Raw genomic sequence first — 57,230 nt, forward strand, 5'->3', positions numbered from 1 at the left:
ACATGGCCGCCTGCCTCCACTAGCACCAACGTCAGCTTCTCCCCCTGCGCCGGCTCGGCACCCTACCTCCGCTCCCTCCCCCCCCCCCCCCACCCCCCCCCCCCCACCCCCCCCACCCCCACCCCCCCCCCCCCCCCCCCCCCCCCCCCCCACTTTCACTCACGCACGTCGGTCCCCGGGACCCAGACGTCCAGTGCCCCGTCCCCGTACAGCGACCGCACCGCCCGCTTGTCGTACTTGCCGACGCTGGTCTTGGGCACCGCGTCGACGAAGGACCACCGTTCCGGGATCCACCAGCGGGCCACCCGCCCGGTCAGGAACTCCCGGAGCTCGTCCCCGCCGACCCCGGCACCCGGCACCAACGACACGCAGGCCAGGGGGCGTTCCTCCCAGCGCGGGTCGGGCACGCCGACGACGACGGCTTCGAGGACGGCCGGGTGCTCGATGATCGCGTTCTCCAGCTCGATGGTGGAGATCCACTCCCCGCCGCTCTTGATGCCGTCCTTGAGCCGGTCGCTGACGACCACCCAGCCGCCCGGTTCGATCACTCCCAGGTCGCCCGTGCGCAGCCAGCCGTCGTGGAACTTCTCGTCGGCGTCCTCGGTGTTGAAGTACGAGCCGGTGACCCAGGGGCCGCGCAGCTCCAGTTCGCCCACCGACCTGCCGTCCCAGGGCTGTTCGCTGCCGTCCTCCGCGATGAGGCGCACCTCGACGAAGGGCATCACGCGGCCGCTCTTGGCGAGCCAGTCGACCTCGTCCTCGTCGGGGGTGCCGTGCGGGGGGACGGCGAAGGTGGCGAGGGGGCTGGTCTCGGTCAGTCCCCAGCCCTGCTTGAGCCGGACCCCGTAGCGCTCGTGGAGCTGCTTGAGCAGGGCGCGCGGCGGAGTCGCGCCGCCGCAGCCGGCGAGTCGTACCGCGCCGAGGTCCAGCGGGTGCTGCTCGCCGTGGTGGACCAGGCTGTTCCAGATGGTGCAGATCGCCGCGACGGCGGTGGGCCGCTCCTCGTTGATGATCCGGGCGAGGTCCGGGGTGTGCAGCTGCCGGCCGTTCATGATCAGGTCGGAGCCGGCCAGCCAGGCGGCGTAGGGCCAGCCCCAGGCGTTGGCGTGGAACATGGGCACGATCGGCAGGACGCGGTCGCCGTCGTGCATCGCGAATCCGGCGCCGGTCGAGACGCCGAGCGTGTGGAGGATGATGGAGCGGTGGCTGTAGGCCACGCCCTTGGGGTTGCCGGTGGTGCCGGTCGTGTAGCAGAGCGCCGCCGCTTCCCGTTCGTCCAGGTCGGGCCAGTCGTAGCCGGGGCTCTCGGCGGCGAGCAGCTCGTCCCAGCGGTGTACGGCGATGTGCGCGGGCAGTTCCACCTGCGGCGCGTCCCCGATGACGACGACGTGGCGTACGCGGCCCAGTCGGTCCCGCAGGGGTGTGAGCATGTCCAGGAGCGTCGCGTCGACGAGGATGACGGCGTCCTCGGCGTGCTCGACGATGTAGCCCAACTGGTCTTGATGGAGGCGCAGGTTGAGGGTGTGGAGCACCGCACCCATGCTCGGGACGGCCAGGTAGGCCACCAGGTGTTCGGGGGTGTTCCAGGCGAGTGTGGCGACCCGCTCGCCGGGTCGGACGCCGAGGCGGTCGAGTGCGGAGGCGAGCCGCTCTGCCTGGCGGGCGATGTCGGCGAAGGTCTGTAAGGACCGTGCGGTCGGCCCGTCGGCACATCGGACGACCTGGCTGTCCCCGTAGACGCGTTGTCCGTGCGCGAGGATGTCGCGAACCAGCAGCTCGCGGTCCTGCATCGTGCTCTTCATGGTGCGGCCCCTTGCGAGTGCGCGATCGGATGGCGGATTCAGCCGAGGTACTGGATTTCTCCGATCAGGGAGCTGCTGACGTGATCGTGGTCGAGCAGGTTGACGCGGGCGCTCATCTTGCCGCTGCCGGCCGCGAACTCGTAGTTGCCGCTGCCGCCGATGATCTTGAAGGTGCCGGAGGGGTAGACCATGGTGTCCGAGGTCAGCGGCGCGGTGAGGGCGTAGCTGATGTTGAGGCGGTCGCCGTTGGGCTGGGTCATCGTCGCCGTCCCCTTGATGTCGTACTTGCCGGGGATCGTCGCGGTGCACACCACCTCCTTCTGCGCCCAGGCGGCGGTGGTGACGGGCCTGCCGGTGGAGGTCCCCGTCCCGGTGACGTTGTACCCGTTGCAGCCCACGGTGTCGGGGTGCGGGGTCGCGACCACCGCGAAGTTGCTGGTGATCTGGACGGAGGGCAGGTAGGCCACGATGGGCGAGGGGCTGGTTTCGGCCGCGAAGGTGACGCCGGCCGTGCCACCGGTGATCAGTAGGGTTCCGGCCACGACTCCCGCTATGCGGGCAGACCAGTGACGTGCGATTCTAGCCATGTTCTCTCCCCCGAACGTGTGAGCACATGCTCAACTGCGCCCCCTTGAAGGGCTGTTGGGGACAGCTTCCCCGATCGGAGAGTCTTCCGTCGAGACATTCGACACGTGCGTCGCGCACGGAAAAGCGGAGCCGGCTTCGCTGTCGACGAAGCCGGCTCCGCGAGGGCGAAGAACGGCGGCGAGCCGCCTTCCACCCCTTGTACGACCCTGGGTCAGATCTGCCAGCGGAAGCCCATCGAGCCGGACAGGTTGGCGGTGACGTGCTCCTTGTCGAGCAGGTTGACCGTGGCGTTCATGGTGCCGCTTCCGACCGCCTCGTCGAAGGCGCCGTCGCCGCCGGTGATCGTGAACTTCCCGGTCGGGTAGACCGTGGTGTCCGAGGTCAGCGGCGCGTTGAGGTGGTAGGTGAAGTAGAGGTGGGAGCCGTCGGTCTGGGTGATCGTCACCTTGCCGTTGATGTCCCACTGCCCGGGAACGGTCGCCGTGCAGGCGTCCTCCGTCTGCGACCAGGTGCCGGTGCCGGTGATCCGGTTGCCGGTGACGGTCCCCGAACCGACCACCTTGTAGCCGTTACAGCCCACGGTGTCCGGGTGCGTGGTCGTGGTGACGCCGTACTTCCCCACGGCGTCGAACGGGCTCGGGCCGGGCGGCGGCGTCACGGCGGCGTTCGAGACGCCGGTCGTGCCACCGACGACCAGGGCCGCTCCGGCCATCACGCCGGCTATGCGCGCCGACCAACGACGAATCAGTGTTGCCATGTCTTCCCCCGCACTTGTCAGAATGTGACGAACTCAGGTCACTTTTAAGCCTGTTGTCGATCAGTTTCCATGATCGAAGGTCGTTCCGTCGAGTCAATTCAAGCCAATGCTTTTCACCGATCACCACCCGGCCGCCACAGGTGCTTCACAGCCGGACCGAGCGCGGCACGCATAGGGGGGTGGGGCAGGGCGAGTTGACCGGCATCGGGCTTGTTGGCAGAGTGGACAACAAGATGTCGTCCACTCTGCCGGCAGGGGAGGCTCATGGCCGCCGCACGACGACGCCGCACCCCGGACGAGGCACGCGCCGAGATCCTGGACGCGGCCACCGAACTCATCGCCCGGCACGGCCCCGACGGTGTGGGACTGCGCCGGGTCGCCGAGGCCGTCGGGGTGACCCATGGGCTCGTCACCCACTACTTCGGGACCTACCGCGCCCTGGTGCGGACCGTCCTGGAGCGCGAGAACGAACGCAAGCGGGAGCTCGTACGCGCCAGGATGCGGGCCGACGGCAGCGTGCCGTACGCGACCGGCATGACCGAGGTGCTCTTCGAGATCCTCGCCGACGAGCGGTACGTCCGGCTGTGGACCTGGTCCCAGCTGCACGGCCTGGACGACGGGGCCGCGCCCGACTCCCCCACGAACCTCTCCCGCCTCGTCGACGTGATCGAGGAGGGCGTCCGCTCGGTGCTCCCCCCGCCCGAGGGCCCCGACCGGTCCCGGATCGAACAGCTCGTCCTCCTCGCCATGTCCGGCGCGTACGGCTACGCCCTCGGCCGGCGCTACTGGCTCGCCGACCTCGGCCACGACCCCGACCGGCCCGAGCACGACACCGCCTATCGCACCGCCCTGTCCTCTGTCCTCGCCGCCTACATCGGAGGATCGACCCCATGACCCCGCACGAACTGGAGATCCTCGCCTCGGACCGTGAGCGTTCCGACGCCGAGGAGCGGCTGCGGGCCGCCGTCGAGACCGGCCGGCTGCCGCTGGCCGAGCTGGCGACGCGGCTCGACGAAGTGCACGCCTCCCGCACCCGGGGCGACCTGGAGGAGGCCTGCCGGGGCCTGCCGAGGCCCGGCCCGCGCGACGCGCTCGTAGTGGACCGGCCCCCGACCTCGGGCGGCTTCGTCGCGGGCGTGTTCGGCGGCTTCGAGCGGAAGGGCGCGTGGGTCGTGCCGCCCCGCATGACCGTCTGGTCGATGTGGGGCGGCGGCAGGATCGACCTCACGGAGGCGCGCTTCAGCGAGCAGGACACCGAGATCCGCGCCGTCGCCCTGTGGGGCGGCACCAGGATCGTCGTCCCGGAGGACATCGAGGTCGAGGTGAAGGGCTTCGGACTGTTCGGCGTCTTCGGCAAGCGCGCCGCGAAGCGGATCGGCAGGCCGGGCACACCCCGCGTCGTGATCAAGGGCCTGGCACTGTTCGGAGCGGTCGTCACCCGCACCGGGAAGTGACGGGCTCGACCGCTGGGTCCCGTCAGCGCACGCCCTCCCACAGCAGTCGTTCCCGCGCGCGGGGGTCGTCGACCGGGGTGGACTCGCCCGTGAACGTCATCGTCGTACGGGTCGTGCCGTCGTACTCCTTCCAGCCGGGGCTGCCCGTCCTCGCGAAGGAGACCCAGGCTCCGTGCACGGCGTCCGCGAGGGCCTGGGGCGGGTCGGCGCCGAGCAGCTGTCCGTACGACGGGTCGTCGAGGCGGTCGAAGACGAAGGGCAGTTCCAGCGCGTGGCAGGCGCCGAGGTCGCCGTCGAACCGCGGGGAGCGCCAGGCGAATTCGTAGAGGTACGAGCCCGGGACGGACTCGGCGAGGCGGATGGCGGGGATCCGGTAGAACCAGTCCGTGGCCACCGCGTCGAGGAGTTCGCCCGGTGTGGCGTCCGGGCGGGCGGCCCGGTAGACGGGCAGTGCTTCGTCCGGGTCGAGGCCGTAGGCCGCGGTCATGGCGCGGAGCGAGGACTCGGGGAAGACGTGGAGGCGCCGCGTCGGCACCAGGAACAGCCGGTACTCCTCGCGGTTGCTGCCGATCATCAGGTCGACGCCGCAGTCCGGGCCGGGCAGGCGAAGGCCCGGCAGGACCGGTTCGAAGGGCATCATGTTGAGCACGGCCTCGCCCCAGCGCGCCGGGTCCGGGTCGGCTCCCACCTCCGCGCGCAACTCGGCCTGTGCCGGGAGGAGTTCGGTGAGGGGGACGGCCTCGAAGGCCTCGGGTGTGGGTTCGGTCCCGAGCTTCTCCGCCAGGCGGGCCGCGATCAGCCGGGCCGACGCCGGCCGGAGGAAGTGGTGGCAGGCCCCGCTCTGCAGGATCGCCCGGTGGAACAGACCGCGGGCCGCTTCGGTGGTCAGCAGGGCGCCGATGCCCATCGCGCCCGCCGACTCTCCGAAGACCGTCACCCGGTCCGGGTCGCCGCCGAAGGAGGCGATGTTGTCCCGGACCCAGCGGAGCGCGGCGATCTGGTCGAGCAGGCCCCGGTTGTCGGGGCGGCCCGGGAGGTGCAGGAAACCGTCCGCTCCCAGGCGGTAGTTGAGCGTGACGCAGACGACGCCGTCCCGGGCGAAGGCGGCCCCGTCGTAGCCGGAAGCGGAGCCCGAGCCGTTGCTGAAGGCTCCGCCGTGCAGCCACACCATCACGGGCAGGCCGGCGCCCGGCTCCGGGGCCGGGGTCCAGACGCCGAGGTTCAGGCAGTCCTCCCCCGGGATCGCGTTCTCCGGGATGAGGGCGTCGAAGGGCGGGGCGTAGGGGGCGTGCGGTGCCGTCGGCCCGTGGGCCGTGGCGTCGCGCACCCCCGTCCAGGGCTCGGGCGGGGCGGGCTCCCGGAACCGTCGCGCGCCGAAGGGTGGAGCGGCGTACGGGATGCCGAGGAACGAGGTCACTCCGTCGGGGGAGGTCCTGCCGCGGACCTCCCCCTGCCTGGTGCGGCACACGGTCATGCCGACAGGACCTCCAGGAACGCCTTGCCGAACTCCTCGGGGCGTTCGAGGTGGACGGCGTGTCCGACGCCGGGCACGGCGACCTCGCGCACCGTGCCGCCGGCCGCCGCGTAGCGGTCGAGGACGTGGCGCGTCTGGGCCAGCATCGGCTGCGCCGGGGTGCCGTCCCAGCCGGGCACGGCGCCGATCGCGCCCAGGTGCGCCAGGTCGAACATCGAGGTGTCCGAGACGATGATGTCGTCCTCGCCCCGGATCCAGAGGACCGGCGGCTTGGGCTCGATCAGGTCCAGGTCGTCGACGCGGAAGTGGGTCGGGGCCATGCAGTTGAGGACGCCGCGGGTCCCGGGCGCGATGCCGGGCCAGGCGGTCGACGTCGTGCTGTCGCCCGGGTAGTGGTCGTCGCCGAGACGCGTGGCGAGCATGGACTCGACGTACGCGTCCTCGTGCTCGGTGTGGAAGGGCGGCTTGACGTAGCAGGTCGTCAGGACGGTGCGCGGGGAGGCCGGGGAGTCCTGGCCGCGGTCGCCCTCGGCGAGCAGCCGGACGAAGTCCGGGTTGGCCGTGCCGCCGCCGGAGCCCGCCCCGTCGGCGGAGTTGAGGGTTCCGTCCACGCCGTGGGTGCCGCCGAAGCCGTACGGGGAGACGGGGCTGACCAGGGTCAGGGAGCGCACCGCGGCCGGGTGGTCCCGCAGGTACTGCAGGACGACGCCGCCGCCCATGGACCAGCCGGCCAGGTGGGCCCGTTCGATGCCGAGGGCCGTGAGCAGCTCGTGGAGGTCGTCGGCGTAGTCCCGCAGGCCGCGGGTGGCGTCGACGGGCAGCGGGTCGGTGCCGCCGAAGCCGCGCAGGTCGACGGCGAGGGGGCGGTAGGGGGCGGGCAGCGAGGTCAGGGTGGTGTGCCAGAACGCGGAGGAGGAGACGTTGCCGTGGACGAGGACGACGGGTTCCCCCTCGGTCCTGGCCTCGGTGATCTGCTGGGTGAGCCGGCCGGTGGTGACCCGGCGGGTGTGGAGCGTGGTCATGAACGGGAGTCCTGTCCTCGGGTCCGTCAGGAGAGCCAGGTCGCGACCTGGGCGGCGGCCGCGCCGTGCCAGCCCAGTTCGAGGTGGTTGGCGGTCGCGATGGTGGCCGTGCCGCCGACGGTGGGGATGCCGGTGGTGTCGAGCGCGCTGGAGACGAAGACGACTCCGTCGCTGGGTCCGCGGTTCTCGTTGAAGATGCCGAGGACGTCTGCGGATCCGCCGGCGAGCAGGTAGGTGGTGACGGTGGCGGGGACTCCGGCGCTGTGCAGCGGGCCGATCAGCGATCCGGCGTCGATGGCGGCCTGGATGCCGGCGCCCGCTGTGTAGAAGCCCTGGCCGCCGTAGTACGTCGTGTACCAGTCCTGGGCGGAGCCGTCGACTCCGTACACGCCGTCCCAGCGGGCGAGCATCTGGCGCTGCCCCGGGTAGTTGTCCTGGCCGCCGGCCGGGGTCATCGAGAACTCGGGGTGCGCGGTGTAGAGGCCGTAGCAGGTCATGTGGGAGTGCGGGGAGGGCGCGTTGACCGTACCGCCGCACTCCGGCCAGAGGGAGAAGTCATGGGCCCAGCCGTGGGCGTACGGGTAGTCGTAGCCGCCGTTCGGACCGCCCAGGGTGATGAGGCGGCGGACGTCGCCGGCGTACGGGCGCCCCCAGGCGGGCTTCAGGGAGGAGACGTACGCGCGGGTCGACATCTGGCCCTTGCTCCAGCCGACGAGGTCGACCTTGTCGACGCCGAGCTTCGCCTTGACGACGGCGATCGCGTCGCCGACGGTCTGCGCCTGCATGAGGTTGTCGCCCTGCTTGTGCGCGAAGCCGACGGCGAAGACGCGGTGGCCGCGTCCGGCGAGGTACTGCATGAGTCCGGTGGACGGGCAGGAGGCGGTGCCGCAGCCGTAGCCGCCCGATTCGCCGGGGTTGGCCCAGGCGCGGTCCGCGGTGTCGTTCGCCCCGTGCACGAGGAGGACGGGGGTGGTGCGGCTGCCGGTGTTCCAGCCGGGGGCCGAGTACAGCAGGAACCGGGCGGAGGAGGGCCGGGAGACGCCGCCGAAGTACGTGACGCGCTTGCCGTCCTGGTCGCCGCGGCCGTCCGCCGGGTAGCCCTCGGTGCGGAATCCGCTGGTCGTGTCGAGGTAGCGCTCGACCTTCTCCCAGCCGTTGGTGACGGTCCCGGCTCCGTAGGCCGCCTCCAGGGTGAGGTACGGGGGCGGCGTGGCGGCGGTCGCGGGCGGGGCCGTCAGGGCGGCCGCGAGGACCCCCGCCACCGCGAGGACCCGGGCTGCGCGCCGTCGCCACGGGCGCGGTCCAGGGCTCCGTCTGTCGTCGGCCATGCTCCGGCCTCCCCCACTCGTGCGCCCTCGGCGCGTCCTCCCGGTGCCCGTCCTGGTACCGGGAGCTGCACAGGTTAGGCGGGCGGGAGGTCAGTGGGGCATGTGGTCACACCACACAAAGCGATAGGTGGGCGTGGGGGGTTCCTACACGGTGTCGGTGTCAGGCCTTGTCGTCGTCGCCGTCCTGTACGGGGCCCTCCTTCTCCGCGCGCGCCTCGTGCGCCGGCTTCTCCGCGCGCGCCGCGTACGCCGCCAGGATGCCGTCGAGCAGCGCGTCGAGGCCGTCGGTGAGCTCCTGGTAGCCGCCCTTCTCCGCCATGGCGGGCGCGGTCTCGCGCAGCCGGGGAAGCTCGCGGGCCGGCATCAGGTGCAGGCCCAGGCGGAACGCGGGGTCGGGCTCGTCGGGGTTCTCGACCATGGCCCGGAGGTCGCTGAAGATGTAGCCGAGCACCCATCCGGTGACCGCCCGGTAGGCGGTGACGACGCCCTGTTCGTCGAGCCCGGCGCGGTCGAGGAGGGTCAGGACGCGCTCGTGGGCCTGGAGGACGGCGAGGGGGCGGCGGGCCAGCGGGACGGCGAGCAGCCGGGTGGCGAGCAGGGGCACGACGTGCGGGTGGGCGAGGGCGATCCGGTACAGGGCGCAGGCGCCGCGGAGGAGCTCGGCACGCCATGCGGGCAGGTCGGCCGCCTGGCCGAGGGGGGCGGGCTCCTCGTGGGCGAGGTCCTCGTACAGCTCGGTGTAGAGCTGCTCGACGAGACCGTCCAGGAGCGCGTCCTTGCTGGGGGCGTAGCGGTACAGCGCCATGGCCTCGACGTCGAGCTCGGCGGCGACCCGCCGCATGCTCAGGGCGGACAGGCCCTCGTGGTCCACCAGGTCGAGGGCGGCGGCGAGCACCCGTTCGCGGCTCAGCCGGCGCCGGCCGCGGCGGCGCTCCGTGGCGTGGCCGACGTCCACCTTCCTGCGGTCGGGCTGGGTGCTGCTGGCCATGGCACGCCTCCGGGCTCATTGTCGCGCTGCGACTGCTCCCGACTATATCCGAATGATCCCTAATCCATACGTTTACCCCGTAAGTGGACATTCATTGACAGGTAGGACACTTCGGCGCAATATGTATGTTTAAAACGTAGACGTACGGCGACAGCACAGCTGCCCGGACCCCGCTGGAGGCCGCTGACATGGACGGCAACCGCATCTCCCGCACCGAGTGCTCCGAGCTCAACGGCCCGCACACGCTCGTCCGGCCCCGTCTCACCCTCGTCGTCCCGACGCGCAACGAGCGTGAATCCGTACCGCTGCTGCTGCGCGCCCTGGAACCGGCCTTCGACGGTCTGCCCGTCGAGATCCTGTTCGTCGACGACAGCGACGACGACACGCCGGAGACGGCCGCTCGGCACGCGCGGGACTGCCGGATGCCGGTCCGCATGCTCCACCGGGAGAAGGGCGCCCGGGAGGGCGGCCTCGCGGGAGCCGTCCTCGCGGGCGCGCGCCACGCCCGGGGCGCGTGGGTCCTGGTCATGGACGCCGACCTCCAGCACCCGCCGGAGGCGGCCGCCGCGCTCGCCCGCACCGCCCTGGGCCACGGCGTCGACATCGTCGTCGGCACGCGCTACGCGGGATCCGGTTCGACCGGTGACGGCCTCGACGGGCCGGTCCGCCGGCTCGTCTCCAAGGGCAGCACGCTCGTCACCAAGGCGGTCTTCCCGCACCGTCTCGCCGGCGTCAGCGACCCCATGAGCGGGCTCTTCGCCTTCCGCACCGCCGCGATCGACCTGGACCGGCTCAGCCCCCTCGGCTTCAAGGTCCTCCTCGAACTGCTCGTGAGGCACCCCGGCGCCCGCGTGGCCGAGGTCTCCTACCGCTTCGCGCCCCGCGCGGCCGGCACCTCCAAGGCCTCGCTGCGCGAAGGGCTGCGGTTCCTGCGGCACCTGGCCCGGCTGCGCAGGCCCGGGGCCGCGGGCCGCGCCGCGTCAGGCCGCCACGCGGTACCGGGCAGCCCCGGCATGGGCGCCACCGCCCGGTTCCTGGCCTTCGGGCTCGTCGGCCTCAGCGGCATCGCCGTCAACACCGCCGCGCTGTGGTTCTTCCACACCGTCGCCGGGATCCAGCACCTCGTCAGCGCCACGCTCGCCACCCAGGTGTCGTCCCTGTGGAACTTCGCCCTCCTGGAGACGCTCGTCTACCGCGGCGGCCGGGGCGGCGGCCGGCGCGCGGTCCTCATGCGCGGCATCGCCTTCCTCGCCCTGAACAACCTGCTGCTGCTCGGCCGGCTGCCCTTCCTGGAGTGGCTGCTCCACACCGGCATGGGCCTGCTCACGGCGAACGTCCTCAGCCTCGTGGCGCTGTTCGTGGCCCGGTTCCTCTTCAGCGACCTGATCATCTACCGGGGTCCCCGTGACCACGGAGCCCGCCGCGACCCCGTCCGCGTGCTCGTCGCCCCCGGCTCCGTCCCTCCCGGAGCCCCGAAGCCCACCGCCACCGGGCAGGCCGCCGCGACGGCCGCCGCCCCCGCCGTCGCCTCCCCGGAGCCCAAGCCCCCCGCCGGCCACCCCAAGCGCCCCCGGTACCTCACCTACCGGTACGACATCGCCGGCACCGTCACCATCGGCTCCCAGATCCGCCTGCCCGAGCTGGAGTTCTTCCGCGCCCAGTGGGTGCCGCCCGACTCCTGCGACATCACGGTCCGCGTCGGCGACGTCGGCCGCCGGTTCCCCCGCCACCGCGCGGTCATGACCGAGATCCCCGGCCGCGGCGCACCACAGCCCACCACCGTGCAGTACGAGGAGCAGCTCGGCCGCCTCGGCGCCAACTTCCGCGTCGACATCGGCGACCCCATCGCCGTCCTCGTCAGCCCCCTCCTGGCCCGCTCCCCGCACGTCGTCTACACCAACGTCCTGGAGGCGCTGCTCCGCTTCGTGCTCGTCGCCCGCGGCCGGATGCTCCTGCACTCCGCCTGCGTCGAGCTGGGCGGCACGGGCGTGATGCTCTCCGCGCTGACCGACACCGGGAAGACGTCCACCGTCCTGCGGCTGCTCAGCGAGCACGACGGACGGTTCCTGTCGGACGACATGACCGTCGTCGACGCCCACGGCAACGCCCTGTGCTTCCCCAAGCCGCTCACCATCAGCGCGCACACCCTGCACGCCGTGCGCTCCGACGACCTGACCCCGCACGAATGGCACCGGCTGCAGCGGCAGAGCCGCCTGCACTCCAAGGAAGGCCGTTCCTTCGCCTTCACCCTCGCCCGCCACAACCTGCCCATCATGGGCATCAACGCGGTCACGCAGATCCTCGTGCCTCCGCCGAAGTACGCCGTCGACCGGCTCGTGTCCTGCCGGCTGACCAGCGCCGTCAAGGTGACCGAGCTGTTCGTCATCGAGCGCGGCGCGCCCCGGCTGAGCGACCTCGGCCACGAGGACACCGTCAGCCGGCTGCTCGTCAACACCGAGGACGCGTACGGCTTCCCGCCGTTCCGGTACTTCGCCCCCGCCATCACGGTCGCCGGGCTCGACCACGCCCAGCTGCGCAGCCGTGAGCGCGAGGTCCTGACCGGCTTCCTCTCCGGCGTGCGGTCCCGTGTGCTGGCCTCCGACCACTTCGGCTGGGCCGACGAGATACCCCGGCTGCTCGCCGCGGACCGGCCGGCGACCAACGGCCGCCCGGTCCCCGCGGCCGACGGGCACGCGTGGCCGCACTGGGAGCCGGAGGCACCCCAGAGCACACCGCCCCTGCCGATACGCTCCGGCGTCCTGCCCCCGTACACCGCCCTCCGGTCCGACTCCGGCGCGTCCCGCGAGAACGACGCCGGCGGGAGGACGCCATGATCCGCCCCGCGTTCTCCCCCTCGGACACCACGGACGCCGCCACCGGCCCACGGCTCACCGGCGGCAGCCCGCCGACGACGGCCGCGACCCCGGCCCGCCGTGACCCCCGCGAGGACCGCGGGCGCCGCGCCGCCCACTGGGCCGTGCGCAGCGCCCTGCCGCTCACCGCCATCCTCGCCCTGGCCACGTTCCTGCGGTTCTGGCAGCTCACCGAGACCGGCTTCAACAGCGACGAGGCCGTCTACACCGGCACCGCCGCCTCCCTCGCCGGCGACCCGGCCATGCAGGCCGTGTTCCCCGTCTTCCGTGCCCACCCCGTGCTGTTCACCGGCCTCCTGTCGCTGTTCCTGCGCGGCGGCACCGACGACTTCACCGCGCGCGCCGTCGCCGCCGCGATCGGCGTCGTGACCGTCGCCGTCACCTACCTCCTCGCCCGGAGGCTGTACGGCCGCACGGCGGGCCTCGCGGCGGCGCTGCTGCTCGCCGTCATGCCGTACCACGTGGTGGTGACCCGCCAGGTGCTGCTCGACGGGCTGATGACGCTCTGCGCCACGGTCGCGCTGTACTGCGTCGTGCGGTACGTGCAGAGCGGCCTCGAAGGACTGCCCTGGCTGCTCGGCGCCGCGGGGGCGCTGGGCGCCGCGACGCTCTCCAAGGAGACGGCGCTGGTCCTGGTCTGCGGCCTGTACGTCTTCTTCGTGCTGTGCCGCTCGGTGCGGATGCCGCTGCGGCACGCGCTCCTCGCCACGGGCGTCCTCGCCCTCGTCGTCGCCGCCTTCCCGCTCGCGGTGTCGCTGGCCGGGCACCGCACCACGGGACAGAACTACCTGCAGTGGCAGCTGTTCCGACGCGCCAACCACTCGATGGGCTTCTACACGGTCACCGTGCCGCAGGCCGTCGGCTGGGTCACGCTCGCGGCCGCCCTGGCCGGCCTGGTCCTGCTGCGGCGCCGCAACGGCTGGCGCGAGGGTCTGCTGCTGTGCTGGATCGCGGCTCCGGTGCTGTTCTTCACCCTGTGGCCCGTGAAGGGCTTCCCCTACCTCCTTGCGATCACTCCGCCGCTCGCGGTGCTCGCCGGCCGCGCGCTGAGCGCCCTCGCCGAACTCCGGCCGCGGCCCGGCCGGCTGCGGTCGGGCGGGAAGCTGCCGAGCGGCCGCCTGCGGCTGCGGCCCGGCCCCCTGGCCGCCGCCTGCGCCGTCCTCGTCGCGCTCGCCGTCGCGGCCTCCCTCGCCGTCTCCTCGGCGAACCGCATCACCGCCGCCCCGAACGGAAAGTTCCTCGCGGGTTCCGGCGGTCTGCCGGGCGGCCGCGAGGCCGGCCAGTGGGTGCGCGCGCACGTGCCCTCCGGGGCGCAGCTGCTCGCCGCCGGCCCCTCGACCGCCAATGTGCTCCAGTTCTACGGGGGCAAGCCCGTCTCGGCGCTTTCGGTGAGCGTCAACCGGCTCCACCGCAACCCCTCGTACACGCCGGTGCCCAACCCCGACCGCGCGCTGCGGGACGGCGAGTTCCAGTACCTCGTCTGGGACTCGTACACCTCCCACCGCGCCCCCTTCTACGGCGAGAAGATCCGGCAACTGGTGGAGAAGTACCACGGCACGGCCGTCTACACCTCCGCCCTCAAGATCCCCACGTCGTCCGCCGACCCGACGCCCACTCCGGTCTTCGTCATCTACCAGGTGCGTGTGCCATGAAGTCGCCGACCGTCCGTCTGCTGGCAGCGCTGGCCGGCGCGGCGCTGCTGCTCGGCCCCACCACGGCCGCGGCCGCCACCGATCCCGACCCGGCCGCCGGGACCGGCACCGCCGCCGAGCACCGCGCGACCACCCCGATCCGGCACTTCGTCTACCTGATGCAGGGCCCCCGTACCTTCGACAACTACTTCGGCACGTATCCCGGGGCGGACGGGATCCCCGCCGGCACCTGCCAGCCGCGCGTCGTCGGCGGCCCCGCCGCCGACTGCGTGAAGCCGTACGCCCTGCACGACCGCGCGCCCGCGCCGCTCTCCCCGAGCCGGAGCATCATCGCCGCGCAGATCAACGGCGGGCGCATGGACGGCTTCGTCTCCGCGTACACCACGCAGGGCCGGGACGGCACGCCCGCCATGGGCCACTACGACGCCCGGGACTTGCCGTTCTCCTGGGCCGCCGCCCAGCGCTACGTGCTCTTCGACCGGTTCTTCTCGTCTGTCCCGTACGGCACCGCCGCCGAACGCTCCTACTGGGTCTCGGGGTCCGCCCCCGCGGCCGCGGCCGACGGCCCCACCATCTTCGACCGGCTCCAACAGGCGGGCGTCAGCTGGAAGTTCTACGTCGAGGACTACCGGCCCACCGAGAACTTCCGGTCCCCCGGCGCGACCCAGCAGGTGCGCGTCCCGCTGCTCGGGCACGCCCGCTTCGTCGACGACCCCGCCCTCGCCTCGCACATCGTGGACCTGGACCAGTACTACCGCGACCTCGACAACGGCACCCTGCCGTCGGTGGCGTACATCGCGGGCACCGGTTCCTCCGAGACCTCCGCGCGGTCCGTCGCCCCCGGCCAGAAGCTCATCCGCTCGCTGGCCACCCAGCTCGCCCTCAGCCGGTATTGGGACAGCTCGGCCCTGCTGTGGAGCTACGACGGCTCCGGCGGCTGGTACGACCACGTGGCCCCGCCGGCCGCCGCCGACGGCCCGCGCGGTCTGCGCGTACCGGCCGTCCTGGTCAGCCCGTACGCGCCGGCCGGGCGCGTCGACCACCAGGTGCTCGACTCGTCGTCGGCGCTGCGGTTCATCGAGGACAACTGGAACCTGCGGCCGCTCGGCGGGCGGGACGCCTCCGCCACCGGCCTGGCCGCCGCCTTCGACTTCTCCGCCGCTCCACGGCCCCCCGAAGTCCTCGCCGTCCCCACCGCGCGGCCGGTCGTGCGGCCGGTGAACGCGACCCCCGTGTACGGGATCTACGGCGGGGCGCTGGGCGCGGCCGCGCTGATCGTCGCCGGCACCGTGCTCGCCGCCCGCAGGCGCTCCGCCGCGACGACGGCCGCCAGGGGACCCGCCGAGCCGGCCGAGACGGGACCCGCCGAGCCGACCGAGACGCCCGAGGAGCCGTCCAGGACGCCGGAAGGGAGCACGCCGTGAACCGCCGTACCGCCCGCCGGCACCTCGTCTCCCTCCTCGCCCTGCTCGCCGCTCTGCTGCTCGCCGCCGCCGGGCCCGCCGTGCACGGCCACGCCACCGCCGGCACCACCCGCCCGCACGCCGGCGCCCCGCCCGTGACGGTCACCTTCCGCACCGTCCCGGCCGTGCCCGGGGTCCGTCTGGTGTTCGCCGGCGCCACCCTCGTCACGGGCGCGGACGGCACCGCCACGTACACCGGCGCCCACAGCGCGGCCCCCCAGTCGCTGCGGCTGCTCGACACCTCCGTCGACACCCCGGACGCCCGCTACCGCTTCACCCGCTGGGCCGGGCAGCGCGACCCCGACGGGACGTTCCGCACCCGGGTCGACGGGCTGCCGCTGCGCGCCGACTACACCGTCACGGCCGGGTTCACCGCGCAGTACCCCGTGACGGTCTCGTTCGCCGACCAGCACGGCACGGCCCTGGACCCGTCCCTGGTCTCCTCGGTGAAGGTCAGGGGCTCCGACGCCCGCACCTCCGACCTGTCCGTCACCGGCACGACGTGGCTGGCCGGCGTCGTGCCCGTCTTCCGCGACAGCCGCCTGACGCCCGTCCCGGTCGACTACACCCTGCGGAGCCTCGTCTACGACGGCGCCGAGATCGCCGACGCCGGGCGGCAGAGCTTCCGGCCGGGGCCCGACCGGCACCTGACGCTCACCGGCAACTTCCACGACCTGACGGTCACCGCCCACGACGCGCTGTTCGGCTACGGCACGGGCCAGAAGGCCACCGTCACCGGCCCCGGCGGCAAGACGTACACCGTGCCGCTCGGGCCCGACCACACCGCCGTCCTGACCCACCTGCCGCGCGGCCGCTACACCGTCGACGTCAACGCCCCCGGTGGGGCCACGAGCCCGCGCGAGATCCAGCTGTCCCAGGCCGTCACCGCCGACGTCACCGTGGTCGGCCTGGCCGACATGCTCGTCCTCGGCGGTGCCGCCGTGCTGCTCGTCGGGCTGCCGATCGCGATCCGGCTCGGTCTCCGGCGCCGGGCCCGCCGCACCGCCGCGGACCCGGCGCCCGACACCGGGACGACGGAAGAGCGCGTGGCACCGCGGCGACCGGAGCCGTCGGGGAGTTCCGGGAGCCCTCCCGGGGCGGCGGCCAGATGAGGCTGTTCTGGGCGCTCCTCGCCGCGCTCGCGCTCTGCCTGCCGGGCGCCGCCGCCCCCGGCCCCCCGCCCGCCGCCCCCGCGGGCGACCCGTCCGCTCCGCCGCTCCTCGCGTACTACTACCAGTGGTTCAGCGCCGGTTCCTGGCAGCGGGCCAAGACCGACCTTCCGCTCGCGGGCCCGTACTCCAGCGACGACACGCAGGTGATCGACCGCCAGATCGCCGAGGCCCAGTCCGCGGGGATCGACGGCTTCGTCGTCGGGTGGAAGCAGGGCACCGTGAACGACCGGCGGCTTCGCAAGCTCGTCGACGCCGCCGAGGCCAGGCACTTCAAGCTCGCCATGATCTACCAGAGCCTGGACTTCCACCGCCGCCCGCTGTCCGTCGCGCAGGTCGCCGCCGACTTCCGGTACTTCCGCGACCACTTCGCCGACAGCCCGGCGATGCTGCGCGTCGGCGGCCGTCCGCTGACCGTCTGGAGCGGCACCTGGCGGTACGCGCACGACGACGTCGCCCGCGTCACCTCCCCCGTCCGCGGCGACCTGCTGGTCCTGGCCAGCGAGAAGAACGTCGACGGCTACCGCCGGATCGCCGACGTCACCGACGGAGACGCCTACTACTGGTCCTCCGCCGACCCGCATGCCACCCCCGGCTACGCCGCCAAACTCGTGGACATGGCCCGGGCCGTGCACGCCGACCACAAGATCTGGCTGGCTCCCTGCGCGCCCGGCTTCGACGCCCGGCTCGTCGGGGGCACCAAGCCCGTCCCGCGACGTGACGGTGCGACCCTGACCGCCGAGTACACCGCCGCGCTCCGCTCCGCGCCGGACGCGATCGGCCTGATCAGCTGGAACGAGTTCTCCGAGAACACCTATGTCGAGCCGTCCCGGGCCTACGGGGACCGCTACCTCCGGGTGCTGCGCGACCTGCGGGGCGTCCAGACGACGACCGCCGCGTCCCGGATCGACCCCTCCGGGTCCGGGGACGTCCCCCGCCGGTCCGCCGGGGCCGACCCCTCGCGCGCCTACTGGGCGTTCGCCGGCCTGGCCGCGCCCATGCTGCTGATCACCCCGCTCGCGGTGCGCCGCCTGCGCGCCGGGCGCAAAAGCGGGCCCGCCCCCGCCGAGGGGCGGGAGACGGGCCCTTGACGAGCGGTCAGCAGGTCACCGGAGTGGTCGTCCCGGCGGTGTTCCCGGCCAGGTCGCGCGCCCTGACCTCGTAGCTGTACGAAGCCGGGCACACGGCCGTCTTGTCGCTGAAGGTGCGCACCTCGCGCGGGACGGTCGCCATGTACGTCCCGTCGCGGTAGACGTCGTACGTGGCGAGCTGGCGGTCGTCGGTGGACGCGCCCCACGTCAGCTTCATGGTGGTGGAGGCGGGGCGGGTCACCGTCAGCGGGGTCGGCGCCGTCGGCGCGGTGCCGTCGGCGGTGAAGTCGTAGGTCTGCGCGTCGAACTGGTTGCCGAGGGAGTCCGTCGGCGTGACCGTCAGCGTCGAGCCGTTGACCGAGACCAGCAGGAAGTGGTGCACATTGGCGTCGGCCGCGGGGATCGGCATCGAGGTGGGGCAGCGCTTGCCGACGTTGGAGCTGTACGACCAGCCGCGGGCGTACGCGTCCGTCGGGTCGCAGCCGTGGCCGCCGACCGAGCTGAGCTTGGCGCCGCCGCCACCGGTCACGTAGCTCGGCACGCCGCCGGGCGGGGCGACGTTGCGCTGGTAGATGTGCGAGTGGCCGTTGAAGACCAGGTTCACGCCGTTGTCGTGGAGCAGCTGCTCCAGGGTGTCGGTGCTGCCCGGGTTGTTCTTCAGGTACTCGTCGTCCGGCTCGGTCGGGTCGTCGGAGCGCAGCGGGAAGTGGAACGCGGCCACCTTGACGCCGCCCGGGTGCGCGGCCAGGTCCTGCTGGAGCCACTGGTACTCGGCCGCGGTCGTCGCCCAGTGGGCGGCGGCGTCCACCTGGTAGATGGCGCAGTGGTCGGTGCCCTCGCAGTTGTTGCCGTCGGCGGTGCCGGTGTTGCTGTCGCTCCAGGACGCGTCGAGCACGTAGAACCGGACCCCGCCGCTGGTGAAGGCGTAGTACGTCGTCGGGTAGCTCGCCGGGGTGCTGCCGAAGAACGACGGGTAGCTGACCTGGGAGTAGACGCCGTTGGAGGCCGCGGTGACGGCGCTCTCCGGCCAGGTCGGCAGGAGGGTCGTGTTGCGGCCGTGGTTGCCGTTGGTGGCGAACATCGGAATCTTCTGGCCGGGAGCGGCGTAGTACTCGGGCGCGAAGACCCCGCTGATGTTGACGCCGGACTGCTGGAGGTCGCCGTAGTTGGTCTGGCTGCCGCTGGGGTACGCCACGTCGCCGGTGGAGAGCGTGAAGCGGGCGCCGCTGGCGGCGAGGCGCGCCAGCACGTTGGCCTGGTCCTGGTTGACCGCGCCGCTGTTGACGCCGTTGCTGGTGGTGTCGCCCCAGTCGCCGAGCACGGCGAACGTGAAGGGCGTGGTCGAGCCGTCCGGCACCATCGTGCTGAACTCGGGCGAGGGGTTGGTGCCGAGCAGGTCGATGGGCGTGACGTCGCCGGTGTAGACCCGGTAGCAGTACGGGGTGTCGGGGCTGAGGTTCGGCACGGTCACCGAGTTGGTGTACCGGGTCTGGCCGTTGACGGTGATGGTGGTGCCGAGGACGGCGGACGTGACCGAGTTCGCCGTGCAGTCGCCGAGCGGGCCCCACTTCACGGTCTGCCGGCTGCGGGTGGTGGTCGCCCACGTCACGCGGACGGAGGTGGGCGTCAGGTCCGTCAGGTAGGGGGCCCGGGTGAGGACCGGCGAGGCGCCGGGCAGGTCGGCATGGGCGGCTGTGGGCACGCCGAGGGCCGCCGACAGTGCGCCGAGCGCCACGGCGGCGCCGGCGAGATGGAGGCCGCGGCGTCTTCCGCCGGATGCGAGCACAGGCATGGCACGGGTCCTTTCAGCCTCCGCTGCGGCCGGTCGAGTGCGTCGGCCAGGAGACGGGTGGACGGAGGCACCCTCGGGAACGTAGGCGCGGCCGGGGGCCGGGAGGGTCCGGCGCGGCCGGACCGCGCCCTCCCGGCCGCCGCATTCACCCGGTCGGAGGCCGGTGGTGTCGGCCGGCCGGGCGACACGGCGTGTCCTTCGGTCTCGCCTCCCGCGCGGTACGGGAAGAAGGGGACAGACCCATGCGCTCCCGCACCCGTCCCGGGGGTCGCCCGATCGCCGCTCCCTTGGAGGCCCCCCGTGCCGGCACGCGACTCTTCCTCAGCCACCCGACGCCGGTCCGCCGGATGGCTGCGCGCGGCGCTGGCCGTCGCGGCCGTCGCCGCTTCGACGGCCGCCGCGCCCGTGACCCCCGCGGCGGCGACGCCGCCGCATGACGACGGGTCGGCGGCCGACCGCGCCTACGTGGCCAACACGACCGCAAGGACGGTGTCGTTCCTCGACACCGACGACCGGACCGTCACCCACACGGTGAGCGTGCCGTCCGGCGCGGCCGACGTGGCCGTCTCCCGGCAGCGGCACCGCGCCTATGTGACCGGCGGCAGCGGCTCGCACACCGTCAGCGTCATCGACACCGTGCGGGCCAGGGTGGTCCGAACGATCCAGGTCGGCAACCGGCCCGAGGGGGTCGCGGTCAGCCGCGACGGCCGGCGCGCCTACGTCACCAACGCGGACTCCGGCACCGTCTCGGTCATCGACACGCACCGCGACCGGGTCGTGCGCACGCTGCGGGTCGGCACCTTCCCGAAGGGCGTGGCGGTCTCCCCGGACGGGCGCCGCGTCTACGTCGCCAACCTGCTGTCGGGCAGCGTGTCGGTGATCGACGCCTTCCCCGGCCGGGTCGCGGCGACCGTGCCGCTGGGCAGCAACACGGCCCCGTACGGCACCCGTACCGCCGCCTATGACGTGGCCGTCAGTCCGGACGGCACCCTGGCGTACGTGAGCACGGGCAACGGCACCGACTTCGTGTCCGTCCTCGACACCCGCGCGGCCACCGTCCTCGACGCCGTGCCGATCGAGGAGGGCGCGGAGTCGCTGGCCGTGGCGCCCGACGGCACGTCGGTGTACGTGACCTCCGGCTTCGGCAACGACAGGGTGTCGGTCATCGACACCGAGGTCGGCGAGGTGGCGCGTACCTTCCGCGTTCCCGGCGGCTCGGAGGGCCTCGCCCTCGGCTACGAGGGGCAGCAGCTGTACGTCGCCACGGGTCTCGGCTCGCAGTCCACGGTGTACGTCGACACCGAGACCGACCGGGTCATGGGCTCGACGACGGTCGGCGCGGGACCGATGAGCGTGGCCGTCGAGTCGGAGCCGGAGCCGGTGTCCCCGCGGGCCGGCACCAAGCAGCACCGCGTGCACTGGAAGACGGCGGGGAAGGAGACCGGCACGCGCTGACGGGACGCGACGGGGCCATGGCGGCCGCGCGGGGTGACGCCTCTAGTCTGTTGATCATCTCTAGTCGGCCAGACCATGCCAAGGTCCCTGCATGCGGAGCGCTCCCGTGACCACTCCCTCCACTCCCCCCGCCGAGCGATCGATACCGTCTCCTGGCCCGGACCGCATACCGGAAGGGTCAGGACCCGCGGTCGCGGGGACGGAACCTTCGCCCGGGTGGCGCGGGCTCCTCGATCCCGATTCGCTCCTGGTGGCCGACTTCCTGGCCGAGCTGCTCCCCCAGCCCCTGCACACCCTCGGGCTTGAGGGCGTACGGAAGTTCACGACCCCGCTGCCTCCGCCCCGACGCGCCCAGGTCGCGTCCGTGACGGAAGAGGACGCGACCTGGACCGGGCCGGCCGGGGAGCTCCACTCCGTGCCGGTTCGCGTCTACCGGCCGCACGCGCCTGGCACGGGGTCCGCCGGACTGCCCTGCCTGCTGTATCTCCACGGCGGGGGCTTCACCGTCGGCAGCCTGGACGGCGTCGACGAAGTGTGCCGTCTCTTCAGCCGCGACGCGGAGTGCGTCGTGGTCTCGGTCGACTACCGGCTGGCCCCCGAGCACCCGTTCCCCGCCGCCGTCGACGACACCAGGGCGGCCCACGCCTGGCTCGTCGAGAACGCGGCGGCCCTCGGCATCGACGGCCACCGCATCGCGGTCGGCGGCGACTCGGCCGGCGGAGGTCTGGCAGCAGCGCTCTGCCTGGACCTGCTCAGCCGCGGACTTCCTCAGCCGGCGCTCCAGGTCCTCGTCTACCCGGCGGTGGACGACTCCTTCGAGCACCCGTCCTGGACCGAGTTCGCAGACGCCCCCATGTTGGGGACCGCCGACGCGCAGTGGTTTCTGCGCCAGTACCTCGGCGAAGGCGGCGTGGCGCCCAGCCCGCTCCTGAGCCCCCTCCAGGCTCCGACCCTGGCCGGTCTCGCCCCCGCCCACGTCATCACCGCGGAAGTGGACTGCATGCGCGACGACGCGGAGGCGTACGCGCGACGGCTGGAGGCAGAAGGCGTCCCGGTGCGGCACCGCCGCTATTCAGGGGTGTTCCACGGGTTCTTCACCGCGGTCGGCGCCTTCGGCAAGACCACCGAAGCCGTCACGGACGCCTGCGCCACCCTTCGTGCAGTCTTCACCGCCGGCGCCCTCCCGTAAGGGGCGTGCCATGGCGGCCGGGCGCATGCGGGCGTGCCGAACTATGGTGTCCCACCACATACGCCCCTGACCTGCCGCTTCCTACGGTGTGGCGACACCGAAACGTCCCCGCACATGCCTGGAAGTGGTGCACATGGCCGCCGCAACAACCGCTCCCACACCCCCCGGTTCCCTCAAGCGCATCGTCGCCGCCAGCCTCATCGGCACGACGATCGAGTGGTACGACTTCTTCCTGTACGGGTCGGCCGCCGCGCTCGTGTTCAACAAGCTGTTCTTCCCCGATTCCGATCCGCTGGTCGGGACGCTGCTCTCGTTCCTGACGTACGCGGTCGGGTTCGCCGCGCGGCCGCTCGGCGCGCTCGTCTTCGGGCACTACGGGGACCGGATCGGGCGGAAGAAGCTGCTGGTCCTGAGCCTGCTCATGATGGGTGGGGCGACCTTCGCCATCGGGCTGCTCCCGACGCACGCGACCGTGGGCTCCGCCGCCCCGGTGCTGCTTACGACGCTGCGGCTCGTGCAGGGCTTCGCGCTCGGCGGCGAATGGGGCGGCGCCGTCCTGCTCGTCTCCGAGCACGGCGACGCGAAGCGGCGCGGCTTCTGGGCCTCGTGGCCGCAGACCGGGGCGCCGGCCGGACAACTCCTGGCGACCGGTGTGCTGTCCGCGCTGACCGCGCTGCTCTCCGACGCCGCCTTCGCCTCCTGGGGCTGGCGCGTGCCCTTCCTGCTCTCCGGCGTCCTGGTGGCCGTCGGCCTGTGGATCCGGCTCTCGGTCGACGAGTCGCCCGTCTTCAAGGCGGCGCTCGCGGCCGCCGAGGAGCGCAAGGCGGCCGCGGGGCAGGTCGAGAAGATGCCGCTGGTCGCCGTACTCAGGCACCACTGGCGTGACGTGCTCATCGCGATGGGCGCCCGTATGGCGGAGAACATCTCGTACTACGTCATCACCGCGTTCATCCTGGTGTACGCGACCACCCAGGTCGGCCTGAGCAAGCAGACCGCCCTGAACGCCGTCCTCATCGGCTCCGCCGTCCACTTCGCCGTCATCCCCGCCTGGGGCGCGCTCTCCGACCGGATCGGCCGCCGCCCGGTCTATCTGATCGGCGCGGTCGGCGTCGGCGCCTGGATGTTCCCGTTCTTCCTCCTGATCGACCACGGCGGCTTCGGCTCGCTGCTGCTCGCCGTCACGGTCGGTCTGGTCCTGCACGGAGCGATGTACGCACCGCAGGCGGCCTTCTTCTCCGAGATGTTCGCGACCCGGATGCGCTACTCCGGCGCCTCCATCGGCGCCCAGTTCTCCTCCGTCGCCGCCGGGGCCCCCGCGCCGCTCATCGCGACCGCGCTCCTCGCCGACTACGACAGCTCGACGCCGATCGCCCTGTACGTGATCGCCGCCGCGCTGCTCACCGTCGTCGCGATCGCCTGCGCCCGCGAGACCCGCGACCGCGACCTCGGCGAGATCCGGGAGCGGAGCGCCGAGAGCGCGAGGGTCGGCGCCGACGCCTGATCCGCGAGACGAGCCGGGCCCCGCACACAGGCGGGGCCCGGTTCGTCATGTCCCCGTGACCGCCTCCGACAGGGCGTGCAGGCGCAGGGCCAGCTGGATCTCCAGTGCGCGGGCGGGGGACTGCCAGTCGGGGCCCAGGAGCCGGCCGACACGCTCCAGGCGCTGGGCCACCGTGTTGACGTGGACGTGGAGTTCGTCCTTGGTACGGGCCGGGCTCATGCCGCTGGCGAAGTAGGCGTCCAGAGTGTGGACCAGCTCGGTGCCGCGCCGCCGGTCGTACGCGACGACCTGCCCGATCGTCCGGCCCACGAAGCCGTCGATGTCCCGGCCGTCGGCGAGGAGGAGGCCGAGGAAGCCGAGGTCCTCGGCGGCCGCGCCCTGGCCCGAGCGGTGCAGCAGGACTAGCGCGTCCAGGCAGCGGCGGGCCTCCTGGTACGCGACGGCGACCTGGTCCGGGCGGTCGAGGAGGGTCCGTACGGGCGCGGAGGCGCCGACGGTGACGGGCTCGCGCAGGGTGCCGCCGAGGCTCCGGGCGGTCTGGCGGGCGAGGTCGGCGGCGTTCTCCCCCGGACCGAGCGGCAGCAGCAGGACCGTCCCGCCGTCTCGGGCGGAGGCAAGCCCGTGCCGGGTGGCGGCCAGGTGCGAGGCGGCCGACCACAGGCGCTGGCGGTCGGCGCTCTCGCGGCCTCCGGCGTCGGGGTCGGCGGCTGCGTCGGCGGCCCGGTCGATGCGGGCGGCGAGCACGACGTGCGGGGCCTCGCTGTCGGTGCGGAGGCGGGCGGCGCGCTCGCGCAGCAGCCGGCGGTCCCGGTCGGGGGCGTCGAGGAGGTCGTCGAGGAGCTCGCCGCGCACCCGCTGTTCGGCCTCGCCGGCCGAGCGGCGGGCGAGCAGCAGCAGGGAGGTGACGAGGGCGGCGCGCTCCAGGGTGCGCTGGTCGACGGGGTCGAGGTCGGGCTGGCCGTGGAGCACGAGCGCGCCCAGGGTCTCGCCCCCGGCGGACACGGCGGCCACCCAGTCGTCGCCCTCGCGGACCGCGTGGCCGCCGGTGCGGCGGGCCGCGCCCGCGCCGGTCTCGGTGAACTCGACGGTGCCGCCGAGGACCTCGGAGACGGCGTCGGCGACGTCGTGGACGCCGCCGCCGTGCAGGACGAGTTCGGAGAGCCGGTCGTGGACCTCGGAGGCCCGCTCGATGACCGCGCTGTGCTCGCGGATGATGTCGTTGGCCCGTTCCAGCTCGGCGAGGGCCGAGCGGGTCTCGGCGAGCAGGTTGGCGGTGTCGATGGCGACGGCGGCGTGCGCGGCGAAGGAGGCGAGCAGCGCCACCTGTTCCCGCTCGAAGACCCTGGCCCTGCGGTCGGCGGCGAACAGCACGCCGATGACCTGGCTGCCGAGGCTGAGCGGCACGCCCAGGATGGCGACGAGGCCCTCGTCCCGTACGGCCGCGTCGATGGTCCGCGTGTGCTGGAAGCGCGGGTCCTCGAAGTAGTCGTCGGTGACGTACGGGCGGGCGGTCTGGGCGACCAGGCCGCCGAGCCCCTCGCCCATGCCGAGGCGCACCTGCTGGAAGCGGGCGGAGACCGAGCCCTCGGTGACCCGCATGTAGGTGTCGCCGGCGGTCGGGTCGTTGAGGCTGAGGTAGGCGACCTCGGTGCCGAGGAGCGAGCGGGCGCGCTGCACGATGGCGCGCAGCACCGCGTCGAGGTCGCGGAGTCCCGCGAGGTCGTGGGCGGTGGCGAAGAGCGCGGAGAGCTCCGCCTCGCGGCGCCGCCGCCCCTCCAGCTCGGCCCGGACCCGCAGCGCGAGCTGCTTGGCCTCTTCGAGCTCCGCGAGCGCCTCGGGGCCCGCGCCGCTCGCCCGGGCGAGCAGTACGGGCCGGTCGTAGGCCTCCGTCCCCGCCCCCCGGGCGAGGAGTTCCAGGTAGGAGACGTGTTCGTGGGACATGGACACAGGGATACCTGCCGGACGTGTGGTCGCACCACCCCTGTGGACGGGGTTCACAGGGGACCGTCTCAGTGGGCGGTCCAGCCGCCGTCGAGGGTGAGGGAGGTGCCGGTCATGAACGAGGCCTGGGGGCTGCAGAGGTAGAGGACGGCCTCGGCGACCTCCTCGGGTTCGATGAGCCGCTTGAGCGCCGAGTCCTTGAGGAGGATCTCGGCGAGGACGCGCTCCTCGGGGATGCCGTGGGCGGCGGCCTGGTCGGCGATCTGCTTCTCGACGAGCGGGGTGCGCACGTAGCCGGGGTTGACGCAGTTGGAGGTGACGCCGTGCGGGGCGCCTTCGAGGGCGGCGGTCTTGGAGAGGCCCTCCAGACCGTGTTTGGCGGCCACATAGGCGGACTTGAAGGCGGAGGCGCGCAGCCCGTGGACGGAGGACAGGTTCACGATCCGCCCCCAGCCCTGGCCGTACATGTGGGGCAGGGCGCCGCGGATGAGCCGGAAGGGCGCCTCCAGCATCACGGTGAGGACGGTGTGGAAGACGTCCGGCGGGAACTCCTCGATGGGGCGGACCAGCTGGATCCCGGCGTTGTTGACGAGGATGTCGGTGCCGGCGGCGGCCGCCTCCGCGGTGTCCAGGTCGGTGAGGTCGAGGAGCCGGGCGTCGAGGCCGCCGGGCAGGCCGCGGGCCTCCTCCGCGAGGGTCTCCAGGCCCTCGGCGGCCCGGTCGACGGCTCTGACCCGGGCCCCGGCGGCGGCGAGCCGCAGCGCGCAGGCGCGCCCGATGCCGCCGGCCGCGCCGGTGACGAGCGCGGTGCGGCCGGTGAGGTCGAGGGCGAGGCCCGCGGCGCGGGGCAGGGGCGAGGCGGGGTCGGCACCGGGCTCGGTGCCGTGGGCGGTGCCTGGTTCCGTGATGGGGGCGCTCATGTTCCGCACCCTATGAACGGGCCCCTCCCCCACCGATGTGCGCCGGGCCCATAGTTCAGCTGGTTGCTGTGGTGCGGAACCATGTGGGTTCGTCGGCGAGCGCCTTCTCGATCCGCAGGTAGGAGAAGCGCTTCATCTCCGGGAGCGCGTCCACGTCGAACCAGCCGACCTCGGTCGACTCCTCGTCGTTGACCCGCGCCTCGCCGCCGACCGCCCGGCAGCGGAAGGCGACGTCCATGTACTGGCAGATGTCGCCGTTGGCGTAGACGACGGGCTTGCGGAGTGTCTCCACGAGGATGATCCGCTCGGGCACGCAGTGCACCGCGGTCTCCTCGAACACCTCGCGGGCCACGGCGTCGGCGGGCTGCTCGCCCGGATCGACGATGCCGCCCACGAGCGCCCAGCGGCCGTTGTCGGCGCGCTTGCCGAGCAGGACCCGGCCCCGGTCGTCGAAGACGACGGCGCTGACGCCCGGCAGGAACAGCAGCTGGTGACCGGCCGTCTCGCGCAGTTCACGGATGAAGTCAGGAGTGCCCATGCCCCGACCCTAGATCATCTACGGGCCGGGGCCGGGCGGCGCGTCAGGCCGCCGGGGTCCGGCGGGCGCGCACCGCGCGGGCACCGGCCCAGCCGAGACCCGCCACGGCGAGGGCGGCGAGCAGGGCCTCGGGCAGGGTGCCCAGGCGGGTCGCGGGGGTCTGCGAGGACCGCAGCGGCACCTTCTCGACGAGGACGTCCGGGGTGAACATCTTCGTCTGCGCGACGATCTCGCCGTCGGGGCGGATGATCGCGCTGACGCCGCTGGTGACGGGCACGACGACCGAGCGGCTGTGCTCGACCGCGCGCACCCGGCTCATCGCCAGCTGCTGGTAGGTCATCTCGGTGCGGCCGAAGGTGGCGTTGTTGCTGGGGACGGAGATCAGCTGGGCGCCGTGGGTGACGGTGTCGCGCACGGCCCAGTCGAAGGCCGCCTCGTAGCAGGTCGCGAGGCCCACCTTCGTACCGGCGAGGTCGAAGACGCCGACCTTCGTGCCGGGGCCGAAGTCCCGGCTCACGCGGTCGACGTTGCTGTTGAAGATCCGTACGAAGGACCGCATCGGGATGTACTCGCCGAAGGGCTGGACGTGCCGCTTGTCGTACGTGGCGACGGGGCCGCGCTCGGGGTCCCACTGGATGAGGGTGTTGCGGAGCTTGCCGGTCTCGGGGGCGATGACGGCGCCGACCACGGTGGGCACGCCGATCGCCTTGACGGCGCCGTCGATGACGTCGGCCGCGTCGGGGTTGGCGTACGGGTCGATGTCGGAGGAGTTCTCCGGCCAGAGCACGAAGTCGGGCTGCGGCTCGCGGCCCTCCTTGACGGCCTGGGCGAGCTCGCGGGTGCGGGCCACGTGGTTGTCGAGGACGGCCCGGCGCTGGGCGTTGAAGTCGAAGCCCATGCGGGGCACGTTGCCCTGCACGGCCGCGACGGTGGCGGTGCCGTCCTCGGCGGAGTCGTCGACGAGGGGCAGCGCGGCGAGGGCGCCGGTGACCGGGACGAGGACCGCGAGCGCGGCGGCGGCGAGCGGGCCGCGCGGGACGGTGCCGGTGGCCCGGTACGCGCGGAACCGCCGGTACGCCTCGTACAGGCCGAAGCCGCACAGGGCGACGGCGAAGCCGAGCACCGGGGTGCCGCCGACGGCGGCGAGCGGCAGGAAGAGCCCGTCCGCCTGCCCGAAGGCCACCTTGCCCCAGGGGAAGCCGCCGAAGGGCACGCGCGCGCGTGCCCCCTCCGCGAGGATCCACACCCCGGCGGCGAAGAACGGCCACCAGGGGAGCCGGGAGACGGCCGCGATGCCGAGGCCCGCGGCGGCGACGAAGAGCGCCTCGACGGCGGCGAGCGCGAGCCACGGACCGGCGCCGACCTCCTCACCGGTCCACACCAGGAGCGGGAGCAGGAAGCCGAGCCCTGCGAGGTAGCCGAGGCCGAACCCGGCGCGGAGCCGGCGGCCCCGCAGGGTCCAGCCGAGCAGCGCGAAGGCGGGCAGCGCGAGCCACCACAGGGGGCGCGGGGGGAAGCTCAGGAAGAGCAGGAACCCGGACAGCAGAGCCGCCCCGGGCCGCACGAACCGCCGCAGCCGGGAGCCCGGCGTGGGTGCGGTGTCGGGACCGGGCGCGTCGACGGGGGTGATGGTGGCGCTCACCTGGTGGAGTCTACGGGGCGTTCCTGTCCGCCAGGAGGACGGTCCGGGTCAGTCCCGGGCCCGCTCACACCCCGGTCGCGGCGGGCGGCGCCGGCGGGGCCGGGTGGCGCAGGCGGGCGCGGATGGCGCGGACCGCGGACTCGGCGTCGTCGACGGTCACCGTGAAGGTGAGGCCGTCGCCGAGGCGCAGGACCAGGGCCTCGCCCCGCCGGACGATGACGGCGGTGCCCTTCTCGGGCCGCCAGCGGTAGCCCCAGCCGCCCCACTGGCGCGGGGTGACGCTCGGCGCGAAGTCGGCGCCGACGACCTGGGCGAGCGGGATACGGCGGCGCGGCACGCCGATGTGGCCGCAGCGGACCTCCATGGCGCGGTCGTCGACCTTCACGGCGACGTGGACGAAGGCGAGGGTCCCGAAGAGGACGAGCAGTCCGGCGGCGACGCAGCCGATCACCGCCATGAGGAGGGCGGCGATGCCGGAGGTCCAGGGGGACTCGACGGCGAGGGTGATGCCCAGGGCCATGCAGGCCGCCCCGGCGGCGGCCGCGACCCACTGGAAGCGGTTGGTCGCGCGACCGGTCCAGACGGCGGGTGACGGCTCGTTCCGGGAAAGCTCCCTCATGAGGGGAGAGTACCCAGGATCGGCGCGGACAGCGCGCCGGAGCGCGGTGGTCCGGTGACGCTCAGTGCGCGGCGGCCGTGGCCGCGAGGGTGCGGCCCTCCGCGTAGGCGAGGGCCGGAGCGGGGAGCTGTCCCGGCCGTCCGCTGAGGAGGACGGAGAGGGTGCCGGTGGGGTCCGCGTCGGGCGCGGGCTCGGCGCCGATCCGGCGCAGGGCCTGGGCGGCGACGGCGTCGGCGGAGCCGTGGAAGACGATCGGCGGCAGCCCGGGCCGGCGGCGGGCCTCCAGGGCGGCGAGGATCCGGTCCTCGACGAGTTCGTAGTGGGTGCAGCCGAGGACGACGGCGCGGACGTCCGTCGGGGTGAGCGCGGCGGCAGCGGCGACGGCGGCGTCCACGGCGTCCCGGTCGGCGTGCTCGACGGCGTCGGCGAGTCCCGGGCAGGGCACCTCGGTGACCTCGGCGCCGTCGGCGAAGTCGCGGATGAGTCCGCGCTGGTAGGCGCTGCCGGTGGTGGCGGGGGTGGCCCAGATGGCGACCTTGCCGCCGGCCGCGGCGGCGGGCTTGATCGCGGGGACGGTGCCGATGACGGGGATGCCCGGTTCGAGGGCGGCGCGCAGGGCGGGCAGGGCGTGCACGGTGGCGGTGTTGCAGGCCACGATGAGCGCCTGGGGGCGGTGCGCGGCGGCGGCGAGGGCGACGTCGAGGGCGCGCCCCGTCAGGTCCTCGGGGGTACGGGGTCCCCAGGGCATGCCGTCGGGGTCGTTGGAGAGCAGGAGATCCGCGTCCGGCCGGAGCCGCCGCACCGCGGCCGCCGCCGGGAGGAGGCCGATTCCGGAGTCCATGAGCGCGATCTTCACCCGGTCACCCTAGCCGATGAGCCGTTCCTCCCCGGCGATCTGGGGCAGACTGCCGCGAATGAGCACCCTTGCCTGGTTCTCGATCGCGTCCCTGGCCGCCTGGCTCTGGCTGCTGCTCGGCCAGGGCTTCTTCTGGCGCACGGACCAGCGGCTGCCGCCGGAGCGGCCGGTGGGTGAGCGGTGGCCTCGGGTGGCCGTGGTGGTGCCCGCGCGGGACGAGGCGGAGGTCCTGCCGCTGAGCCTGCCCTCGCTGCTCGCGCAGGACTATCCGGGGGTCGCGGAGGTCTTCCTCGTCGACGACGGCAGTACGGACGGCACGGGGAGGCTGGCCGCCGAGCTGGCCGCCCGGGACGGCGGGCTGCCGCTGACGGTCGTGTCGCCGGGGGAGCCGGAGCCGGGCTGGACGGGGAAGCTGTGGGCGCTGCGGCACGGGATGGCGCTGGCACGCGCGCGGGGACCTGAGTTCCTGCTCCTCACGGACGCGGACATCGCGCACGAGCCGGACAGTCTGCGGCTGCTCGTGGCGGCCGCCGTCGGGAACGATCTGGACCTGGTGTCGCAGATGGCCCGGCTGCGGGTGGCGAGCTTCTGGGAGCGCCTCGTCGTTCCGGCGTTCGTCTACTTCTTCGCGCAGCTGTATCCGTTCCGCTGGATCAACCGGGCGCGGCCGCTCGCGACCGCGGCGGCGGGCGGCTGCGTGCTGCTGCGGACGCGGACGGCGGTGGCGGCGGACGTGCCGGAGGCGATCCGGCAGGCCGTGATCGACGACGTGTCGCTCGCGCGGGCCGTACGCCGGGCCGGGGGCCGGATCTGGCTCGGGCTCGCCGAACGGGTCGACAGCGTCCGCCCGTATCCGGGCCTCGGCGAGCTGTGGCGGATGGTGGCGCGGAGCGCGTACGCCCAGCTGCGGCACAGTCCGCTGCTGCTCGTGGGGACGGTCGCGGGGCTCGCGCTCGTCTATCTGGTGCCGCCGGTGGCCCTGGTGGCCGGCGCGTGGGGCGGGGACGCGCCGGCGGCGTGGGCCGGGGGTGCCGCGTGGGCGGTGATGGCGGGGACGTACGTGCCGATGCTCCGCTACTACCGGCAGCCGCTGTGGCTCGCTCCCCTGCTGCCGTTCACCGCGTTCCTCTACCTCCTGATGACGGTGGACTCGGCGGTGCGGCACTACCGGGGCCGGGGTGCGGCGTGGAAGGGCCGGACGTACGCCCGCCCGGAGGCGGCACCCGACCGCTGAACACCCCGGCCCTCCGTCGGCTCAGCCGGCCATCCCGGCGGGCTCCTCCGCGGCCGTCGTCGCGGTCGCGGGGGTGCCGTCCGGGGCGGCACCGGTCGCGGGCCGCTGCTGCCGTCGGCGGGCGGTGAGGAGGTAGACGACCGTGAGGAGGGCGAGCCAGACCACGCCGACGACGAGCGCCACGCGCGTGCTCTCGTGGAGGGCGAGCAGGACCATCACCGCGGTCATGAAGAGGAGGGTGACGATCTGGCCGTAGGGCCAGAACGGGGCCGGGAACTTCAGGGACGCGGCCTCCCCGGCGGACATCGAGCGGCGGGCCTTCAGCTGGGTGAGCAGGATCATCATCCAGACGAAGACCGTGGCGAACGTGGCGATGGAGGAGATGATCAGGAAGATCTTGCCGGGGATGAGGGCGTTCATGAGGACGGCGAGGAGAAGGGCGCCGATCATGACGAGGGTGGTCACCCAGGGCACGCCGTTGCGGGAGAGGCGACGCATGGCGGAGGGGCCGTGCCCGCGCTCGGCGAGGCCGTACATCGTGCGGCCCGCGGCGAAGATGTCGCTGTTGATGGCGGACAGCGCGGCGGTGAGGACGACGACGTTGAGGACGGCGGCCGCGGACTTGAGGCCCACTCCGGCGAAGATCTGGACGAAGGGGCTGCCCGAGTCGCTGATCTGGTGCCACGGGGTGATCGACATGATCACGGCGAGGGTCAGGACGTAGAAGAGGATGATGCGCAGCGGGATGGAGTTCACCGCGCCCGGGATGGTCTTCTCCGGGGACTGCGCCTCACCGGCCGTGACGCCGATGATCTCGGTGCCGCCGAAGGCGAACATGACGATGGCGAAGGAGATGACGAAGCCGTCGACGCCGCCCGCGAAGAAGCCGCCGTTGTCCCACAGGTTGGACAGGCCGATGTGGGCGTGGCCGCTGCCGAGGCCGAAGGCGATCACCACGATGCCGACGACGATCATCGCGACGATGGCGACGATCTTCACGAGGGACAGCCAGAACTCCAGCTCGCCGAAGACCTTGACGCTGACGAGGTTGAGCGCGCCGACGATGAGGACGGCGGCCAGGACCCAGATCCAGCGCGGGACTCCGGGGAACCAGAAGCCCATGTAGACGCCGATGGCGGTGACGTCGGCGACGGCCACGATGACCATCTCGAAGGCGTACGTCCAGCCGGTGACGAAGCCGGCGAGCGGGCCGAGGTGCCGGTTCGCGTACTCGCCGAAGGAGCCGGCACAGGGGGAGGCCACGGCCATCTCGCCGAGGGACCGCAGGACGAGGAAGACGGCGGCGCCGCCGATCAGGTAGGCGAGGAGGACCGCGGGGCCGCCCGCCTTGATGGATTCGGACGAGCCGTAGAAGAGCCCGGTGCCGATCGCGGAGCCGAGGGCGATGAAGCGGATGTGCCGTGAGTTGAGCCCGCGGCTCAGGCCGGCGTTTTCGGTACGCAAACGAGTGTCTCCCTCGTGGGGGGGGCGGGGCGTCGGAGGACGTGGCCGGGCGGTGCGCCTCGCGGCACGCCCGTCGTCCGAGCTGCCGACGGCGAATGCCAGCCTGTATATTCCTGTCTATACAGGTGCGTCAAGAGGTGGCCCGATGACTGAACGCAAACCGACACCCGGTCCCGCGTCGAGCGCCTCCCCCGCGGTCGCGCGCGCCCTGGACATGCTCATGTACCTGGCCGCCAGGCCCGGTCTCGTCCAGGCCGCCACACTCGCCCGTGACCTGGGCATTCCGCGCTCGTCCGCGTACCACATCCTCACCGTGCTGACCGACCGCGGCTTCGTCACGTACGTCCCGTCGGAACAGGCGTACGGGCTCGGCGTCTCCTCCTTCGAGGTGGGCTCGGCCTATCTGCGCCACGAACCCCTTGAGCGGCTCGCCCGGCCGATCCTGCGCGCCACGGCAAGCCGCCTCGGCCAGACCGTGCACCTGGGCATCCTGCACGGCGCGGAGACCGTCTACCTGCTCAAGGAGCGCCCTCCGGCCCGCGCGGGGGACATCGACATCGCACTCGTGACGGACGTCGGCGTACGCCTGCCGGCCCATCTGACGGCCAACGGCCGCGCCATCCTCGCCCACACCTCGGAGGCGCAGCTGCGGGCGCTGTTCTCCCGGCCCGGCGACCTGACCACCCGCACCGGCCGCGGGCCGCGCTCCCTGCCGGAACTGACCGTCGAACTGGTCCGGGAACGGGAGCGCGGCTGGTCGCAGGAGGTGGAGCTGGTGTCCCAGGGCTTCTGCTCGATGGGGGTGGCCGCCTTCGACCACAACGAGCGGCCCGTCGCCGCGATCAGCACCACCTGGCGCCGCCACCACGCCCGGCACGACACCGAGGAGGTGCGCCAGGCCCTTGCGCAGGGCGCGGCCCGGCTGACCGCGGCCGTCTCGGGACACGCGCCGACGGGCACGGGGGAGCAGACCGCCGCCTGACCGGCCGGACGCACCGGCCGGATCAGTGCGTGGCGAACGCGCCTTCGAGGCGGTAGCGGGAGCCCGGGTGGAGCAGGCGCGCGATGCTCACGAGCGCGTCCCGGGACCAGGTGCGGCGCACGATCAGCAGGCACGGCTCGGACGGCCCGATGCCGAGGATCTCGCACTCCCCGGGACTCGCCAGGACCGCCTCCACGATGTGCTCGCCCCGGCCCAGCGGCGCGACCTTCGACAGGAACGTGTACGGCGTCTGCAGCGTGAAGTCCTGCTCCAGATAGCCCGGGGCGAAGGCCGGGTTGACGTAGCGGTCCTCCAGCTGGAGCGGCACCCCGTCCTCGTAGTGCACCACGCGCGAGCGGAACACCCGCTGACCGGTGCCGAGACCGAGGTGCGCGCCGGTCCTGTCGTCGGCCTGCTCCTCGCCCAGGGACAGCACACGGGCGGCGTAGCGGTGGCCGCGGTGATGCACCTCGTCGGCGATGTTGTGGACCTCCAGGAGCGCGGAGCTGGCCTTGCGCTGGGCGACGAAGCTGCCGACGCCCATGACGCGCCGGATGACGCCCTCGGCGGCGAGCTCGCGCAGGGCGCGGTTGACGGTCATGCGGGACAGGCCCAGGGCGTCGACGAACTGGCTCTCCGAGGGCAGGGCGTCGTCCTCCTGCCAGTGCCCGTTCCGGATCTGCCGCTGGACGAGCTCCTTGACGCGCTGGTACGCGGGGGCGGAACCGCCCGCGCCCTGCGCGTACCACCGGGCCAGCTCCGCCGGGTCCACGGCCACGCCGCCCACCGTCCTCGCCATCCGCTCCCCCTGCCTCCTGCCTGGGACGAATCCTAGGGGAGCGGTGCCGTCGGCGAACGGGCCGAAGGTCCCCCTCCCGGGGAAGTGTCTCGGATCCGAGAGATGCGGGCGCCGCCGCTGGTCCCTGCTCCGCCACTCGCGTGTCATGACGGTGCACAACGGCTCGATCCCCCTGAGGAGCAACCATGACCAGCCCTTCCCACGAAGCGCCGGGCGTCGTCCGGGCCCCGCGCGGCACCGAACTGAACTGCCTCGGATGGCAGCAGGAGGGCGCCCTGCGGATGCTCATGAACAACCTCGACCCCGAGGTCGCCGAGCACCCCGAGGACCTCGTCGTCTACGGCGGCACCGGGAAGGCCGCCCGCAACCACGAGGCGTACGACGCGATCGTCCGCACCCTCAAGACCCTCAAGGACGACGAGACCCTCCTCGTGCAGTCCGGCAAGCCGGTCGGCGTGATGCGCACGAACGAGTGGGCGCCGCGCGTGCTGCTCGCCAACTCCAACCTGGTGGGCGACTGGGCCAACTGGGAGGAGTTCCGCAAGCTGGAGGCCGAGGGCCTGACCATGTACGGCCAGATGACGGCCGGTTCGTGGATCTACATCGGCAGCCAGGGCATCCTGCAGGGCACGTACGAGACCTTCGGCGCCGTCGCCCGCAAGAAGTTCGGCGGCACCCTGGCCGGCACGATCACCCTCACCGCCGGCATGGGCGGCATGGGCGGCGCCCAGCCGCTGGCCGTGACGATGAACGACGGTGTCGCGCTCTGCGTCGACGTCGACGAGACGCGCATCGACCGCCGCATCGGCACCCGCTACCTCGACGTCAAGGCCGACAGCCTCGACCACGCCCTCGAACTCGCCGTCCAGGCCCGCGACGAGCGCCGCGGCCTGTCCATCGGCGTCGTCGGCAACGCCGCCGAGATCTTCCCCGAGCTCCTGGAGCGGGGCGCCCCGATCGACATCGTCACCGACCAGACCTCCGCCCACGACCCGCTGGCCTACCTGCCTGTCGGCGTCTCGGTCGAGGACTGGCACAAGGAGCGCGAGGCCGACCCGGCCGGCTTCACCGAGCGCGCGCGGAAGTCGATGGCCCTGCACGTCGAGGCCATGGTCGGCTTCCTCGACAAGGGCGCCGAGGTCTTCGACTACGGCAACTCGATCCGCGACGAGGCCCGCAAGGCCGGTTACGACCGGGCCTTCGACTTCCCCGGCTTCGTCCCGGCGCACATCCGCCCGCTGTTCGAGGAGGGCCTCGGCCCGTTCCGCTGGGCCGCGCTGTCCGGCGACCCGAAGGACATCGAGGCCACCGACAAGGCGATCAAGGAGCTGTTCCCGGAGAACGAGCACCTGCACCGCTGGCTGGACATGGCCGGCGAGCGCGTCTCGTTCGAGGGCCTGCCCGCGCGCATCTGCTGGCTCGGCTACGGCGAACGCCACCGCGCCGGCCTCAAGTTCAACGAGATGGTCGCCAGCGGCGAGCTGTCCGCCCCCGTCGCGATCGGCCGTGACCACCTGGACTCCGGTTCGGTGGCCTCCCCGTACCGCGAGACCGAGTCGATGCTCGACGGCTCCGACGCCATCGCCGACTGGCCGCTGCTCAACGCCCTGGTGAACACCTCCTCCGGCGCCTCCTGGGTGTCGATCCACCACGGCGGCGGCGTCGGCATGGGCCGCTCCATCCACGCCGGTCAGGTCTGCATCGCCGACGGCACCGAGCTCGCGGCCCGCAAGCTGGAGCGGGTCCTGACGAACGACCCTGGCATGGGTGTCATCCGGCACGTCGACGCCGGATACGAGTACGCCGCCTCGGTCGCCGAGGAGCGCGGCGTGCGCATCCCGATGACGGAGGCCGGGGACGGCGCGGCGTGAGCACCTTCCAGGAGACCGCTCCCCCGGTCACGGACGTCCCGGCCCGCCCCTGGTCGGGCCGGGACGACGGGCCCGGCGCCGAGCACCTGCGATGGCACAAGGCCGTCGAGGTCGATCCCGAGCTGACGGTCCCCGGCGACGTGGCGTTCGTCGGGTTCGCCAGCGACGAGGGCGTGCGCCGCAACAAGGGGCGGCAGGGCGCCGCGCAGGGCCCCGACGCCCTGCGGCGGGCCCTCGCCTCGATGGCCCTGCCGAAGCCGCTGCGGGCCCTCGACGCCGGTGACGTGAAGGTCACCGGCGACGCGGACGACGCCCTGGAGGCCGGTCAGCGGCGGCTCGGCCGCGCGGTCGCGCACCTCGTCGACGCGGGCCACCGGGTGGTGGTCCTCGGCGGCGGCCACGAGGTCGCGTTCGGCACGTACAGCGGTCTGGAGCGGACCCGGGCCCTCAGGGCCGGCGGGCGGCTCGGGGTGCTGAACCTCGACGCGCACTTCGACCTCCGCGAGGACGCGCGGCCCAGCTCGGGCACGCCGTTCCTGCAGATGGCGCAGAGCGAGCGGCGGCACGGCCGCGACCTCGACTACCGGGTGCTCGGCATCAGTCAGGCCGCCAACACCGAGGCGCTGTTCCGCACCGCGGAGTCGCTCGGGGTGCGGTACCTGGAGGACGGCGAGTGCGGGCTGCTCGACCTGGCGCGGGTGGAGTCCTTCGTCGACGAGTTCCTCGCGAGCTGCGACCTCGTGCACCTGACGATCGACCTGGACGTGCTGCTGGCGGCGGTCGCCCCCGGGGTCAGCGCGCCCGCCGCGTACGGCGTGCCGATGGAGGTCGTCGAGCGGGTCTGCGCACGGGTCGCGCGCAGCGGCAAGCTCGTGGTCGTCGACGTCGCCGAGCTCAACCCGGAGTTCGACGTCGACCAGCGCACGGCGCGGGCCGCCGCGCGTCTGGTGCACCGGACGGTCACCACCTGGGTGTGACGCCCTCCCCCTGAACAGGCCGCCAGGCCGCCCGGCCTACGAGAGCCGCGGCCTGGCGGCCGCGACTTCTCCCGCCCGGATCAGCTCAGCGGACGTCCGTGAGGGTGACGATCACGAGGACCCCGTCGACGGTGACGTCGACGGGGTCCTCGTCGTCCCGGAGCAGGACCGCGTCGAGCCGGGCGAGGCGAACGGACTCCCCGTCGAGCGTCGCGGTGCCGTCGAGGACGATCGCGAGGACGCGGGTCCCGGGAGCGGGGCGCAGTACCGCACCACGGCGCTCGACGGACACGTCGGCCTTCACCTCGGTACGCCGGACCATGACGTTGAAGTCGACGATGGGGCCGTCGAGCAGTCGGCAGTCGGTGGCGGCGTCGCCGGAGAAGGCGAAGGGCGCGCAGGGGGTGTCGACGACGTGCTCCGTGCCGTCGACGGTGAGGGCCATGCCCGGCCCGTCGACGACGGTGATGATCCGGTCGACGCCCTCGAAGCCGGAGAAGGGGCCGCTGCTCGCGACGTCGGCGACGCTGATCCGCCACGCGAAGTCGTCGGTGCCGGCGCCCTGGGGGTGGGCGATGACCTCGGTGGTGATGCCGCCGCCGTTCTTCCACGGTGCGGGAGTCCGGTCGTGCGCACGCAGGATCTGAGGTGCCATGAGGGTGTTCTTCTTTCCAAATCCGGTCGGTCGGGAAAACACGACATCCTCCCCCGCCGCCTGAGGCCGCGGGAGAGGAGGTGCCGTGGGTCGGTCGGGCTAGCGCTCGGCGGTGTGGCGTGTGTCGAGGGCGCTCTCGGTGAAGACGCGGTATCCGGTCGCCGGGTCGTATCCGTGGATCTCGCGGGTGTCGAGGGCCGCCATGTAGGTCAGGACGTCCTTGCTGACGACCTGTCCGGGGACGAGCACGGGGAAGCCGGGCGGGTAGGGGGTGACGAACGTGGCCGAGACGACGGTGCGGCCCCGCGCCATGGCGTCGGTGAGGGCGTCCACCGACAGGTGCTCGCACTGGGTGTCGTCGTAGGCGAGGAAGTACGCGGAGCGCATGTCGCCCTCGGGGGTGCGCGGGCTCGGCCGGAACGCCGGGTGGAACGCGCTGAAGTCGGGCAGGGCCGCCGAACCCGCGTCGAGTCCCGTGGCGGCGCTGTCGTGTGCGGCCCGGTCGTACGGGCTCATCTCGCCGATGCGTTCCTCCAGGTCCTCGGCGATGCGGACGAGGACCTCGATCAGGTAGGCGACGGAGCTGCGGGTGGTGCCGATGTTCGTCATGAACAGCAGCGTGTTGCGGGTCGTCTTGTTGACCTGGATGCCGTGCCGGTCCATCAGGAGGTCGTGCTTGAAGGTGTCTCCGTCGATCCCGGTGCGCCCGATGTGCAGGGTGGCGCGGGTGGGGTCGAGGACGAACTCGTCCTCCTCCCAGGCCCGCTCCATCCGGGCGAGGCCGGTGCGCAGGGGCTGCTCGATGCCGGAGGAGCGGAAGCGCGGCGGGACGAGTTCCGGCGTGGTGAGGATGCGCAGGTAGCGGCTGAGCAGCGGGTGCTGGGCGACCGCGTCGCGGAGCACTCCGGCCTGTTCGAGCTGCTTCTGCACGAGGGCGAAGCCCTCGAAGACGGCCTGCCGGCGGCCGAGGTCCATGGAGGCGAGGATCTGGTAGTTGGGCGACGTCGAGGTGTGCGTCATGTACGCCTCGTGGAACACCTCGGCGACCTTGTGGCGGAAGTCCTGGTCGAAGACGTGGACCATCGAGCCCTGGCGCATCGAGGTGAGCGTCTTGTGCGTGGACTGCGTGGCGTAGACGCGGACGCGGACCTTCTCCGGGTCGGGCATCAGCCGGGTGGTGGCGAGGGTCTCGTCGTCGGGGTCGTCGCCGAGGCTCGCGCGGTGGGCCGCGTAGGCGTCGGCGTACGCGGGGTCGCGGTAGCGGTCGATGAGGGTGCGGGCCGCGGCCATGGCGGTGCGCCGGCGGTAGACGGGGTGGAAGCGGGCGAAGGCGAACCAGGCCTCGTCCCACAGGAACGCCAGGTCCGGCTTGAGGGCCAGGCACTCCTCCATCACGCGCGAGGGGTTGTAGACGATCCCGTCGAAGGTGCAGTTGGTGAGCATGAGGAGCTTGACGCGGTGCAGGACGCCCTCGTGCTTGAGCATCAGCAGCTTCCGCTTGATCTCCTCCACCGGCACGGCGCCGTACATGCCGTACTCGTCGAGGGGATAGGCGTCGAGGTAGACGACGTGGGCGCCGGCGAGGACGAGCCCGTAGTGGTGCGACTTGTGGCAGTTGCGGTCCACGAGCACGATGTCGCCGGGTCGTACGAGCGCCTGCACGACGATCTTGTTGGCGGTGGAGGTGCCGTTGGTGACGAAGTAGGTCTGGCGGGCGCCGAAGGCCTCGGCGGCCAGGTCCTGGGCCTCGCGCAGCGGGCCGGTGGGGGCGAGCAGGGAGTCCAGGCCGCCGGAGGTGGCGGAGGTCTCGGCGAGGAAGATGTTCAGGCCGTAGAAGTCGGCGATCTCCGGGATCCAGGGCGAGTTGAGCACCGAGGCGCCGCGGGAGACGGGCAGGGCGTGGAAGACGCCGGTGGGCTTGCGGCTGTGGGCGCGCAGGGCGGTGAAGAACGGGGCGCGGTGGCGTTCGGTGATGCCGTGCAGGATCGACAGGTGCAGTTCGAGGAGGCCTTCGCGGGCGTGGAAGACGCGGCGGAAGCGGCGGCCGAGGCGGCCCGCGGTGGACTCGACGGCCCGTTCGGACACGAGGTAGAGGTCGAGTTCGGGGCGCAGGGCGAGGAGCCGGTCGCCGAGGGCGCGGATCCGTTCGCCGCTGTCCCCGGGCGCGGCGGCGGTGTCGCCGGCCTCGTCGACGAAGCGGCGGACGACGCTGAGGTCGTGGCGGGAGCGGTCGGTGAACCGGTCGCGGATGACGACGGCCTGGAGGCTGGAGTTGACGAGGGAGGCGATGACCGCGTCCTCGAAGCTGGGGGCGACGACGATCTCGTAGGCGAACGCGTCGTCGGAGCGGCGCAGTCGGCGCAGTTCGGCGCGCAGCGCCTGTTCCTCGGCGGCGTCCAGGTCGCCGACGACGAGGACCTCGAAGTACGGGGCGGAGGGCGCGGGCGGGGTGTGCGCGGGGTCCGTCGTCTCTTCGGGGGCCGTGCCTGGGGTGGCGGCGGTGTGCGGGGCGGTGCCGTGGTGCCGGTGTCCGGCGAGGGCGCGGTACAGCTCGTCGGTGCGCTGGGCGAGTTGCCGGTACTCGCGCTGGTCGTGAAGCCCGCGGAGCTCCTTCAGGGCGGCCGTGCCGGGGAAGGCCCAGCAGTGCTCGACGGGTGCCAGGAGGCGGATGAGTTCCCGGATGCGCGCGGCGGTGTCCGGGCGGCCGTCCGGACCCTGGGCGGCGAGGCGGTGGGTGAGGTCCGCCAGTGAGCTCCAGGCGTCGGCGCGCAGGTGACCGACGCTGTTGTGCACGGTGGCGGTCGGCAGGTCATTCACCGGGGAACGGCTCCTTCTGAGGGCTGCCCGGCCGGCCGCGGACGGGGAAGGCGAGGTGTCGTGGGCCTGGGGTGGCAGCGGCCTGCCGCACCTTCCGGGTCCCGCGGGACCCGGAAGGTGTGAGGGAGCGCGTCCCGGTCAGACCAGGGCGCCGGTCACGGACTCGGCGGCGGCCAGGGCGCGGCCGGAGGCCACGTACTGGACGGCCTCCTCGATCTCGGGGGCGAGCCAGCGGTCGGTGCCGGGGCCCTCGACGGTCTCGCGCAGCCCGTCGCGTACCGCGGCCGTGGCCGGGGCGGGGGTCAGCGGGGCGCGCAGGTCGAGGGCGCGGGCGGCGGTGTAGAGCTCGACGGCGAGGACGCGGCCGAGGCCGTCGATGGCGCGGCGCAGCTTGCGGGCGGCGGCCCAGCCCATGGACACGTGGTCCTCCTGCATGGCGCTGGAGGGGATCGAGTCGACGGAGGCCGGGGTGGCGAGCCGCTTGAGCTCGGAGACGATCGCGGCCTGCGTGTACTGGGCGATCATGTGGCCGGAGTCGACGCCGGGGTCGTCGGCGAGGAAGGCGTTCAGACCGCGGTTGCGGGCCGGGTCGAGGAACCGGTCGGTGCGGCGCTCGGAGATCGAGGCGACGTCGGCGACGGTGATGGCGAGGAAGTCGAGCACGGCGGCGACGGGGGCGCCGTGGAAGTTGCCGTTGCTCTCGACGCGGCCGTCGAGGGTGACGACCGGGTTGTCGACGGCGCTGGCGAGCTCGCGGGAGGCGACGAGCATGGCGTGGCCGAGGGTGTCGCGGGCGGTGCCGTGGACCTGCGGGGTGCAGCGCAGCGAGTAGGCGTCCTGGACGTAGGTGCAGTCCGGGCCCGCGTGGCTGGCGATGATCGCCGAGTCGGCGAGCAGGGAGCGCAGGTTGCCCGCGCTGTCGCCCTGGCCGGGGTGCGGACGCATGGCCTGGAGGTCGGCGGCGAACACGGCGTCGGTGCCGAGCTGGCCCTCGACGCTCATGGCGGCGGCGATGTCGGCGGTGCGCAGCAGGCGGCGCAGGTCGTGGATGGCGAGGACGAGCATGCCGAGCATGCCGTCGGTGCCGTTGATGAGGGCGAGGCCCTCCTTCTCCTCCAGGACGACCGGGGTGATGCCGGCCTCGGCGAGGGCCTCGGCGGCGGGCTTGCGCTCGCCGTCGGCGGTGCGGACGACGCCCTCGCCCATGACGGCGAGCGCGCAGTGCGCGAGGGGGGCCAGGTCGCCGGAGCAGCCGAGCGAGCCGTACTCGTGGACGACCGGGGTGATGCCGGCGTTCAGGAGCGCGGCGTAGGCCTCGGCGGTCTCGGTGCGGACGCCGGTGCGCCCGGTGGCGAGGGTGGACAGGCGCAGCAGCATCAGGGCGCGGACGACCTCGCGCTCGACCTCGGGGCCGGAGCCGGCGGCGTGCGAGCGGACGAGGCTGCGCTGGAGCTGGGTGCGCAGTTCGGTGGGGATGTGGCGGGTGGCCAGGGCGCCGAAGCCGGTGGAGACGCCGTAGTGGGGCTTGGCGTCGTCGGCGAGGGCCTTGACGACCTCGCGACTGCGGGCGATCTCCTGGAGCGCCTCAGGGGCGAGGGCGACCTGGGCCCCGAGACGGGCAACGGACACGACTTCGTCGGCGGAGAGGGCACCGACACCAACAACAACGTTCATGTCCCTATGAAGCCGCAGGCGGGAAGGGGTGCGCGAGGCTTGTGAGGCAGCTCGTGTCTGGGATCCAAGACATCTGATCTGGGATCCCAGACACCGGGTCCACGGCTTCCCTGGTCTACGCTCGCCCCATGAGCATCGTCCCTGCCGCCGCGCAGGTGCTGGCCGTCCTGCGCTATCTGTCCCGTCAGGCCTCGCCCGTCCCCGCGGCCGCCATCAGCCGTGACGTGGGGCTGCCGCGGTCGACGACCTATCACCTGCTCGACACCCTGGCCGCGGACGGCTTCGTGGTGCATCTGCCGGAGGAGCGGCGCTACGGTCTGGGGCTCAGCGCCTTCGAGCTGGCCTCCGGGTACGAGCGCCAGGCACCGTTCCAGCGGCTCGCGCGGGCCCCGCTCGCCTCGCTCGTGGACCGCACCGGGCACAACGCGAACCTCGCCGTCCTGCACGGCCGTGAGGTCATCTACGTCATCGAGGAACGCGCCCCGGGCCGCCCGCCCCTGGTCAGCGAGGTCGGCGTCCGGCTGCCCGCCCATCTGACGGCGAGCGGCCGGGCGGTGCTCGCGCTGCTGCCGCCCGCGCAGGTGCGGGCGATCTTCCCGGACCGGTCGGCGTTCGTGCAGCGGCACGGGGCCGGTCCGGCGACGCTGACGGCGCTGCGCGCGCTGCTCACCCAGGCGCGACGCCGCGGGTTCGCGACGGAGGAGGGCGAGGTGACGCCGGGGCTCTCCTCGATCGCCGCGCCCGTCCTCGACCATCACGCGCATCCGATCGCGGGGGTCGCGGTCACCTTCCCCGACGAGGCCGTCGACGAGGCGGAGCGGCAGCGGATCGCGGGGCATGTGGCGCAGACGGCACGGGAACTGACGCGCCGGGTCGGCGGGGCGACGCCCGCCCCCTGAATCACACGCCCGATTACTTTAGGTAATAGGTCGGCAATCCTGAGTTTCGGAGCGGTCAAGATCATGCCCCGTCCGAGTGGGAAATCCCCTGCCGTTAACACAGAATTTAACGATGTTTTGGCAGGTCAGGCCGTGAAAAACAGCGTAAAACGGATGACCCGAAGATGGGGACTCCCCAACCAGCACATCGTGGGCTTAACTTATGTGCCATGACCTCCCCCCGCTCCACCTATGGAGGCGGTTACCACACCGCGCCGTCCTTCCCGGACACCCCCATCTACGACTCCCTGGTCGCGGAGCGGGGCACGCCTCAGATCGCCCCGATCCGAGTGCCCGCCGCCTACGACACCGGCAGCAGTTACGCCGGAGCCGGCAGCGGTTACCCCGGCGCCGGCAGCGGTTCCTACCTGCCGGCGCTCCCCTCGGCACTGCCCGCCCTGCCGGCGGCGCCCAGCCCGCAGCCCTCCCCCGCGTACGGCGGCGGTTACGGCTACCCGCAGCCGGCGGCGCAGATGGCGCCCGTCCCGCTGCAGCACGCCCCCACGCCGTACATCCCGCAGCAGCCGGTGGCCCCGCGCGGCTACCCGGGCGGCGGGTACCCGCAGCAGCCCCGCCCGGCCGCCGCCGGATACGAGGCGATGCGCCCGGTGGCCCCCCGGCCCGCGCCGGTGCCGACCCCCGCGCCGTACGACGACCCGTACAACCGTCCTTACCAGGGCGGCGGTTACTGACGGGCTCCGCGCCCCGGCCGACGGGAGGGCCGGGGCGGCTGGCAGGATGAGGGCATGCCGACTCCTCTGCTCCGCTCTGTCCACATCCACCCGGTGAAGTCCATGCGCGCGCTGGCCCGCACGGAGGCCGAGGTCCTGCCCTGGGGGCTGGCCGAGGACCGCCGCTGGACCGTCGTCGACGCCGCGAACGAGGTGGTGACCCAGCGCCGTCACCCGCGGATGGCGCTGGCCACCGCGGAGCCGCTGCCGGGCGGCGGGGTCTCCCTGTCCGCTCCGGGCCGTCCGACGCTGGAGGTCGCGGTACCGCGCTCCTCGGCCACCGTCACGGTGGAGATCTTCGGCGACTCCGTGGAGGCGGTCCCGGCCGACCCCGCCGCGGCCGCCTGGCTCTCGGCGTACCTGGAGAGCGACGTACGGCTCGTGCACATGGACGCGCCCGAGCACCGGCGGCCGGTCGACCCCGACTACGCGCTGCCCGGCGAGACCGTGAGCTTCGCGGACGGCTATCCGCTGCTCGTCACCACCACCGCCTCGCTCGACGCCCTCAACTCGCTGATAGCCCAGGGCGACCACCCCGACGAGGGCCCGCTGCCGATGAACCGGTTCCGGCCGAACCTGGTGATCGAGGGCACCGCCCCCTGGGCGGAGGACGACTGGAAGCGGCTCGTCGTCGGAGAGGTCACCTTCCGGGTCGCCCGGCCCTGCGGGCGCTGCGTCCTCACCACGACGAACCAGCTCACCGCCGAGCGGGGCAAGGAGCCGCTGCGGACCCTCGCCCGGCACCGCACGACCGGCAACCGGATCATCTTCGGCCAGAACCTGGTCCCCGAGCACACCGGCACGGTCCGGGTCGGCGACGCGGTGAAGATCCTGGACTGACCGCCGCCCGACTCGTATCACCTTTCTCCGGCACGACAGGCGGGGAACCCGGCCCCGGGGCACACTCGTTGGAGGCATGGTGAACATCGAGGCGGTGTACAACTAGGGGGTCCAGACGTGCGCGCAGCCACCGGACTCTGGCGCTGGCGGCACAATCCCCTGCGCCGGACCACTGATCTCGCCGAGGCGTGGGTCGCCTTCGCGGCGATCGTCCTGCTCTGCCTCCTGGTGCCGCTGACCGGCTGGGCGGCCGGCACCTCGGCGTACGGCTCGCTGTCGCGCGCGGTCCGTGCGCAGCAGGCGCAGCGGCTGCCGACGACCGCCCGGGTGGTGCGGCTCGCGGACGGGCCCGTGAGCGGCCCCAAGTCCGTCGAGACCGCCGGGGAGGAGCGGCTGCGGCGCTCGGTGGTGGCCCGCTGGACCGCACCGGACGGCTCGGCCCGCACGGGCACGGTGGCGACGGCCCGGCAGCATTCCGCGCCCGGCGCCGCCTTCCGGCTGTGGACGGACCGCGAGGGGCACCCGGTGTCCCCTCCGATGCAGGCGGGGACGGCGCGCGCGCACGCGTTCATCGCCGGTCTGACGGCCGCGCTCCTCGCCGGTCTCCTGGTGGAGCTCGTCCGCCGCCTCGCCGTCCGAAGACTGGTGCTGCGGCGGTACGCGCGCCTGGACCGCGCCTGGGCGGCTGCGGGTCCCGACTGGGGCCGCACGGGGACGGGAAGCTGACCCGCCCGCGCCGCGTCCGAGTTCGACCGGTCCACGACCGGGTCCGACCGGTCCGGACCGCCCCGGACCGGCGGTGACGCCCGGCGGGCGGCGGTCAGCCGGCCATGCGCCCGGGGGTCGGCGACCCGTCAACCCGGCGGCGCCGCGCGCGCTACGGTGGGGCATCGGATCAGCGGCGAGGCATGAGGCGGGGGCAGGACACACCCATGGCACAGGGCACGGTCCAGGTGACGCACACCGGCACATCGCGGTGGCGGCGCCGCACGGGTGAGTACCCCTCCCTCGCCGCCGCCCTGGAGGCCGCGGGCGACGGGGACGTCCTCACCGTCGCGCCCGGTACCTACCGGGAGAACCTCGTCATCCGACGGGCCGTCACCCTGCGCGGCCCCGAGGGCGGGGTCGGTTCGGTGCGCATCGCGCCCCCGGACGGGGTGCCGCTGACCCTGCGCGCCTCCGTCACCGTGCAGGACCTGCACATCGAGGGGCAGGACGTGGCCGCGCCCGCGCTGCTCGTCGAGGACGGCACGCCCGAGCTGCTCGACCTGCGGATCATGACCCGCTCGGCCGCCGGGATCGAGGTGCGGGGCGCCGCCCGGCCGACGGTCCGCCGCTGCACGGTCGACAATCCGGCCGGGGTCGGCATCGCCGTGCTCGACGGCGCGGGCGGGGTGTTCGAGGAGTGCGAGGTGGTCTCCGCCGGGCAGGCGGGCGTGTCGGTGCGCGGCGGGGCGCATCCGCGCCTGGAGCGCTGCCGGGTGCACCACGCCTCCGGTGCGGGGATCGCCGTGTCCGGCGAGGGCAGCGGCCTGGAGGGCGTCGGCTGCGAGGTGTACGAGATCAAGGGCGCCGGGGTGCAGATCGCGGCCCGCGCGAGCGCCCACCTCACCGACTCCTCGGTGCACCGCACCTCGGCGGACGGCATCACGCTCGACACGGACGCGGTGCTCACGCTCTCCGACTGCGACATCCACGACGTCCCGGAGAACGCGGTCGACCTGCGCTCGCGCTCGGTCCTGACGCTGACCCGGTCGACCGTCCGCCGCTTCGGGCGCAACGGCCTGTCGGTGTGGGACCCGGGGACGCGGGTGGACGCCAACCAGTGCGAGATCCACGACAGTACGGGCGACTACCCGGCGGTGTGGGTGAGCGACGGGGCGACCGCCGTCCTGGACGCCTGCCGGGTCCACGACGTCCCGGACGCGCTGTTCGTCCTGGACCGCGGCTCGCGCGTCGACGTCGTCGACAGCGATCTGACGCAGGTGCGGAACACGGCGGTGTCGGTGAGCGACGGCGCCACGGCCCAGCTCGACGACTGCCGGATCCGGGAGGCCTCCACGGGCGCCTGGTTCCGGGACCACGGCAGCGGCGGCACCCTCGGCGGCTGCACGATCGACTCGGTGCAGACCGGGGTCATCGTCACCAAGGGCGCCGACCCCACGATCGACCGGTGCGTGGTCACCTCGCCCGCCGAGGCCGGTTTCTACGTGTCGGCGGAGGGCCGCGGCTCCTTCCACGGCTGCCGGGTGACGGGCAGCGAAGGGTACGGCTTCCACGTCACGGACGGCTGCCGGACGACCCTGCGCAAGTGCCGTACGGAGCGGTGCGCGCGCGGTGGTTACGAGTTCCCCGAGGAGGGGGCGAGCGCGGAGGACTGCACCAGCGACGAGAGCGCCGTCCGCTCCTCCGTGCCCGACGGCGGTACGGTCCTGACGGCCACCCAGTCGGCGGGGCTGCTCGGCACGGTGCCCCCGCCGCGCCCCCCGGTGACCGTGCCGGCCGCGCCGGAGCCCGCCCCGGGGGCCCGCTCCTCGCAGGACGTGCTCGGCGAACTGGACGCCCTGGTGGGTCTGGAGAGCGTCAAGCTGGAGGTGCGGACCCTCACCAACATGATCGAGGTGGGGCGCCGGCGCCAGGAGGCGGGCCTCAAGGCGGCCTCGGTCCGCCGCCATCTGGTCTTCACGGGCAACCCGGGCACGGGCAAGACGACGGTCGCCCGGCTGTACGGCGAGATCCTCGCCTCGCTCGGGGTCCTGGAGCGCGGGCACCTGGTGGAGGTCTCCCGGGTGGACCTGGTCGGCGAGCACATCGGCTCGACGGCGATCCGCACGCAGGAGGCCTTCGACCGGGCGCGCGGCGGCGTCCTCTTCGTCGACGAGGCGTACGCGCTGTCGCCGGAGGACTCGGGACGGGACTTCGGCCGCGAGGCCATCGACACGCTGGTGAAGCTGATGGAGGACCACCGGGACGCGGTGGTCGTCATCGTCGCCGGGTACACGGCGGAGATGGAGCGCTTCCTCACCGTCAACCCGGGTGTGGCCTCGCGTTTCTCGCGGACCATCACCTTCGGCGACTACGAGCCGGAGGAGCTGCTCCGGATCGTCGGCCAGCAGGCGGACGAGCACGAGTACCGGCTCGCCCCGGGCACGGACGAGGCACTCCTCACGTACTTCGAGAAGCTGCCGAAGGGCCCGGCCTTCGGCAACGGCCGGACGGCGCGGGGGACCTTCGAGTCGATGGTGGAGCAGCACGCCGGCCGGGTCGCCGCGCTCGCCGAGGCGAGCACGGACGACCTGACCCTGCTCTACCCGGAGGACCTGCCCGAACTCCCCTGACCGGCAGTGGTGTCGGTGCGCTGGTGGGGCAGGGCGGGCGGGAGCCGGTCGAGGAGCGCGGAGCGGCAGCGGGCGAACGCCGGATCGGCCTGGTAGTCGGAGTGGGCCAGGATCGGTTCGGGCAGCGGGTGCGCGCGGGTGCGGCCGTACGCGACGGGGTCGAGCAGCACCGCCGCGTCGACGGCCGGACGGCCGTCCTCGGCGGGGACCCGGACGGGGCCGCCGATGGGGTCGGTGGCGCGGTACAGATTGCTCCAGCAGTGCATCGTGCGGTTCAGGGCGCGCAGCGCCTCGGGCCCGAAGTACGCGGGGAACCAGCGGCCGTACAGCCGCTCCAGCGGTGAGCCGTAGGTGAGCAGGGCGACCCGGCTGCGGGTGGCGGGCTGCAGCTGCCAGACGGCCGCCGCGGCGAGGACGCTGCCCTGGGAGTGCCCGGAGATGACGAGCCGGCCGCCGGTGCTGCGGGTCCAGGAGCTCATCCGCCACGTGAGGTCCGGGACCGCGCGCTCGGCGTAGCAGGGCGGCGCGAAGGGGTGGGCGGCGCGGGGCCAGAAGGTGCCGACGTCCCAGAGGATGCCGATGGTGCGGCGGGCGGAGGCGTCCCGGTAGGCGCGACGGCCCCAGGTGACGAAGAGCAGGAACCCGAAGCCGATCATCCACGAGCCGAGCGCCTGGGTGACGGAGGCGAGGGAGGCGATCGCGGGACGGGCCCCGTCGAAGGCCCGCCCCGGCACGTTGCCGCTGGCCCAGGCGCCCGCGACGGACGCGGCCCCGAGGAGCAGCGTCGCGCCGGAGACGACGCCGACGAGGACGGGCGCGGAGTCGGTGAGCGAGGCGCGGGCCCGGCCGGCCGCGATCTGCCCCGTACGGACCGGGTCGGGTTCGTCGGCGGCGTCGTAGTCGGCCTCGACGGCGGAGCGCAGGCGCCGGGCGTCGAGAACGGTCCGGGCGCCGAGGAGGGCGGCGGGCACGAGGAGCAGCAGGAGCAGGACGGGGATGACCGAGGCCTGCCAGCTGAGCAGGACGGGCGGGCCGATCCGGACGGCACCCCGGCCGGCCGGCCCGTCGAGCCAGTCGGCGACGCGCTGCGCCACTCCCCCGGACATGACGCCGCCGAGCGCGCAGGCGAGCATGGCGACCGCTGGCCCGCCGAGTCCGCGCAGCGCGGTACGGGGGTCCCTGCGGGGCCGCTGGAGGAGCAGGGCGACGACTCCGAGGGCGACGACGAGACCGCCTTGGGCGAGGGTGAGGGCGCCGAACACGGCGTCACCGGGCAGGGTTCCGGAGGAGGTCCAGCCGGGCCGGGACCAGCCGGCGTGCACAGCGGTCAGCACGAGCAGGGCGAGGGAGGCGGCGGGCAGCCAGGACACCAGGGCCCGCTCGACGCGCAGGTCGAGCCGGCGTTCGCTGCGGCCGCGCCGGCAGACGACCCAGAGCACGACGACCGCGAGGACGGCGACGGCCGCCTGGAGCGCCCAGCCGAGGACGGTACGGAGGCCGTGGGCGCCGGCGTCGTGGCGGGCGGTGGCGGTGACGAGGGCGGCGGCGACGGTGAGGAACCCGGCGGCGGTGTGGGCGGCCCTGAGGCGGGCGACGAGCCGGCGGCCGTACCAGAAGCCGGGGCGGCCGAGCGCCGGGCGGAGCTCGACGGGGCCGTCGGGCTCGGCGGCGTCGGCCGCCTCCGTGTCGGCGAGGGTCTCGGGGACGGGGGCGTCGTACCCGGTGGGCGGGCGCTGCGCCTCGTACGCGCTCCACGTCCGGTTCGAGAGGTACCAGAGCAGTCCGACGAGCGCGGTCGGCACGAGGGCGGCGAGGGCGAGACGGCGGCCCGGCACGGACCACCAGCCGCCGCGCCCCTCGGAGAGGAAGCCGAGCCAGGAGTACGCGTCGGTGCAGGCGGTGGTGGCGGCGCACTGCCAGGCCGTCAGGTCGAGCGCCACCTCGCAGGCGGCGGCGGTGAGGAGGACGGTGAGGGTGAGGGCGACGAGCCGGACGAGGACCCCGTACAGCCGGACGAGGCCGGGCCTGCCCTGGGCGGGCGGCCGCATCCAGTGCGCCAGGTTGGCCACCATGAAGGGCAGGAGCAGCAGCCACAGGGCACGGGCGCCGTCGCCCGAGGTCAGATTGGACCAGCAGTACGCCTCCGGGACGGGGCGCGCCGCGTACCGCTCGGGGTGCTCCTCGGCGTCGAGGTCCTCGCCGCGCCGGTACACGGCGGCGGTCCGGTCGCCGGTGACCCGCACGGTCCTGGGGTCGTCGAGCATCGACTCGGGGGTGGCTCCGCCGACTCCGTGGACGAGGAGTTCGAGCGCCGCGCCCCCGCTCTGCGGGGCAGGTGTGGCAGGGGACACTGAGGGGACTTCCTCTCAGAGTGGGAAGATGCGACGTCGGCAACAGGATCGCGGACGGCCGTGCGACCGCGCACGGTCTCTCACCGAATCCGACACTCATCCCCTTGTCTCCTGCGGAAGGACCGGCCCCGGCGGTGACTGACAACCAGAACCTCCTCGCCGAGCAGCGGCGTGCCCTGATCCTCGACGAGGTACGGCGGCGGGGCGGTGTACGGGTCAACGAACTCACCCGCCGGCTGAACGTCTCGGACATGACGATCCGCCGCGACCTGGACGCGCTGGCCCGGCAGGGCATGGTCGCCAAGGTGCACGGCGGGGCCGTTCCGGTGGCGGAGGCCAGCACCCACGAGCCGGGCTTCGAGGCCAAGTCGGTGCTCGAACCGAGCGCCAAGGACGAGATCGCGCGCACGGCGGCGGCCCTGGTCGCGCCGGGCACGGCCATCGCCCTGTCCGGCGGGACGACCACCTACGCGCTCGCCCGGCACCTGCTCGACGTCCCGGACCTGACGGTGGTCACCAACTCGGTGCGGGTCGCCGACGTGTTCCACGAGGCGCAGCAGACGGGCGGCGGGGGCGAGGCGCGGCGCGGCGCGGCGACGGTCGTCCTGACCGGCGGGGTGCGCACGCCGTCCGACGCGCTGGTGGGGCCGGTGGCGGACCGGGCGATCCGCTCGCTCCACTTCGACCTGCTCTTCCTCGGCGTGCACGGGGTGTCGGTGGAGGCCGGACTCTCCACTCCGAACCTGGCGGAGGCCGAGACCAACACGTGCCTGATGCGCTCGGCGCGGCGGGTGGTCCTGGTCGCGGACCACACCAAGTGGGGGACGGTGGGGCTGAGTTCCTTCGCGACGCTCGACGAGATCGACACGTGGGTGACGGACCGCGGCCTTCCGGACGGCGTCCGGCCGGAGGTGACGGAACACGTCCCGGGCCTCCTGGTGGCCAACGAGCAGACCTGAGCCCCGCCGTTGCGGGCCAGGGCGGGGCGCCGCCCACAACGGCGTGGTGGGACCGTGGCGTCGGGGCCCTGGGCAGTTGACAGCGTGTCAGATAAGGTGCTTTCTCCGTCGCGTCCCCCGGGAGGATCCATGGCCCGCCGACTCAGGCCCGTGGAGCTCGACTTCACCCGCTCCGCCCCCGTCCGGCTGGTCTTCGCCGCGACCCTCGCCGCCCCGCCCCCGGTCGTCTACCGGTCGGTGGCCGTGGAGGTGGGGAGCCTGCCGTCGTGGTTCACGGCCGTCACCTCCGCCGTGCCGACGGCGGACGGCTCGGGCCGGACCGTCCGGCTGCGCGGCGGGATCGCCTTCGACGAGACGATCCTGGCCTCCGAGCCCGACCTCCGCTACGCCTACCGGGTGGACGCGACGAACGCCCCCGGGGTGACGGCGTTGGCGGAGGAGTGGACCCTCTCCCCCGCCGGGACGGGCACCAGCCTGCGCTGGACGATGGCCGCCGACGGCGCCGCCCCCTTCCGGCTCGCGCTGCGGCTCGCCGCGCCGGGCGTGGGGCTCTCCTTCCGGGACGCGGCGCGGCGCCTCGACCGCCGGCTCACGCCGGCCAGACCCCCGTCGCCAGGAACCGCTCGATAGCGGCGGAGTACGGGGCGATGTCGAGGCCCTGGGCGGCCAGCCAGTCGTCGGAGTAGTACTTGTCGAGGTACCGCTCGCCCGGGTCGCAGATGAGGGTGACGACGCTGCCGGTGCGCTCGTGGGCGACCATCTCGGCGATGATCTTGAAGGCGCTCCACAGGCCGGTGCCGGTGGAGCCGCCCGCCTTGCGGCCGATCGCGGTCTCCAGGGCGCGGACGGCGGCGACGCTCGCCGCGTCGGGGACCTTCATCATGCGGTCGACGGCCCCGGGCACGAAGCTGGGCTCCATGCGGGGGCGGCCGATGCCCTCGATGCGCGAGCCGCAGTCGGCGGTGGCGTTCGGGTCGTGGTGCGTCCAGCCGTCGAAGAAGCAGGAGTTCTCGGGGTCGGCGACACAGATCCGGGTGTCGTGCTGCATGTAGTGCACGTAGCGGGCGATGGTCGCCGAGGTGCCGCCGGTGCCGGCGGTGGCGACGATCCAGGCGGGCTCCGGGTACCGCTCCGACTTCAGCTGCTGGTACATCGACTCGGCGATGTTGTTGTTGCCCCGCCAGTCGGTGGCCCGCTCGGCGTAGGTGAACTGGTCCATGTAGTGGCCGCCGGTGCGCTCGGCGAGGGCGGCGGCCTCCTCGTACATCTTGCGCGAGTCGTCGACGAAGTGGCACTGCCCGCCGTGGAACTCGATGAGCCGGCACTTCTCGGGGCTGGTCGTGCGGGGCATGACGGCGATGAAGGGGACGCCGATCAGCTTCGCGAAGTACGCCTCGGAGACCGCGGTCGAGCCGCTGGACGCCTCGATGACGGGCTTTCCGGGACGGACCCAGCCGTTGCAGAGGCCGTAGAGGAACAGGGAGCGGGCGAGGCGGTGCTTGAGGCTGCCGGTGGGGTGGGTCGACTCGTCCTTGAGGTAGAGGTCGATGCCCCACTTCTCCGGGAGGGGGAAGCGCAGGAGGTGGGTGTCGGCGGAGCGGTTGGCGTCGGCCTGGACCTTGCGCACGGCCTCCTTGAGCCAGGAGCGGTACGCCGGGTCGCTCCGGTCGACGTCGACCGTGGCCAGGGCCGCACTCTCGTGGGTGGTGCTCATCCGTCCCTCTTCTCATGTGTCGCCTCGGGGGTCTCCCACTGCCGACAATACCGCTCCCACCTGGGCAAACGTTCCCTTTGACGTTCCATAGGCCTGCCTTGTGGACGGGTCTGCGGAGGGCCACTGGTGCGGGTGGCGACGGCCCGGCACACTGGGGACGACAACCGGGTGAAAGGGGCGGATCGGCATGACGGAGCCCGAGTTCAGCGCCAGGGGCGTACGGATCGCGCGCTGGCCGCGCTCGCTGACGCGCGCGGGAGAGGTGCGGATCGAGGACGGCCGCCTCGCGCTCCTGACGAGTTACGGCAGCGAGATCGACAGCGCACCGGTCTCGGCGGTACGGGCGGGGCGGCCGTGGTTCGCGAAGGCGGACGAGACGGTGGCGACCGTGAACGGCACGCGGTACCGGCTGACACTCCAGGACAAAGATCACGGCCGTGACAGCGGGTCCCGGGCGTCGGGGCGTTTCCTCGCGGCGCTGAAGAAGGCGTCAGGACGGCCCTGAGACCCCTGACGGTGCCCTGAGCTGCGGCGGCTCGCGGCGAGTTGCGGGGCGGTCACGGCTGGTCCAGGCTGGAACCCACCTCACTGAGGGTTCAGCGGTGGTGACGCTGCGATCAGGTCACCGCCCCCTTCTGTACCGCAGAGACAGATCCGTATCTTCGTCTTCTTCCGGACCACTTCGGGGAGTCGCAGCCGTGATCAGCGAGCCGAGCAGGTACTACGCGGTGGAGCTTCAGGCCCTGCCGTCGCGGATCGGACAGGTCCGCCGCATCATCTCCGCCCATCTCCGACATTGGCAGCTGGACGCCTTGATCGACCAGGCCGTCCTCGGCGTGACCGAGCTTCTGACGAACGTGCACCGCCACGCCCAGCCGGACAAGGGCTGCACGGTGGAGATCGAGCTGCTGCTCGACCGTCTCACCGTCTCCGTCCGGGACCACGATCCCCGTATCCCCGAGGTCTGCCCCGCCGATGTCTTCGGCCCCGTGGACGACCTCGACGCGCTCGCCACCTGCGGCCGGGGACTCGGCATCGTCGGGGCGGTCAGCGAGAGCTGGGGCATCCGGCCGTGCGGCGCCGCCGGCAAGGTCGTGTGGTTCACCCTCACGGCGCCGCCCGTCGGCGACCCCGTCGAGGAGTGCGCACGCGCGGGCTTCGGTGCCACGCCGGAGGGCCCGTTCGCGGGCGTCGGCTACAGCCGGTTCCCCGGCGTGCCGCTCAGCTCGCCGGCCGAGCCGCTGCCGGCACCGTCGGTGGCCCGCCCGGTCCTGGCGGGCCGGGCGGGCTGACGAAGCCCTTCGGGGTGCGCGGCCGGACGGGCCGGCCTTCCGGGGTGCCCGTCACTCCGTGGCGATCGCCCGGAGGACCTCCAGCCGCGCCGCCCGGCGGGCCGGGCGCCAGGCCGCCAGGGCACCCGCCACGAGCCCGACCAGGGCCACGGCCGCGAGCCGCGCCGCGGGCAGGGCGAACACGAAGGCGCTGTCGCCCGAGTCGCCCGAGGCGCGGACGAGGACCCAGCCGAGGAAGCCGCCGAGGACGAGCCCGCCGACCGTCCCGAAGGCGGCGACCAGGACGGACTCCCAGCGGACCATGGCCCGCAGCTGGGCCCGGGTCTGCCCGACGGCCCTCAACAGGCCCAGTTCCCGGGTCCGTTCGTGGACGGCGAGGGTCAGCGTGTTCGCGATGCCGAGCAGCGCGATCAGGACCGCGAGCGCGAGCAGCGCGTAGACGAGGGTGAGCATCATGTCGATGCCGCCCGCCGAGGCCTCCGCGTACTCGGCGCGGGTCTGCACCTCCGGATGGCCGTACCGGTCGGCGACCGCGGTCACGGCGGCCTTGCCGTCCTCGGCGCGGACGCCGTCCGCGAAGGAGACGGCGACGAGCCGGTCGGCGTCCTGGGTGCGGTGCGGGGCCCAGGCCGCGCGGGTGACGAGGTAGTCGCCGGCGAGGTCGGAGCGTTCGTACACCGCGCGGACCGTGAAGGTGTGCCGGCTGCCGTCGGTGAACGTCAGCTCGGCGGTCCGGCCGGGTGCCAGACCGGAGGCGGCGGCCTCGTCGGCGGCGACGGCGAGCCCGTCCGTACCGAGTCCGCCGAGGGAACCCCGTACCTCTCCCAGGTCCAGGACGCGGGCGAGCGCGGCCGGGTCGGTGACCGTGAGCGCGCGGCCCCGGCCGTCCACCTCGGCGACGCCGCGCCCCAGGCCCACGGCGGTGTCGACCTCGGGCAGCGCGGCGACGGCCGGGGCGAGGCGGGGGCTGAGCCCGCTGCCGCCCGCGCCGAACGAGGGCGCGCCGACGGCCACGTCCCCGGCGAAGGAACGGTCGACGGTCCGGTCCATGGTCGCCTTGAGGGAGGCGCCGAAGACCGTGAAGAGGGTGACGACGGCGACGCCGATCATCAGGGCGGTGGCCGTCGCGGCCGTACGGCCCGGGCTGCGCAGGGCGTTGCGGCGGGCGAGGCCGCGGTTGACCCCGCGCAGCGGGCGGCCGAGCACCCGTACGGCGAGGGACGCGGCGACGGGTCCGAGGACCACGAACGCGGCGACGGCGAGCACGGCCCCGGTGGCGGCGAGCCACAGCGACGGGCTGCTGCCGAGGACGCCGGCGAGGACCGTGCCGACGGCGGCGGCGAGGAGGGCGCCGCCGGTCAGCGCGCGGCGGCGTGAGGTGCCCGAGTCGTCCACGTCCGTCTCGCGGAGCGCGGCGAGCGGGGCCGTCCGCCCGGCCCGTACGGCCGGCAGGAGGGCCGAACCGGCGCAGACCGCGAGTCCGACGGCGAGCGGCAGCGCGAGGGAGGTGCCGGTCACGACGAGGGCGCCCTCGGGGAACGGGAAGCCGATCGCGGGGAACAGCGCCTGGAGTCCGGCGGCCACGCCGATCCCGGCGAGGAGCCCGGCGAGCGAGGCGAGCAGTCCGACGGTGAGCGCCTCGGCGAGGGTGCCGGTGACGATCTGGCGGCGGGCGGCGCCGATCGCGCGCAGGAGGGCGTTCTCGCGGGTCCGCTGGGCGACGAGGACCGCGAAGGTGTTGTGGATGGTGAAGACGGAGACGAGGACCGCGACCCCGCTGAACACGAGCAGGAAGGTGGTGAAGAGGTCGAGGAAGCGGCCGGAGATCATCTCGGTGTTCTCCTCGGCGGCCCGCTGTCCGGTGATCGCCTCGACGCCGTCGGGCAGCGCGGGCCTCAGCGCGGCGACCAGCTCGTCCTGGGAGACGCCGGGCCCGGCGCGTACGGCGATGCTCGTCGCCTCTCCGGGGCGCGCCGTCAGGTACTTCTCGGCGTCGGCGCGGGTGAGGCCGGTCCAGGTGACCTGCCCCATGCCGTCCGCGCCGCCGAAGGTGGCCAGGCCGACGACGGTGACCTTCACCGGGTCGGGGGTGCGCAGGACGGTCGTGTCGCCGAGGCCGAGACCGGCCGTCTTCGCGGCTCCGCGGTTGACGACGGCCTCACCGGGGGCGGTCGGCGCGCGGCCCTCCGCCAGGCGGTACGGGTTGAGGGCGGCGTCCTCGATCCAGTTGCCCGCGAGGGTGGGCGGGCCCTTGCCGCCGACGGGGCTGCCGTCGGCGGCGAGGAGCTGGCCCGCGCCCTCGATCCGGGGAGCGGCGGCGGCGACGCCGGGGACCCGGGCGAGACGCTCGGCGAGGGAGGCTTCGACGGGGCCGCGGGTGCCCTGGGCCTCGCCGGCGGCGGTCACGGTGGTGGCGCTGCGGACGATGGCGTCGGTGCCGCGGGTGGCGCTGGTGAACATCGAGTCGAAGCTCGCGCGGA

Annotated in this window: 45 protein-coding genes (1 of these 45 cut by a window edge); 23 read left to right on the top strand and 22 right to left on the bottom strand. The window is 73.5% G+C overall.

The genetic code is table 11. The features are described 5' to 3' along the window. Positions 1-155: 155 nt before the first annotated feature. From ACZ7HT_RS09965 to ACZ7HT_RS09975, 3 genes are all read right to left on the bottom strand, one after another. Positions 156-1,802 (bottom strand): long-chain fatty acid--CoA ligase, encoded by a 1,647-nt coding sequence (locus tag ACZ7HT_RS09965; protein WP_471162357.1) that lies wholly within the window; start codon positions 1,800-1,802, stop codon positions 156-158. Positions 1,803-1,840: 38 nt separating this feature from the next. Then, a complete protein-coding gene (locus ACZ7HT_RS09970) occupies positions 1,841-2,344 on the bottom strand; it encodes a hypothetical protein (protein ID WP_471162360.1) in 504 nt (167 codons plus the stop codon). A 257-nt stretch (positions 2,345-2,601) separates the two neighbouring features. Next, the gene (locus ACZ7HT_RS09975; RefSeq protein WP_471162363.1) at positions 2,602-3,147 is read right to left on the bottom strand and encodes a hypothetical protein; all 546 of its coding nucleotides are present in this window, start codon (positions 3,145-3,147) and stop codon (positions 2,602-2,604) included. Positions 3,148-3,411: 264 nt separating this feature from the next. Between ACZ7HT_RS09975 and ACZ7HT_RS09980 the strand changes: the two genes are divergently transcribed. Beyond that, positions 3,412-4,041, top strand: coding sequence for a TetR/AcrR family transcriptional regulator (locus tag ACZ7HT_RS09980; protein ID WP_471162366.1), 630 nt, complete (start codon positions 3,412-3,414; stop codon positions 4,039-4,041). Beyond that, positions 4,038-4,601, top strand: a complete 564-nt coding sequence (locus tag ACZ7HT_RS09985; protein ID WP_471162369.1) for a DUF1707 SHOCT-like domain-containing protein — start codon at positions 4,038-4,040, stop codon at positions 4,599-4,601. Before ACZ7HT_RS09980 ends, ACZ7HT_RS09985 begins: the two co-directional genes overlap by 4 nt. A gap of 22 nt (positions 4,602-4,623) precedes the next feature. Here the strand turns inward: ACZ7HT_RS09985 and ACZ7HT_RS09990 are convergent, their stop codons facing one another. From ACZ7HT_RS09990 to ACZ7HT_RS10005, 4 genes are all read right to left on the bottom strand, one after another. After that, positions 4,624-6,075, bottom strand: a complete 1,452-nt coding sequence (locus ACZ7HT_RS09990) for a carboxylesterase/lipase family protein (RefSeq protein WP_471162372.1) — start codon at positions 6,073-6,075, stop codon at positions 4,624-4,626. Continuing rightward, entirely contained in the window at positions 6,072-7,097 is a 1,026-nt protein-coding gene (locus ACZ7HT_RS09995) for an alpha/beta hydrolase (protein ID WP_471162375.1), read from the bottom strand. Before ACZ7HT_RS09995 ends, ACZ7HT_RS09990 begins: the two co-directional genes overlap by 4 nt. Positions 7,098-7,123: 26 nt before the next feature. After that, entirely contained in the window at positions 7,124-8,425 is a 1,302-nt protein-coding gene (locus ACZ7HT_RS10000; protein ID WP_471162378.1) for an esterase/lipase family protein, read from the bottom strand. Between the two features lie 160 nt (positions 8,426-8,585). Beyond that, positions 8,586-9,413: a TetR/AcrR family transcriptional regulator gene (locus ACZ7HT_RS10005; RefSeq protein WP_471162381.1), complete on the bottom strand. Its 828-nt coding sequence runs from the start codon at positions 9,411-9,413 to the stop codon at positions 8,586-8,588. A 188-nt stretch (positions 9,414-9,601) separates the two neighbouring features. Between ACZ7HT_RS10005 and ACZ7HT_RS10010 the strand changes: the two genes are divergently transcribed. Genes ACZ7HT_RS10010 through ACZ7HT_RS10030 form a run of 5 tightly spaced genes read left to right on the top strand, consistent with a single transcriptional unit; the run spans position 9,602 to position 17,661 of the window. Further along, positions 9,602-12,247, top strand: a complete 2,646-nt coding sequence (locus ACZ7HT_RS10010; protein WP_471162384.1) for a glycosyltransferase — start codon at positions 9,602-9,604, stop codon at positions 12,245-12,247. After that, a complete protein-coding gene (locus ACZ7HT_RS10015) occupies positions 12,244-13,938 on the top strand; it encodes an ArnT family glycosyltransferase (protein ID WP_471162387.1) in 1,695 nt (564 codons plus the stop codon). Before ACZ7HT_RS10010 ends, ACZ7HT_RS10015 begins: the two co-directional genes overlap by 4 nt. After that, on the top strand, positions 13,935-15,362 hold the full coding sequence (locus tag ACZ7HT_RS10020; RefSeq protein WP_471162389.1) for an alkaline phosphatase family protein: 1,428 nt from the start codon (positions 13,935-13,937) through the stop codon (positions 15,360-15,362). Before ACZ7HT_RS10015 ends, ACZ7HT_RS10020 begins: the two co-directional genes overlap by 4 nt. After that, entirely contained in the window at positions 15,359-16,513 is a 1,155-nt protein-coding gene (locus ACZ7HT_RS10025) for a hypothetical protein (RefSeq protein WP_471162392.1), read from the top strand. Before ACZ7HT_RS10020 ends, ACZ7HT_RS10025 begins: the two co-directional genes overlap by 4 nt. Beyond that, positions 16,510-17,661 carry an endo-1,3-alpha-glucanase family glycosylhydrolase gene (locus ACZ7HT_RS10030; protein ID WP_471162395.1) on the top strand — a complete coding sequence of 384 codons (1,152 nt, stop codon included), beginning with the start codon at positions 16,510-16,512 and terminating at the stop codon, positions 17,659-17,661. The genes ACZ7HT_RS10025 and ACZ7HT_RS10030 overlap by 4 nt, the downstream gene beginning before the upstream one ends. Positions 17,662-17,668: 7 nt before the next feature. Here the strand turns inward: ACZ7HT_RS10030 and ACZ7HT_RS10035 are convergent, their stop codons facing one another. Further along, positions 17,669-19,453 (bottom strand): purple acid phosphatase family protein, encoded by a 1,785-nt coding sequence (locus ACZ7HT_RS10035; protein WP_471162398.1) that lies wholly within the window; start codon positions 19,451-19,453, stop codon positions 17,669-17,671. 300 nt (positions 19,454-19,753) lie between these two features. Here ACZ7HT_RS10035 and ACZ7HT_RS10040 point away from each other — a divergent pair, with 300 nt between their 5' ends. The 3 genes from ACZ7HT_RS10040 to ACZ7HT_RS10050 all read left to right on the top strand — a co-directional run bounded on the left by ACZ7HT_RS10040 (position 19,754) and on the right by ACZ7HT_RS10050 (position 23,598). Beyond that, positions 19,754-20,908, top strand: coding sequence for a cytochrome D1 domain-containing protein (locus ACZ7HT_RS10040; protein ID WP_471162401.1), 1,155 nt, complete (start codon positions 19,754-19,756; stop codon positions 20,906-20,908). Positions 20,909-21,158: 250 nt separating this feature from the next. Continuing rightward, on the top strand, positions 21,159-22,097 hold the full coding sequence (locus ACZ7HT_RS10045) for an alpha/beta hydrolase (RefSeq protein ID WP_471162404.1): 939 nt from the start codon (positions 21,159-21,161) through the stop codon (positions 22,095-22,097). Positions 22,098-22,230: 133 nt separating this feature from the next. Then, a complete protein-coding gene (locus tag ACZ7HT_RS10050; protein WP_471162407.1) occupies positions 22,231-23,598 on the top strand; it encodes an MFS transporter in 1,368 nt (455 codons plus the stop codon). Positions 23,599-23,643: 45 nt separating this feature from the next. On the opposite strand, the gene ACZ7HT_RS10055 is transcribed toward ACZ7HT_RS10050, so the two are convergent. The 6 genes from ACZ7HT_RS10055 to ACZ7HT_RS10080 form a co-directional block, all read right to left on the bottom strand. Continuing rightward, a complete protein-coding gene (locus tag ACZ7HT_RS10055; RefSeq protein ID WP_471162410.1) occupies positions 23,644-25,539 on the bottom strand; it encodes a helix-turn-helix domain-containing protein in 1,896 nt (631 codons plus the stop codon). A gap of 68 nt (positions 25,540-25,607) precedes the next feature. After that, complete coding sequence (locus ACZ7HT_RS10060; protein ID WP_471162413.1) at positions 25,608-26,459, bottom strand: 3-hydroxybutyrate dehydrogenase; 852 nt, start codon at positions 26,457-26,459, stop codon at positions 25,608-25,610. A 55-nt stretch (positions 26,460-26,514) separates the two neighbouring features. Beyond that, positions 26,515-26,997 (bottom strand): NUDIX hydrolase, encoded by a 483-nt coding sequence (locus ACZ7HT_RS10065; protein ID WP_471162415.1) that lies wholly within the window; start codon positions 26,995-26,997, stop codon positions 26,515-26,517. A 43-nt stretch (positions 26,998-27,040) separates the two neighbouring features. Beyond that, positions 27,041-28,639 (bottom strand): apolipoprotein N-acyltransferase, encoded by a 1,599-nt coding sequence (gene lnt, locus ACZ7HT_RS10070; protein WP_471162418.1) that lies wholly within the window; start codon positions 28,637-28,639, stop codon positions 27,041-27,043. 64 nt (positions 28,640-28,703) lie between these two features. Further along, entirely contained in the window at positions 28,704-29,258 is a 555-nt protein-coding gene (locus tag ACZ7HT_RS10075) for a hypothetical protein (protein WP_471162420.1), read from the bottom strand. Positions 29,259-29,319: 61 nt separating this feature from the next. Next, a complete protein-coding gene (locus ACZ7HT_RS10080; RefSeq protein WP_471162423.1) occupies positions 29,320-30,114 on the bottom strand; it encodes a glutamate racemase in 795 nt (264 codons plus the stop codon). 58 nt (positions 30,115-30,172) lie between these two features. Here ACZ7HT_RS10080 and ACZ7HT_RS10085 point away from each other — a divergent pair, with 58 nt between their 5' ends. Continuing rightward, positions 30,173-31,348 (top strand): glycosyltransferase, encoded by a 1,176-nt coding sequence (locus ACZ7HT_RS10085; protein ID WP_471162425.1) that lies wholly within the window; start codon positions 30,173-30,175, stop codon positions 31,346-31,348. A 21-nt stretch (positions 31,349-31,369) separates the two neighbouring features. On the opposite strand, the gene ACZ7HT_RS10090 is transcribed toward ACZ7HT_RS10085, so the two are convergent. Beyond that, complete coding sequence (locus ACZ7HT_RS10090) at positions 31,370-32,812, bottom strand: amino acid permease (protein ID WP_471162428.1); 1,443 nt, start codon at positions 32,810-32,812, stop codon at positions 31,370-31,372. Positions 32,813-32,957: 145 nt separating this feature from the next. Between ACZ7HT_RS10090 and ACZ7HT_RS10095 the strand changes: the two genes are divergently transcribed. Next, positions 32,958-33,794, top strand: coding sequence for an IclR family transcriptional regulator (locus ACZ7HT_RS10095; protein ID WP_471162431.1), 837 nt, complete (start codon positions 32,958-32,960; stop codon positions 33,792-33,794). A 22-nt stretch (positions 33,795-33,816) separates the two neighbouring features. Here the strand turns inward: ACZ7HT_RS10095 and hutC are convergent, their stop codons facing one another. Beyond that, entirely contained in the window at positions 33,817-34,593 is a 777-nt protein-coding gene (gene hutC, locus ACZ7HT_RS10100) for a histidine utilization repressor (protein ID WP_471162434.1), read from the bottom strand. Positions 34,594-34,778: 185 nt separating this feature from the next. On the opposite strand from hutC, the gene hutU reads away from it, so the two are divergent. Beyond that, positions 34,779-36,464: a urocanate hydratase gene (gene hutU / locus ACZ7HT_RS10105; RefSeq protein WP_471162436.1), complete on the top strand. Its 1,686-nt coding sequence runs from the start codon at positions 34,779-34,781 to the stop codon at positions 36,462-36,464. Further along, positions 36,461-37,441: a formimidoylglutamase gene (hutG, locus tag ACZ7HT_RS10110; protein ID WP_471162439.1), complete on the top strand. Its 981-nt coding sequence runs from the start codon at positions 36,461-36,463 to the stop codon at positions 37,439-37,441. The genes hutU and hutG overlap by 4 nt, the downstream gene beginning before the upstream one ends. Before the next feature lie 85 nt (positions 37,442-37,526). Here the strand turns inward: hutG and ACZ7HT_RS10115 are convergent, their stop codons facing one another. From ACZ7HT_RS10115 to hutH, 3 genes are all read right to left on the bottom strand, one after another. Beyond that, on the bottom strand, positions 37,527-38,096 hold the full coding sequence (locus ACZ7HT_RS10115; protein WP_471162442.1) for a HutD/Ves family protein: 570 nt from the start codon (positions 38,094-38,096) through the stop codon (positions 37,527-37,529). A 99-nt stretch (positions 38,097-38,195) separates the two neighbouring features. Continuing rightward, on the bottom strand, positions 38,196-40,913 hold the full coding sequence (locus tag ACZ7HT_RS10120; protein ID WP_471162444.1) for an aminotransferase class I/II-fold pyridoxal phosphate-dependent enzyme: 2,718 nt from the start codon (positions 40,911-40,913) through the stop codon (positions 38,196-38,198). Positions 40,914-41,051: 138 nt separating this feature from the next. Then, positions 41,052-42,587, bottom strand: coding sequence for a histidine ammonia-lyase (gene hutH, locus ACZ7HT_RS10125; protein ID WP_471162447.1), 1,536 nt, complete (start codon positions 42,585-42,587; stop codon positions 41,052-41,054). A gap of 128 nt (positions 42,588-42,715) precedes the next feature. Between hutH and ACZ7HT_RS10130 the strand changes: the two genes are divergently transcribed. From ACZ7HT_RS10130 to ACZ7HT_RS10150, 5 genes are all read left to right on the top strand, one after another. Then, on the top strand, positions 42,716-43,486 hold the full coding sequence (locus ACZ7HT_RS10130) for an IclR family transcriptional regulator (RefSeq protein WP_471162449.1): 771 nt from the start codon (positions 42,716-42,718) through the stop codon (positions 43,484-43,486). Between the two features lie 209 nt (positions 43,487-43,695). After that, positions 43,696-44,217: a DUF6643 family protein gene (locus tag ACZ7HT_RS10135; protein WP_471162452.1), complete on the top strand. Its 522-nt coding sequence runs from the start codon at positions 43,696-43,698 to the stop codon at positions 44,215-44,217. Positions 44,218-44,271: 54 nt separating this feature from the next. Next, on the top strand, positions 44,272-45,096 hold the full coding sequence (locus tag ACZ7HT_RS10140) for an MOSC domain-containing protein (protein WP_471162455.1): 825 nt from the start codon (positions 44,272-44,274) through the stop codon (positions 45,094-45,096). Positions 45,097-45,213: 117 nt separating this feature from the next. Beyond that, on the top strand, positions 45,214-45,822 hold the full coding sequence (locus tag ACZ7HT_RS10145; protein WP_471162458.1) for an Rv1733c family protein: 609 nt from the start codon (positions 45,214-45,216) through the stop codon (positions 45,820-45,822). Positions 45,823-46,028: 206 nt separating this feature from the next. Further along, positions 46,029-48,434, top strand: coding sequence for a right-handed parallel beta-helix repeat-containing protein (locus tag ACZ7HT_RS10150; protein ID WP_471162461.1), 2,406 nt, complete (start codon positions 46,029-46,031; stop codon positions 48,432-48,434). On the opposite strand, the gene ACZ7HT_RS10155 is transcribed toward ACZ7HT_RS10150, so the two are convergent. Next, positions 48,404-50,785 (bottom strand): hypothetical protein, encoded by a 2,382-nt coding sequence (locus ACZ7HT_RS10155; protein WP_471162464.1) that lies wholly within the window; start codon positions 50,783-50,785, stop codon positions 48,404-48,406. The genes ACZ7HT_RS10150 and ACZ7HT_RS10155 overlap by 31 nt on opposite strands. Before the next feature lie 134 nt (positions 50,786-50,919). On the opposite strand from ACZ7HT_RS10155, the gene ACZ7HT_RS10160 reads away from it, so the two are divergent. Together ACZ7HT_RS10160 and ACZ7HT_RS10165 are read left to right on the top strand one after the other, a co-directional pair. After that, positions 50,920-51,744: a DeoR/GlpR family DNA-binding transcription regulator gene (locus tag ACZ7HT_RS10160; protein WP_471162467.1), complete on the top strand. Its 825-nt coding sequence runs from the start codon at positions 50,920-50,922 to the stop codon at positions 51,742-51,744. A gap of 129 nt (positions 51,745-51,873) precedes the next feature. Then, positions 51,874-52,374: an SRPBCC family protein gene (locus ACZ7HT_RS10165; protein ID WP_471162470.1), complete on the top strand. Its 501-nt coding sequence runs from the start codon at positions 51,874-51,876 to the stop codon at positions 52,372-52,374. Here ACZ7HT_RS10165 and cds1 read toward each other — a convergent pair. Then, on the bottom strand, positions 52,334-53,458 hold the full coding sequence (cds1, locus tag ACZ7HT_RS10170; RefSeq protein ID WP_471162473.1) for an L-cysteine desulfhydrase Cds1: 1,125 nt from the start codon (positions 53,456-53,458) through the stop codon (positions 52,334-52,336). The genes ACZ7HT_RS10165 and cds1 overlap by 41 nt on opposite strands. Before the next feature lie 187 nt (positions 53,459-53,645). Here cds1 and ACZ7HT_RS10175 point away from each other — a divergent pair, with 187 nt between their 5' ends. Beyond that, positions 53,646-53,963: a hypothetical protein gene (locus ACZ7HT_RS10175; protein WP_471162475.1), complete on the top strand. Its 318-nt coding sequence runs from the start codon at positions 53,646-53,648 to the stop codon at positions 53,961-53,963. A gap of 193 nt (positions 53,964-54,156) precedes the next feature. Beyond that, a complete protein-coding gene (locus tag ACZ7HT_RS10180) occupies positions 54,157-54,750 on the top strand; it encodes an ATP-binding protein (protein ID WP_471162478.1) in 594 nt (197 codons plus the stop codon). Positions 54,751-54,801: 51 nt separating this feature from the next. Here the strand turns inward: ACZ7HT_RS10180 and ACZ7HT_RS10185 are convergent, their stop codons facing one another. Then, positions 54,802-57,230, bottom strand: the 3' portion of a protein-coding gene (locus ACZ7HT_RS10185) for an FtsX-like permease family protein (protein WP_471162481.1). The gene runs 133 nt beyond the window's last position; the window shows 2,429 of its 2,562 coding nt (coding positions 134-2,562); its start codon lies beyond the right edge, outside the window; its stop codon occupies positions 54,802-54,804.

It is taken from the genome of Streptomyces sp. NPDC037410 (assembly GCF_055602235.1).

What these genes read in the sequence shown, in the direction of transcription:
- ACZ7HT_RS09965 (WP_471162357.1), bottom strand. Translation starts at nt 1,802, where the DNA reads ATGAAGAGCACGATGCAGGACCGCGAGCTGCTGGTTCGCGACATCCTC.
- ACZ7HT_RS09975 (WP_471162363.1), bottom strand. Translation starts at nt 3,147, where the DNA reads ATGGCAACACTGATTCGTCGTTGGTCGGCGCGCATAGCCGGCGTGATG.
- ACZ7HT_RS09980 (WP_471162366.1), top strand. Translation starts at nt 3,412, where the DNA reads ATGGCCGCCGCACGACGACGCCGCACCCCGGACGAGGCACGCGCCGAG.
- ACZ7HT_RS09985 (WP_471162369.1), top strand. Translation starts at nt 4,038, where the DNA reads ATGACCCCGCACGAACTGGAGATCCTCGCCTCGGACCGTGAGCGTTCC.
- ACZ7HT_RS09990 (WP_471162372.1), bottom strand. Translation starts at nt 6,075, where the DNA reads ATGACCGTGTGCCGCACCAGGCAGGGGGAGGTCCGCGGCAGGACCTCC.
- ACZ7HT_RS09995 (WP_471162375.1), bottom strand. Translation starts at nt 7,097, where the DNA reads ATGACCACGCTCCACACCCGCCGGGTCACCACCGGCCGGCTCACCCAG.
- ACZ7HT_RS10000 (WP_471162378.1), bottom strand. Translation starts at nt 8,425, where the DNA reads ATGGCCGACGACAGACGGAGCCCTGGACCGCGCCCGTGGCGACGGCGC.
- ACZ7HT_RS10005 (WP_471162381.1), bottom strand. Translation starts at nt 9,413, where the DNA reads ATGGCCAGCAGCACCCAGCCCGACCGCAGGAAGGTGGACGTCGGCCAC.
- ACZ7HT_RS10010 (WP_471162384.1), top strand. Translation starts at nt 9,602, where the DNA reads ATGGACGGCAACCGCATCTCCCGCACCGAGTGCTCCGAGCTCAACGGC.
- ACZ7HT_RS10015 (WP_471162387.1), top strand. Translation starts at nt 12,244, where the DNA reads ATGATCCGCCCCGCGTTCTCCCCCTCGGACACCACGGACGCCGCCACC.
- ACZ7HT_RS10020 (WP_471162389.1), top strand. Translation starts at nt 13,935, where the DNA reads ATGAAGTCGCCGACCGTCCGTCTGCTGGCAGCGCTGGCCGGCGCGGCG.
- ACZ7HT_RS10030 (WP_471162395.1), top strand. Translation starts at nt 16,510, where the DNA reads ATGAGGCTGTTCTGGGCGCTCCTCGCCGCGCTCGCGCTCTGCCTGCCG.
- ACZ7HT_RS10035 (WP_471162398.1), bottom strand. Translation starts at nt 19,453, where the DNA reads ATGCCTGTGCTCGCATCCGGCGGAAGACGCCGCGGCCTCCATCTCGCC.
- ACZ7HT_RS10050 (WP_471162407.1), top strand. Translation starts at nt 22,231, where the DNA reads ATGGCCGCCGCAACAACCGCTCCCACACCCCCCGGTTCCCTCAAGCGC.
- ACZ7HT_RS10055 (WP_471162410.1), bottom strand. Translation starts at nt 25,539, where the DNA reads ATGTCCCACGAACACGTCTCCTACCTGGAACTCCTCGCCCGGGGGGCG.
- ACZ7HT_RS10060 (WP_471162413.1), bottom strand. Translation starts at nt 26,459, where the DNA reads ATGAGCGCCCCCATCACGGAACCAGGCACCGCCCACGGCACCGAGCCC.
- ACZ7HT_RS10065 (WP_471162415.1), bottom strand. Translation starts at nt 26,997, where the DNA reads ATGGGCACTCCTGACTTCATCCGTGAACTGCGCGAGACGGCCGGTCAC.
- ACZ7HT_RS10075 (WP_471162420.1), bottom strand. Translation starts at nt 29,258, where the DNA reads ATGAGGGAGCTTTCCCGGAACGAGCCGTCACCCGCCGTCTGGACCGGT.
- ACZ7HT_RS10085 (WP_471162425.1), top strand. Translation starts at nt 30,173, where the DNA reads ATGAGCACCCTTGCCTGGTTCTCGATCGCGTCCCTGGCCGCCTGGCTC.
- ACZ7HT_RS10095 (WP_471162431.1), top strand. Translation starts at nt 32,958, where the DNA reads ATGACTGAACGCAAACCGACACCCGGTCCCGCGTCGAGCGCCTCCCCC.
- hutC (WP_471162434.1), bottom strand. Translation starts at nt 34,593, where the DNA reads ATGGCGAGGACGGTGGGCGGCGTGGCCGTGGACCCGGCGGAGCTGGCC.
- hutU (WP_471162436.1), top strand. Translation starts at nt 34,779, where the DNA reads ATGACCAGCCCTTCCCACGAAGCGCCGGGCGTCGTCCGGGCCCCGCGC.
- ACZ7HT_RS10115 (WP_471162442.1), bottom strand. Translation starts at nt 38,096, where the DNA reads ATGGCACCTCAGATCCTGCGTGCGCACGACCGGACTCCCGCACCGTGG.
- hutH (WP_471162447.1), bottom strand. Translation starts at nt 42,587, where the DNA reads ATGAACGTTGTTGTTGGTGTCGGTGCCCTCTCCGCCGACGAAGTCGTG.
- ACZ7HT_RS10130 (WP_471162449.1), top strand. Translation starts at nt 42,716, where the DNA reads ATGAGCATCGTCCCTGCCGCCGCGCAGGTGCTGGCCGTCCTGCGCTAT.
- ACZ7HT_RS10135 (WP_471162452.1), top strand. Translation starts at nt 43,696, where the DNA reads ATGACCTCCCCCCGCTCCACCTATGGAGGCGGTTACCACACCGCGCCG.
- ACZ7HT_RS10140 (WP_471162455.1), top strand. Translation starts at nt 44,272, where the DNA reads ATGCCGACTCCTCTGCTCCGCTCTGTCCACATCCACCCGGTGAAGTCC.
- ACZ7HT_RS10150 (WP_471162461.1), top strand. Translation starts at nt 46,029, where the DNA reads ATGGCACAGGGCACGGTCCAGGTGACGCACACCGGCACATCGCGGTGG.
- ACZ7HT_RS10165 (WP_471162470.1), top strand. Translation starts at nt 51,874, where the DNA reads ATGGCCCGCCGACTCAGGCCCGTGGAGCTCGACTTCACCCGCTCCGCC.
- cds1 (WP_471162473.1), bottom strand. Translation starts at nt 53,458, where the DNA reads ATGAGCACCACCCACGAGAGTGCGGCCCTGGCCACGGTCGACGTCGAC.
- ACZ7HT_RS10175 (WP_471162475.1), top strand. Translation starts at nt 53,646, where the DNA reads ATGACGGAGCCCGAGTTCAGCGCCAGGGGCGTACGGATCGCGCGCTGG.